This is a genomic window from Burkholderia sp. COPS (genome assembly GCF_019425585.1).
GTDB classification, from domain to species: Bacteria; Pseudomonadota; Gammaproteobacteria; order Burkholderiales; family Burkholderiaceae; genus Burkholderia; species Burkholderia cepacia.
This window is the reverse complement of sequence record NZ_WIXR01000021.1, coordinates 109834-166081: the sequence shown is the minus strand read 5'-3', so window position 1 is coordinate 166081 and position 56248 is coordinate 109834. Positions and strand designations below refer to the sequence as shown.

Here is a 56248-nt window from a genome sequence, read left to right as displayed (position 1 = left end):
CCGACGATCCGCTCGCCGCATTCTTCCGGCGCGGCGCGCCGCCTCCCGCGCAGGGCCCGCAGACGCCGGCGCCCGACACGGCGCCGCGTGCGGTATCGGGCAGCGGCTCGGGTTTCATCGTCAGCGCCGACGGCCTGATCCTCACCTCCGCGCACGTGGTCGACGATGCGACCGACGTGACCGTGCGGCTCACGGACCGCCGCGAATTCAAGGCGACCGTGCTGGCCGTCGATCCGCAAAGCGATGTCGCTGTACTGCGCGTTACCGCGACGAAACTGCCGTTCGTGCGCATCGGCGATTCGGCGAAGGTACGCGCGGGCGAACCGGTGATGACGATCGGCGCGCCGGACGGATCGGGCAACACGGTCACGGCCGGCATCGTCAGCGCGACGTCGCACCGGCTGCCGGACGGCAGCGCGTTTCCGTTCTTCGAAACCGACATCGCCCCGAACCCCGACAACTCGGGCGGCCCCGTATTCAATCGCGCGGGCGACGTGATCGGCATCGCGGTGCAGGTGTATACGGGCACCGACCGCTACGCGAGCATGACGTTCGCGATTCCGATCGCGTTTGCCGCAAAGGTGCGTGCGCAACTGCAGAAGCAGATGCAGGCGCAGGCGCAGGCGCAGGCGCAGCAATCCCAGGAGCCGGGCGAGCCGTCGTCCGGCAACGCGCTTGGCGTCGACGTGCAGGATGTCGGCATCGGGCTGGCCGCGGCGTTCGGGCTGCCGCGTCCGGCGGGCGCGCTCGTCAACGGCGTGGCGCCCGGCTCGCCGGCGGCCGCGGCCGGCGTGAGGCCCGGCGACGTGATCGTCAAGCTGGGCGACAAGTCGATCGGCCGTTCGGCCGAGCTGAATGACCTGGCCGCCGCGCTGCCGCCCGGCCAGAAGACGCCGCTGCGCGTGATCCGCAATCGCGCGCCGGTGAGGCTGACGATTACGGGCGCCGACGAGGCCGCCGGCAACGCGGGCACGACCGTCGGCATGGCCGCGCCGAAGGCGGCCGCACGACCGGGGCCGGGGGCGGGAGCGAGTGCGGGCGCGGGCGCGGGCGCGGGCGACGGCGGCGACCGCCTCGGGCTGACGATGCACGCGCTGAGCGACGACGAGCGCCGCTCGACCGGGCTCGCGGTCGGGATGATGGTGGACGCGGTGCACGGCCCGGCAGCCCACGCGGGCATCCAGCCGGGCGACGTCGTGCTGGAGCTCAACGACACGCTGCTCGAGACGCCGGACGACGTGCAGTCGCTCGAAGCGAACGGCGGCAGCGTGATCGCGGTGCTGATCCAGCGCAACAACGCGCGGAAGTTCGTGTCGGTGCGGGCGCGTTAGGGCGTTGACGCGGTCGGTATCGTCCGCCTACCATCGTCCGGTATCGTCCGACATCGCACCAGGCCAGCCAGGCAACCAGGAGCCATCCGGCATGAAAGCAGCAACCTTCATCGTAGTCGTACACAGGCGCAGGGTCCGGTAGCGGCACCGCGCCGGCATCCCTGCGCCCCCGACTCGTTCGGGGGCTTTTTTTTGCATTGCGCACGGCCGTGCGGCACGTGCGCGGAGGACATCCGCTTGCAACCGAACCTGCCGATCGCTTCCGAACGGGCGTCGCCGCGACACGCGACGCTGATCCTGCTGTGCGCGTGCTCGGTGCTGCCGCTGAGCCTGTTCCTGCCGTCGCTGCCGGCAATCGCGCGCGACCTGCGCGCCGACTACGCGCTCGTCGCGCTGTCGCTCGGCGGTTACGCGGCGGTGGCCGCGTCGCTGGAGTTCGTGATGGGGCCGCTGTCCGACCGGTTCGGGCGGCGGCCGGTCGTGCTGGCGGGCGTCGGCATCTTCGCGCTCGGCTCGCTCGGCTGTGCGATGGCGACCGATATCCGGGTGTTTCTGGCGTGCCGGCTGATGCAGGCGGCGATCACCTCGGTCTATCCGGTGTCGATGGCGACGATCCGGGATACCGGCGGCGGTGCACACGCGGCGAGCCGGATCGGCTATGCGGCGATGGCGGCCGCGTTCGCACCAATGCTCGGCCCGACGCTCGGCGGCGCGCTCGACCAGACGGCGGGCTGGCGCGCGAGCTTCTGGCTGCTCGGCGCGGCGGGCATTGCGCTGTTCGTCTGGTGCGGGTTCGATTTCGTCGAAACCCACGCGAACCGGTCGTCGAGTCTCGGGCAGCAGCTGCGCGCGTATCCGGCGCTGCTGCGCGCGCGCCGTTTCTGGGCCTACGCGCTGTGCATGGCGTTTTCGACCGGCTCGTTCTACGCGTTCCTGGCCGGCGCGCCGCTGGCCGCGCAAACGGTGTTCGGCATCCCGCCCGCGGAAATCGGCTTCTACATGGGGACCATCACGGCCGGCTTCGTGTGCGGCAGCTTCCTGGCCGCGCGTTACGCGCGCCGCTTCGCGCTGGCCACGACGATCCTATGCGGGCGGATCGTTGCATGCGCGGGACCGTTGATCGGCCTCGCGTCGATGTTCGGCGGCGCGACGCATGCGATCGCGTGGTTCGGGCCGTGCGTGCTGGTCGGCATCGGCAACGGGCTGACGAATCCCGGTGCCCATGCCGGCGCGGTGTCGGTGCTCCCGGCGCTGGCCGGGAGCGCGTCGGGGCTGGCCGGTGCGATGACGATCGCCGGCGGCGCCGCGCTTTCGTCGTTGACGGGGGCGGTACTGACGCCCGGCAACGCGGGCTATGCGCCGCTGGCGATGATGCTGCTGTCGGCCGCGATCGCGCTGGCGGCGGCCGTCTGCGTGCGGGTGTTCGACGCACGGGACGCCGGGCGGTGAACGCGAGTACGCGGTATCGCCGCGCCGAATCGGGCACCGGCGCGGGCATGGGCGCGAGTATCGGCGCGGGCATCGGTGCGGACATGGGTGCGGGTACCGCTACCGTCCCGCGGGCGATGGGCGGACAATCGATCGCATATCGGGAGACGACGAACCCGCCGCGCGCCGAGCATGCTCCGCCGCGCGAAGGTCGATTGGACGAGGGAACGATGAGCGACTTTTCTGATTTCCAGCGAGACATTGCCGATGCCGCGAGAGCGACATTCAGGGCGCTGCGGGCGCTGCACCCGGACGAGCATTTCTACGCGTTCGCGCTGTATACCGACAGCGGCGCGATGACGGTGGTGCCGGCAGCCAATTCGGTCGAGGGGCTGCGCCGGGTCCGCGAGCAGCAGGCTGTCGCGGACGACGACCCGTGGTATGCGTGGGGCTTTTCGGAATGGGCGTACGCGGCGGCGGAAGCGTCGCCGTTCAATGCGATCTGCGGCAAGCTCGCCGACGACGTGCTGAGCCCGCAGTTTGTCCGGTCGAGATTCCCGGAATTTTCGCGGCAACTGCACGCCGACATGATCGGTGCGTTGCGCCTGCTCGACCGCGAGGGCCTGTTCGGCACCGGCGACGAACGGGCGGCGATCACGCTGTTCGTGTCGATCAGCGACGACGACGCGGCCGAAGCGCTGGAAAACGAATCGGCGAAAGCGCTGAATCCGCCGGCCGTCGCCGACGCATTTCTGCGCCGCTACGACTGACCGAAATCGGGATATTGCCCGGCGGCCCCGCGCGGGCGGCCGCCGTGCTTGCTGCGGTACGGCTTATGGCTTACGGCTTCGCGCCCACCACGAACTCGAACGTCGCGACGCCGTCGACGCCGCCCGTCACGCGGTCACCGGGTTGCAGCGCGCCGACGCCGGCCGGCGTGCCGGTGAAGATCAAATCGCCGGCCTTCAGCTCGACCGAGCGCGACACGTACGCGATGACGTCGGGCACGGCCCAGATCATGTCGGCCAGGTCGCCTTGCTGGCGCGTGTCGCCGTTGACCGCGAGCCAGATGCGGCCCTTGGCCGGATGACCGGTGGCCGACGCCGCGCGCAACGCGGTCACGGGGCCCGACGCGTCGAAGCCTTTCGCCCAATCCCACGGACGGCTCAGTTTCTTCGCTTCGGCCTGCAGGTCGCGGCGCGTGAGGTCGACGCCGACGCCGTAGCCCCATACGTGCGACAGCGCGTCGGCCGGGTCGATCGACCGCCCGTCCTTGCCGATCGCGACGACCAGCTCGATTTCGTGATGGAGGTCGTTCGTCAGCGGCGGATACGGGACGGTGCCGCTGGCCGGGACGATCGCGTCGCCCGGCTTCGTGAAGAAGAACGGCGGTTCGCGGTCGGGATCGGCGCCCATTTCGCGCGCGTGGTCGGCGTAGTTGCGGCCGACGCAGAAGACGCGGCGCACCGGAAAGCGCGCGGACGACTGGTCGACTTCGACGGAAGGACGCTCGGCAGCGTCGATGACATAGGCGGACATCGGATGGCCTCGTTCGGTGGGAAGACGGATGCCGCGCCCGTGCGGCGCACGGGCCGGCATGCGTGCAACGATACCCGACGCCCGTGCGGCCGGATGCGACGCAACTGCGTTTTACCGGGACAAAACTACGCGTCGGGCGCGGCCGGCGTGTCGTCGCCGTCCGGCAGCGCGGCGTTCGCGTCGCGGTACGCCTTCGGCGACACGCCAACCCGCGCGCGGAAACGCCGCGCGAAATACCCTTCGTCGCGGAAGCCGACCGAGCGGGCGATGTCCGCGATGCGCCGGCTCGTGTGGGCCAGCAGCGACTGCGCGAGCGCGATCCGGCGCTCCGTCACGAGATCGGTGAAGGTGCTGCCGGTTTCCTTGCGGACCAGGTGCGCGAGGTAGTTGGGCGACAGGAACGCGGCTTCGGCGGTCGCGGCGAGCGTCAGGTCCTCGCGGGTGAGGTTGGCGCGGACGTGCCGCAGCACGCGCGCGAGCGCATCGCGCCGGCCGGCGCGCTGGGCGCCGCGCTGCGCGAGCTTGTCGAGCGCGCCCGCGTACTGCGTGCAGACGAGCCCGATCAACTGCAGCAGGTAGCCGCGCAGCAACGTGGTCGAGCCGAACGTGCGCACGCGATCGGTGTCGAGCATGCATAGCGCGAGGCGGCGCGCTTCGTCGTAGGTGTCGCCGGTCAGGATGAAGTCGAGGTGTTCCTGGAAGCGGAACGGCGTCAGCTCGGGAAAACGGTGGGCGGGCACGTCCTCCAGGTCGAGCGGGTCGACGTCGAGATCGGCGCGCAGGAACGCCTGGCTGAAGTTGATCACGATGAAGTGCGCGCCTTCCGGATGCGGGATCAGGTGCTCGCGGTGCGGCAGCACGAACGCGAGCGCGCCGCGCGGAAACGGCCGCGTGACGCCGCCGATCCGCTGCTCGGTGTCGCCGCCGAGATTGAACTGGATCTGGAAATACGCGTGCCGGTGCGGCTCGGTGATCGCCTGGCGCGACGCCTGGTCGCGGATGTAGAAGTCGAGCCGGTCGCTGCGTTCGGGCATCCCGTACAGGCGCGGCGGGGCGGTGGAGGGCATGAAGGATTCTGCTGGTCGTGACGCGGTTGAGCCGCGATGGTACAGCGAACCGGGCGCGGCGGCGATCCGCGCGGCCGTGCGGCGTTGCCCGGTGTCGCTCGCGGCGTGCCGCGAGGCGGTCATTCGTCCGGGTGAAAACCGAGGTAGCGGGCGTGCGGGCTGTCGCCGCCGGCGCGCCGGCTTGCCCCGCCGACCGATGCGAGCGCGTCCACCGTCGTCGCGCGGTTCGAGATCAGCGTCCACGCGACGGCGTCGTCGGCGCCGGCCGGTGCCGACGCGCGCAAATCCGTCAGCGCGGCGAGCAGCGTGGCGGCCGGCGGCGCGTGGATCGCGAACCCTTCGTTGGCCACGGCCGCCGTCTCGATCCCCAGCACCTTGCACAACCGTGCCCGCAGCGGCGTTTCGGCTTCGCTCGCCGCACGCGAGCGCGCGATGTTCTCGCGGGTGGCCGCGTCGACGATCGTGCCGCCGCGGACGAACGGCGCCTGCTGCCACGCGTCGGGCGTGCATTGCTTGCCGGCCGGTACCAGCGGTACGAACGGATTCACTTCGGCCGGGTAGATCCGGCACACGAGCGGGCGCTCGTCGTAGATCGCGCATCGCAGGTCGTCGCGCAGGTTCGGGCACGGCCCCGCATGGGACGCCGTGAGCATGACCGTCACGCGGACGGGCAGCGAGCCGCTGAGCGCGGCGCTCGAGCGTGCGCGTTTGTACGCGGCGAACGCGTTGTCGGGCTCGGGCTCGACGAGCCACGGCATCGCGTCGCACAGCAGCTCCACGTGGCCGCCGCGCTGCAGCCACGCGGTGGCCTCGTCGATCGTCAGCGGAATGCGCAGGTCGCGGCAGCATCCGCCGCAGCCGTTGCAGGCAAAGTCGAGGTCGGTAGGGGTGTCGTTCATGCTTGATTCGATACGGATGACGGGGTGTCGCGAAGCGTCGCGACACGGCGGTGATTTCGTTTACCGGGCGACCAGCGGCGCGATCCGGCGTCGCAGCTCGGGCACGACGTCGGCGTCGAACCATGGATGGTGCTTGAACCACGCCTGGTTGCGCGGCGACGGATGCGGCAGCGGCAGCACGCCGGGGCCGTAGTCGCGCCACGCGTGTACGGTGTCCGTCAGCGTGGCCTTGCTCGCGTCGCGGAGGAAGTGCCGCTGCGCATACTGGCCGATCAGCAGCGTGAGCCGGATCGACGGCAACCCGGCGAGCAGCCGGTCTATCCACAGCGGCGCGCATTCGGGGCGCGGCGGGTTGTCGCCGCTCGTGCCGCGGCCCGGATAGCAGAAGCCCATCGGCACGATCGCGAAGCGGGTTTCGTCGTAGAACGTGTCGGCGTCGACGTCGAGCCAGCCGCGCAGTCGCTTGCCGCTCGCATCGTCCCACGGGATGCCGCTCGCATGGACGCGTGCGCCCGGCGCCTGCCCGACGATCAGGATGCGCGCGTCGCGATGGGCACGCACGACCGGCCGCGGGCCGAGCGGCAGGTCGGCTTCGCAGGCACGGCACGCGCGGATTTCAGTGAGCAGCACGTCGAGCGGCGCGCGCGTGGGTTTCGGCATCGAATCGGATCGGGGACGGAGTGGTCATGCGGCGCCCCGGGAGCCGCGCGCCCGGCGCCGACAGGCGGCCCGGGCAGGCGTGGCGCGGGAGCGCGCGCCGCCTGCATCACGCGGCGCGCCTCACGCCCGCGACGGGCCCGGTGCGCCGCTTTCGGCGACGGCAGCATCATACAACGCGGTTTGCGCGATCGCGCGGGCGATCGCCGCGTCGTCGTGCGAACCGTCGAGCATGCCCCAGCGCCGGTATTGCGACAGGAACCACTCGCCTTCGCGCGGATCGGGGCGGTTCACGGCGCCGCCGTCGTGGAAGCGGATCGGCAGCGGCGGCACGGCGAACGGCCCCGATCCGTAGTCGCCGAGCAGGCGCGGCGCGATCAGCCGGGCCGGCACGCCGAGCGCGTCGGGCGACGCGAGCCAGCCGGCCGCCTCGCGACGGTGCGCGGCACTGTCGAGCCACGCGCACGCATCGACGAGCGTGCGGATCAGCGCGCGCGCGGTGGCCGGATACAGCGCGACGAAATCGCGCCGGGCCGCGAGCACCTTTTCCGGATGATCGGGCCAGATCTCGCTCGTGACGGCGACGGTCCGCCCCGCGTTGCAGGCCTCGGCCACGGCATGCCACGGTTCGCCGGCGCAGAAGCCGTCGAGTTCGCCGCCCGCGAGCGCGGCCACCATCTCGGGCGGCGGGATCACGACACTGCGCACGTCGCGCAGCGGATCGACGCCGTGCGACGCGAGCCAGTGGTTTAGCCACATCGCGTGCGTGCCGGTCGGGAACGTCTGCGCGAGGAGCGGCTTGCGGCCGAGCGTCGCGAACGCGTCGCGCACGCTGCCGCTTTCGCGATAGGCGTCGGCGAGGCCGCGCGACAACGAGATCGCCTGGCCGTTGCGGTTCAGCACCATCAGCGCGGCCATGTCGGCCTGCGGGCCGCCGATCCCGAGCTGCAGCCCGCAGACCAGCCCGTACAACGCATGCGCGGCGTCGAGCTCGCCGCTCAGCAGCTTGTCGCGGACGGCGGCCCACGACGGCTGGCGGCTGAGTTCGAGCGTGAGGCCGTGCCGCGCACCGAGGTCCAGGCGCTGTGCGACGATCAGCGGGGCCGCGTCGCTCAGCGCGACGAACCCGAGGCGAAGATGCGCGCGTTCCGGCGCGACGGGAGAGGTGGTGTCCATGGCGGTCATGACTGGGGTGACGCGTCGAGCAATTGCCGCGCGACGTCGACGATGCGTAGGCCCTGATCCATCGCGCGCTTGCGCAGCGCCGCATACGCGTCGTGTTCGGACAGCCTGCGCTGGTCCATCAGCATCCGCTTCGCACGGTCGATCAGCTTGCGTTCGGCGAGTTCGCGCTCGACATCGGCAAGCCGGCGGCGCAGCGCATCGTCGTGCGAGAAGCGTGCGAGCGCGACTTCGAGAATCGGTGCAAGGCGTTCGGCAGACAGCCCTTCGACGAGATACGCGCTGACGCCCGCGCCGACCGCCGCGCGGATCAGCGACTGGTTGGCGTCGTGGCTGAACATCAGCACGGGGCGCGGCGCGGTCGCATGCATGACCGCGAGCTGCTCGAGCGTGTCGCGCGACGGCGAATCGGTATCGATGATCACGACGTCGGGATGCTGCTCCTCGACGGCGGCCGGCAGGCGCGCGGGCGTCGCGACGTCGTTCAGCATGTCGTAGCCGAGCTGCGCGAGCGCGTCACCGAGCTCGCCGATCGGTTTGTCGGTATCGGTGACGAGCAGCACGCGCAGGCGGGGGGAGGAAGCGGGCGCACTCATGATGCGAACGGCGGCGGCAAAATCGTGGCGCGATGCGCGGCTCGGAGGCGGCCCCGCGCGCACGTCGTGCCGGGGCCGCGCGCGGCGACCCGGCGGCTGGCGCGAACGGCGCCGCTGTTTTCATGACAGGTGGGCGGCGGGTGCCGCGTGGTGTCGCGCATGCTACGCGGCCCGGGAGAAGGCCGTGTCGATCGCGGCCCCCGCTGCGCCCGCGCCCGGCACCTCATGCACGGCCGTTTCGCCGATCGCGCCGCCGACGAGGATCACGGCCGGACTGCCGAGCCGTGCTGCGTCGATGCCGCGCGCGAGTTCGCCGAGCGTGCCGGTCCAGCGGCGTTCGTCGGGCGTGCCGGCCCATTGCACGGCCGCGGCCGGCGTCGATGCCGGCAGCGCGGCGAGCAGGCCGGCGGCGATGCTGTCGACGCGGCTCATGCCCATGTAGATCGCGAGCGTGGTGCCGGTCGCGGCGAGGCGCCCCCAGTCGGGTTCGCCGTGGTCCTGACGATGGGCGGTGACGAACGTGACGCCGTGGCAATGCGCGCGGTGCGTGAGCGAGATGCCGAGGCTCGCGGCGGCGGCGAACCCCGACGAGATGCCGTTGACGATCTCGACCGGAATCGCGGCGGCGCGCAGCGTCGCGAGTTCTTCGCCGGCGCGCCCGAACAGCAGCGCCTCGCCGCCTTTTACACGCACCACATGCGCGCCGCGCAGTGCGTAACGGCGCATCAGCTTCTCGATGAATGCCTGCGGCGTGGAGCGGCAACCGCCGCGCTTGCCGACGCGGATGACGCGCGCCTGCGGCGCGAGTTCGACGATGCCGGGCGCGACGAGATCGTCGAGCAGCAGCACGTCGGCAGCGGCCAGCGCTTTCACGGCCTTGAGCGTGAGGAGATCGGGATCGCTGGGGCCGGCGCCCAGCAGGGTGACTTTGCCTGTCGTCATGTCGTGTTCCAGTGCCGCCTGCATGCGGCGGCCGATAGCGCGTTGTTGCGCGGCGGCGGGCGGTCGACGTATCGGCATCCGGCCGTGCCGCGCACGGAAGGACGCCGTTGTCCTGAGCGGCCCGCCTGCACGACGGGCCCGGTTTTGCGGGGACTGCCCACCGGCGCCGTTGCCGGTGTCATGCAGCGGGTTCAGCAATATCCGGGCCAACCGGCATCGCCCGTCGCGCCCGCGCGGCGGGAACGGCGCGCACCGTGCCGCGCGATGGTCATGTGAGGGCGAAATGCGGGCCGAATATGGGCCAATCGCGGGCCAAGTACGACCCCCGTGCCGGCGCGCGGCCGCCGCGCGCCGGCACCCGCAATGCCGCATCGGCGTGCATCGTGCCCCGCCCGTACGCACCGCGATGTCGCACGGCGACAGTGCTGCATCGCACCACACCTGTGCCTCTCTGCATCACCGCGCATCGTGTGCCGACTGTCGCCGCGCGCCGCGCGACGCCGGACGAGCCTTGCGCGGCGGGACTGCGGGCCCGATTCGCGGCGACATGGCACGGCGTTTGCGTAAGCCGGTTCGGGCGAATCAATGGCGATTCGTCCGGCAGTACCGATTACAGACGCGCCCGGCAACGGGCTTCATGGGCAACGGCGTCCTACGCATCGGGTCTCGACGAGACCGGGTGCGCAGGACGCCGTTTTTCGTTTGGCGGATGACATGACCGACAAAGCTACCCGTATCGATCTCTTCAGCCTCCGCACCGCGCCGATGCGCGCGTTCCACCTGACGTGGATGGCGTTTTTCGTGTGCTTCTTCGCATGGTTCGCATGCGCGCCGTTGATGCCGCTGATTGCACGCGAATTCCACCTGAGCGCGGCGCAGGTTGCCAACATCAACATCGCGGCCGTGGCCGCGACGATCGCCGTGCGGCTGCTGGTCGGCCCGCTGTGCGACCGCTTCGGCCCGCGCCGCGTATACGTCGGCCTGCTGCTGCTCGGCGCGATCCCCGTGTTCGCGGTGTCGTTCACGCACGACTACCTGTCGTTCCTGATCTGCCGGCTCGGCATCGGCGCGATCGGCGCGGGTTTCGTGATCACGCAGTACCACACGTCGGTGATGTTCGCGCCGAACGTGGTCGGCACCGCGAACGCGACGACGGCCGGCTGGGGCAATGCCGGCGCGGGCGCGACGCAGGCGCTGATGCCGCTGCTCGTCGCCGCCGGCCTGATGCTCGGCTTCGGCGAGGATTCGTCGTGGCGTGTCGCGCTGGTCGTGCCGGGCGTCGCGATGCTCGCGATGGCCTGGGCGTACTGGCGCTTCACGCAGGATTGCCCGCAAGGCGACTTCGCCGCGCTGCGCAAGGAAGGCGTGACGGTCGACAGCGGCAAGAAGGGCGGCTGGGCGAGCTTCTTCGCGGCCTGCGGCAACTATCGCGTGTGGATGCTGTTCATCACGTACGGCGCGTGCTTCGGCGTCGAGGTGTTCATCCACAACATCGCCGCGCTGTACTACGTCGATCACTTCAGCCTGTCGCTGAAGGACGCCGGTTTCGCGGTCGGCATGTTCGGGCTGCTCGCCCTGTTCGCCCGCGCGCTCGGCGGCTGGCTGTCCGACAAGGTCGCCGCGCGCCGCAGCCTCGACGTGCGCGCGATGCTGTTGTGCGCGCTGATCGTCGGCGAAGGGCTCGGGCTGATCTGGTTCTCGCATGCGCAAAGCGTCGGCATCGCACTCGTCGCGATGCTCGCGTTCGGCCTCTTCACGCACATGGCGTGCGGCGCGACCTACGCGCTGGTGCCCTTCATCGACCGCAAGGCACTCGGCGGCGTCGCGGGGATCGTCGGCGCGGGCGGCAACGTCGGCGCGGTCGCCGCGAGCTTCCTGCTCAAAGGCGTCGGCGACGTGCAGCACACGCTCGGCCTGCTCGGCCTTGCCGTCACCGCGACCGCGCTGTGCGCGATGGCCGTGCGCTTCAGCGAGGAACACAAGGCACGCGAAGCCGAGCTGCGCGACCGCGCGCTGGCTGCCGGCAGCGTCGCGAACTGATCGACCGAGGGAAACGTCATCATGAAACTCATCGTCATCGGCCACGGCATGGTCGGCCACAAGCTGCTCGAATGCGTCGCGGCGCAAGCGAGCGCGGCGGGCGCGCTGCAGGTCACCGTGCTCGGAGAGGAGCCGCGCCCGGCCTACGACCGCGTGCACCTGTCCGAGTTCTTCGCGGGCAAGTCGGCGGACGACCTGTCGCTCGTCGAACCCGGCTTCTTCGAGCGCTATCCGCAGTTCGACCTGCGCCTGAATGCGCGCGTCGCGTCGATCGACCGCGCCGCGCATACGGTCACGCTCGCGTCCGGGGAAACGCTCGCGTACGACAAGCTGGTGCTGGCGACGGGTTCGCGCCCGTTCGTGCCGCCGATGCCGGGGCACGATCGTGAGGGCTGCTTCGTGTACCGGACGATCGAGGATCTCGAGGCGATGCAGGCGTGCGGCACGCACGCGAAGCGCGGCGTCGTGATCGGCGGCGGGCTGCTGGGCCTCGAATGCGCGAAGGCGCTGCGCGACATGGGGCTCGACACGCACGTCGTCGAATTCGCGCCGCGGCTGATGGCCGTGCAGGTCGACGACGGCGGCGGCCGGATGCTGCGCGCGAAGATCGAGGCGCTCGGCGTGACCGTGCATACGGGCAAGAACACGCTCGAGATCGTCGACGGCGAAGAGGGCACGCACCGGATGGCGTTCGCCGACGGCTCCCATCTCGACGCCGACATGATCGTGTTTTCGGCCGGCATTCGCGCACGCGACGAACTGGCGCGTGCGTGCGGCCTGGAAATCGGCCCGCGCGGCGGCGTCGCGATCGACGACGCGTGCCGCACGAGCGACGCCGACATCTATGCGATCGGCGAATGCGCGGCCTGGAACGGCATGGTGTACGGCCTCGTCGCCCCCGGCTACGACATGGCGCGCGTGGTGGCGAAGCAACTGGGCGGCGATGCGGACGGCGAGGCCGGGGCTACGTTCGCGGGTGCCGACATGAGCACGAAGCTGAAGCTGATGGGCGTCGACGTCGCGAGCATCGGCGACGCGCACGGCACGACGGCCGGCAGCCGCACCTACCAGTACGCGGACGAGCGCCGCCAGGTCTACAAGAAGCTCGTCGTGTCCGACTGCGGCAAGTTCCTGCACGGCGCGGTGATGGTCGGCGACGCGGCCGAATACGGCACGCTGCTGCAGATGATGCTGAACCGCATCGAGCTGCCCGAGTCGCCGGAATTCCTGATCCTGCCGTCGTCGGACGGCGTCGCGAAGCCGGCGCTCGGCGTCGACGCGCTGCCTGACGGTGCACAGATCTGCTCGTGCAACAACGTGTCGAAGTCGCAGATCTGCACGGCGGTCGCCGACGGCGCGACGAGCCTCGGCGCGCTGAAGTCGTGCACGGGCGCCGGCACGTCGTGCGGCGGCTGCGTGCCGCTCGTCACGCAGATCATGAAGGCCGAGATGAAGAAGCAGGGCCTCGCGGTCAACAACCATATCTGCGAGCACTTCCCGTATTCGCGCCAGGAGCTGTTCCACCTGATCCGCGTCGAGCGCATCGCGACCTTCGACGCGCTGCTCGCGAAGCACGGCCATGGCCTCGGCTGCGACGTGTGCAAGCCGGCGGTGGCGGGCATCCTCGCGTCGTGCTTCAACGAGTTCGTGCTGAAGAAGGAGCACGCGGGGCTGCAGGATTCGAACGACTACTACCTCGCGAACATCCAGCGCGACGGCACGTATTCGGTCGTGCCGCGCATGCCGGGCGGCGAGGTCACCCCGGAAGGGCTGATCGCGGTCGGTCAGGTCGCGAAGAAGTACGGGCTCTACACGAAGATTACCGGCGGCCAGCGCGTCGACCTGTTCGGTGCGCGCGTCGAGCAACTGCCGTCGATCTGGGAGGAACTGATCGCGGCCGGTTTCGAATCGGGCCACGCATACGGCAAGGCGCTGCGCACCGTGAAGTCGTGTGTCGGCTCGACGTGGTGTCGTTACGGCGTCGGCGATTCGGTCGGCCTCGCGATCGACCTCGAGAATCGCTACAAGGGGCTGCGCGCGCCGCACAAGATCAAGTTCGGCGTGTCCGGCTGCACGCGCGAGTGTGCGGAAGCGCAGGGCAAGGACGTCGGCGTCATCGCGACCGAGAAGGGCTGGAACCTGTACGTGTGCGGCAATGGCGGGATGAAGCCGCGCCACGCGGAACTGCTCGCGTCCGACCTCGACCGCGCGACGCTGGTTCGCTACATCGACCGTTTGCTGATGTTCTACGTGCGCACGGCCGACCGGCTGCAGCGCACGAGCGTATGGCGCGACAACCTCGAAGGCGGCCTCGACTACCTGATCGACGTCGTCGTGCACGACAAGCTCGGGATCGGCGCGGAACTCGAAGCCGACATGCAGCACGTGGTCGACACCTACGAGTGCGAGTGGAAGCGGGCCGTCACCGATCCCGACACGCGCAAGCGCTTCCGTCACTTCGTGAACAGCGATGCGCCGGACACGACCATCGAATTCGTCGAGACGCGCGGCCAGATCCGGCCCGCGATGCCCGGCGAACGTGCGGGCGGCAAGCCCGTGTCGATTCCCGTCGTCGCCGAAAGCGCGGCGCAAGCCGTGACCGAACCCGCAACCGCCTGACCGATATCCGCACCACTTCAAGGAGCCCATCATGAACGATCGTCTTCCGCCGTCCTGGACCCGCGTGTGCGCGCTCGACGACATCGTGCCGAACACCGGCGTGTGTGCACTCGTCAACGGCGAGCAGGTCGCGGTCTTTCACGTCGCGCATGCCGAGGAAGGCGGCGTGTTCGCGATCGACAACGTCGATCCCGTGTCGCGGGCGGCCGTGATGTCGCGCGGGCTGATCGGCAGCCTCGGCGAGCGCGTCGTCGTCGCGTCGCCGCTGTACAAGCAGCATTTCGACCTGCGCACCGGCGAATGCCTCGAGGCACCCGGGCAGTCGGTGAGCACGTATCCGTCGCGGGTCGAGGACGGCTTCGTGTGGATCGCGGCCTGACCGCCCCGGAGCGCGCATGACCGCCACCCCCGTCAAGAGCGTGTGCCCGTACTGCGGCGTCGGCTGCGGGATGGTGCTGCACGTCGAGGAAGGCGAAGTCGTCAAGGTGTCCGGCGACGCCGACCATCCGGCCAACTTCGGGCGGCTGTGCACGAAGGGTTCGTCGGCGCACGTCGCGCTGCGCCGCTCGGGGCGGCTCGACCGCGCGTTCGTGCGCCGCGCGCGCGAGGACGACCTCGTGCCGCTGCCGGCGCGCGACGCGATCGCCGACACCGCGCGCCGCCTGCGCGCGGTGCTCGATGCGCACGGGCCGGACGCGCTGTCGTTCTACGTGTCGGGGCAGATGTCGATCGAGGCGCAATACCTCGTCAACAAGCTCGCGAAGGGTTTCGTCGGCACCAACAACATCGAGTCGAACTCGCGCCTCTGCATGGCGAGCGCGAGCACCGGCTACAAGCAGTCGCTCGGCGCGGACGGCCCGCCCGGGTCGTACCAGGACTTCGATCGCGCGAACCTGTTCTTCGTGATCGGCGCGAACATGGCCGACTGCCATCCGATCCTGTTCCTGCGGATGATGGATCGCGTGAAGGCCGGCGCGAAGCTGATCGTCGTCGATCCGCGCCGCACCGGCACCGCCGACAAGGCCGACCTGTTCCTGCAGATCCGGCCGGGCACCGACCTCGCGCTGATCAACGGGCTGCTGCACCTGCTGCATGCGAACGGCCGCACCGACGGCGCGTTCATCGACGCGTACACCGAAGGCTGGGACGCGATGCCCGCGTTCCTCGCCGACTACACGCCCGGGCGCGTGGCTGAAATCACGGGGCTCGCGGAAGCCGACCTGCGCACGGCCGCGCAATGGATCGGCGACGCGCAGGAATGGATGAGCTGCTGGACGATGGGGCTCAACCAGAGCACGCACGGCGTGTGGAACACCAACGCGATCTGCAACCTGCATCTCGCGACGGGCAGGATCTGCCGTGCCGGCAGCGGGCCGTTCTCGCTGACCGGCCAGCCGAACGCGATGGGCGGGCGCGAGATGGGCTACATGGGCCCCGGCCTGCCGGGCCAGCGCTCGGTGGCGTCCGACGACGATCGCCGTTTCGTCGAGCACCTGTGGCGCGTGCCGGCCGGCACGCTGCGCAAGGAAACCGGCAACGGCACCGTCGACCTGTTCGAGCGGATGGCGGCCGGCGACATCAAGGCATGCTGGATCATCTGCACGAACCCGGTCGCCACGGTGCCGAACCGGCAGAACGTGATCGCCGGATTGCAGGCCGCGGAACTCGTGATCGCACAGGACGCATTCCTCGATAACGAAACCAACCGCTACGCGGACATCCTGCTGCCCGGCGCGCTGTGGGCCGAGGGCGACGGCGTGATGATCAACTCCGAGCGCAACATGACGCTGATGCGCGCGGCGGTCGCGCCGCCGGGCGACGCGCTGCCCGACTGGCGCATCGTCGCGGAAGTCGCGCGCGCGATGGGGTTCGGCGATGCGTTCGACTATGCGTCGGCAGCCGACGTGTTCGACGAGATCGTCCGCTTCTCGAATCCGGCGACGGGCTACGACCTGCGCGGCGCGAGCCATGCGGCGCTGCGCGACGGGCCCGTGCAGTGGCCGGTCGCGCCGGGTACCGCGCGCGAGCGGCACCCGATCCGCTACCTGAACGACGGCGTGAGCCAGCCGCTGCGCCCGGCCGCCGACGGCGACGACGCGCCGCGCATCGCGTTCCCGACGCCGTCGGGCAAGGCGCGCTTCTTCGCCCGGCCGCACGTCGATCCGGCCGAATTGCCCGACGACACGTTCCCGATCGTGCTGAACACGGGGCGGCTGCAGCATCAGTGGCACACGATGACGAAGACGGGCAAGGTCGCGATGCTGAACAAGCTGAACCCGCGCCCGTTCGTCGAGCTGCATCCGGACGACGCGAGCGTGCTCGGCATCGCCGCGAAGGACAGCGTCGAGATCCGCTCGGCGCGCGGCCGCGCGGTGCTGCCGGCCGTCGTGACCGAGCGCGTGCGGCGCGGCGACTGCTTCGCGCCGATGCACTGGAACGACGTGTACGGCGACGACCTGTGCATCAACGCGGTGACGAACGACGCGATTGATCCCGAATCGCAGCAGCCCGAACTGAAATACTGCGCGGTCGCACTGCGGCGCGTCGAGACCGCTGCGTTCGCGTCCGCCGACGACGAGACGGCGCAACCCGATGCACGCGCCGACGACGCGCGGCCCGCGCCGGCGATGGCGCAGGCCACTGCTTCACAGGAATCCGACATGGCAGACATCGACACTTTCGCGGCCGCGCTCGGCGTGACCGACCTCGCGCCGCCGCCGCTGACGGACACCGAACGGCTGTACGTGGCCGGGCTCGTGAGCGGGCTGAAGGCAAGCGCCGGCCGGCGCGAGGGCGGCGTGCCGGTGCTGCCGGCCGGCGCGCCGCTTACGCCGCCGGTGCGGTTCTGGCTCGACGGGATGCTCGCGGGGTTGTTCAGCCGCTCGCTGCCGGCGAGCTTGCCGGGCGCAGCGGCCCCCGTGCTGCCGGCCGATGCCGCCGCGTCCGGCGGCGTGCGGATCGTGCGCACGCGGCCGAAGGTCGTGCTGCTGTGGGCGTCGCAGACCGGCAACATCGAATCGTTGACCGAGGATTACGCGACGCAGCTGATGAACGCGGGCTTCGAGATCCGCACCGCGTGCATGTCCGACTATCCGGTGGCGTCGCTCGCCGGCGCGCAATACGTGCTGCTGATGACGAGCACGTTCGGCGACGGCGACGCCCCCGACAACGGCAGCGAATTCTGGGAGGCGCTGCAGGCCGGCAGCGCCGCGCGCCTCGACGGCGTGCACTTCGCGGTGCTCGCGTTCGGCGACCGCAACTACGACCAGTTCTGCGGCCATGGCCGCCGGCTCGACGCGCGGCTTGCGGAACTCGGCGCGGCGCGCCTGTGCGCGCGCGTCGATTGCGACGTCGAATTCCAGCGTGATGCCGACCAGTGGCTCGAACGCGTCGTCGCGCGGATCAAGGAGGCCGATGCCGCGCTGCACGCGGTGCCGTCCGGCGGCCTCGGCCCGTCGGGGCTTCTGCCGACGAAGGCGCATCCGGCGCCGTCGAAGCTCGTCGCGAACCTGCGGCTCAATCGTCCGGGCGCGGCGAAGGACACACGCTACGTGTCGTTGTCGACCGAAGGCGCGAACCTCGAATACGAAACCGGCGACGCGCTCGGCGTGTGGCCGACCAACTGCCCGGAACTGGTCGACGAACTGCTGTCCGTCACCGCGCTGAAGGCCGATGCACCCGTGTCGGTGGCGGGTGTCGGCGACGTGCGCCTCGGCGACGCACTCGCGCGTCATTTCGACATCACGCGCCCGCATCCGGACACGCTCGCGTTCATCGCGTCGCGCAGCGCGAACGGCGCGCTGAAGTCGCTGCTCGGCGACGACCGCAAGGGCGACCTGAAGCAATGGTTGTGGGGGCAACAACTCGCGGACGTGCTGCACGAGTTTCCGGTCGAGCTGTCGGGCAACGAACTCGTCGGGATGCTGAAGCGCATGCAGCCGCGTCTTTATTCGATTGCGTCGAGCCCGAGCGCGCACCACGGCGAGATCCACCTGACCGTGTCGGCCGTGCGCTATCACAACGGCCGGCGCGCGCGCAAAGGTGTCGCGTCGACGTTCCTCGCCGATCGCGCGGACGACGGCCGCGTGCCGGTGTTCGTGCAGAAATCCGCGCATTTCCGGCCGCCGGTGAACGGCGACGTGCCGATCGTGATGGTCGGCCCCGGCACCGGCGTCGCGCCGTTCCGCGGCTTCCTGCACGAACGGCAGGCGCGCGGCGCGCGCGGGCGCAACTGGCTGTTCTTCGGCGAACAGCATGCGCAGACGGACTTCTACTACGGCGACGAGCTGGGCGCGATGCGCGACAGCGGTTTCCTGACGCGGCTCGATCTCGCGTTCTCGCGCGACCAGGCCGACAAGATCTACGTGCAGGACCGGATGCGCGAGCAGGGCGCCGAGCTGTTCGCGTGGCTGGAGGAAGGCGCGCACTTCTACGTGTGCGGCGACGCCGCGCGGATGGCGAAGGACGTCGATGCCGCGCTGAAGGCCGTCGTCGCCGAGCACGGCGGCATGTCGGACGAAGCCGCGAACGACTACGTCGCGCGGCTCGCGAAGGCGCGCCGCTACATGCGGGACGTGTACTGACCGCGAGCGGTGCGGCGTGACGCGGCGCGGCCCGCCGGTTTGCGGGCCCGGCTTCGGGCGACGCGTTGGCCTGCTACGAGCCGCGCCGGGCCGTCGGGAGGCCGTCGACGGCGAACGTCGCAAGCGACAGGCCGGGCAGCGGGCTCGGCGTTCCTGCATGACATGAACCGGCGGCCGCCGCCGGTTTGCGTTACTGCTGACGCTCCCACGCGCGCGCCTGTTCGGCACGGACGAACGTTTCCGACGACCGCGGCAGCAGGGTGCGGAACGCGCCGCCGTCGCTGTCGATCACGTCGACCATCTTCGCGATCATTTCTTCCGGATCGTGCTGTTCGAGCGGGAACGTCAGCCGCTCGGGCGTCACCGTGTGGACGGCCGGATCGTGCCAGCGCCGCGTCGTTTCCATCATCCGGTCGTTGAAACCCGTGCTGTACGGGCCGGGGTTCACGACCGCGACACGGATTCCGTGCGGCGCCAGCTCAGCGTGCATCGCCTCGGCGATCGATTCGACCGCGTGTTTCGACGCGCAATAGGCGCCCGTGAACGGCCCGGTGATCAGGCCCGCGATCGACGACACGAACACGATCTTGCCGTGCCGGCGCGCGAGCATCCCCCGCGCGATGTGCTGCGTGAGTTCGAGCGGCCCGAACACGTTGACGTCGAACAGGTCGCGGACGATCCCGACCGGCAGGTCGACGAGCGCGCCGGCTTCGCCGACGCCCGCGTTGTTCACGAGCACGTCGACGTCCAGCTCGGCCGCGCGGGCGCGATCGTCGGCCGACGTGACATCGAGCTTGATGGCGCGCAGCGTGGTGCCGCGTTGCGCCGCGGCGGCCGTCAGTGCGTCGATCTCGGCCGTGACGCGCACGCCGGCTGTCACGTCGTGGCCGCGTTCGGCGAGCCGCAGCGCCACTTCGCGGCCGAAGCCGGTGCCTGCGCCGGTAATGAGGATGCGTTTCCGTGCCATGTGCTTACCTTGTGGTGGGAAGGGTTGCCTGAAAGCGGTCGCGGCCGTGCCGGGCGATCGCGGTGTCTTCGTCGACGCTGCCGCCCGATACGCCGATGGCGCCGACGCAGCGTCCGCTGTCGTCGACGAGCGGTTCGCCGCCGCCGAACGTGACGAGCCCGCCGTGGCTGTGCTCGATCCCGCGCAGCGGCCCGTCGCCCGACATCGCACCGAGCGCGCCGGTCGATATGCGGAAGCGGACCGCCGTCAGCGCCTTGCGCTGCGCGAGATCGATCGCGCCGAGGAAACAGTCGTCGGTGCGCGCGAACGCGAGCAGGTTCGCGCCGGCATCGACGATTGCGATGGCGACGCCGGCGACCTGCAGCGACGCCGCATGCGCGAGTGCTGCGTCGATCGTAAGGCGGGCGGCTGCGAGCGGCAGCGCGGCGGTGAGCGGGTCCATACGAGGCTCCGGTGGGACGACAGGCCCCAGTGTAGGCAGTTGCGGTATATGGGAGAATCCGCATTCCGCTCGAAAGAGTTTCAAGTTTTTCTAATGATGAGCCGACGCGATCCGATGGCCGGGCTGCACGTGTTCATGACGGTCGCGACGGCCGGCAACTTCACGCGGGCGGCTGCCGCGCTCGGCCTGACGCCGGCTGCCGTCAGCCTCGCGATCGGGCAGCTCGAGGGCGAGCTGAACGTGAAGCTGTTCAATCGCAGCACGCGCGGCGTGAGCCTGACGGAAGCCGGGCAGCACTACTGGCGGCAGACGGAGCCCGCGTACCGGCAGGTCGTGCACGCGCGCGACGCGCTGAAGGATGCGCGCAGCGAGCCTAGCGGCGTGTTGCGCGTCACCGCGCTGCCGCTGGCGCGCACGCTCGTGATCGCGCCGGTGCTGGCCGTATTCCGCGACCGTTATCCGAAAGTGCGGCTCGAGATCCGCTACGAGAACGAACTCGTCGACATCGCGAAGGACGGGTTCGATGCGGGGATTCGCCTCGCCGACCGGCTGCAGCCGGGGACGATCGGCGTGCGGATCGCGCCGGCGCTTTCGTGCGCGCTGGTCGCGTCGCCCGGTTATCTGGCGCGGTACGGCACGCCGGCGTCGATCGCAGCGCTCGAAACTCATGCCTGTATCCGCTTCCGGTTTTCGGAGAGCGGGCGGCTGCACAAATGGCTGCTGCACGACGGGCGTCGCGATGTCGATCTCGATCCGGAAGGCGTATTCGTGACGAACGATGCCGATGCGGTGATCGACGCGGCGCGTGCCGGTGTCGGGATCGCGTTTGCGTTCATGCGCGAGCGCATCGTGCAGGACTTGCGCGACGGCACGCTCGTCGAGGTGTTGCCGGGCGCGTGCCGGACGCTGCCGCCGATGTGGCTGTATTACGTGAATCGCAAGCACGTGCCGGCGAAGCTGCGCGCGTTCATCGACGTGCTGCGGGAGCGCGACGGCGCGGGCGCGGCGTAAGCGTTGCATCGGCCGGTTGACTGCAGCGCTGGCCGAGGCGGCGCATGATGGCGGCTCCAGCCACGAAACGAAGGAGTCGCGTCATGACGGTATCGCTTCAATTTCCGGTTCGTACTTTGGCCATTGCCGCGGCGCTGGTGGCGGCCGTGACCTGCAGCGCGCCGGCCATCGGCCAGACATCGACCGTACCCGCCGGTTCGGCTGCGGCAACGCCCGACAATGCGGTGCTGCTCACCGTCTTCCTGAAACACGACCAGTCGCGCCCGCTCGCCGAGCTGAACGCGCAACTGGCGAAGCAGGGGTTCTACAAGGCGTTTCCGCCGCCGGGCGTCGAAGTGGTGAGCTGGACCGTGACGATGGGGATCGGGCAGATCGTCGTGTTGCGGTTGCCGGCATCGCGGGTGCGCGAGGTCAATCGGGTGCTCGAGGATACGGCGTGGGGTGCGTATCGGACGGAGTTCTACCCGACTTACGACTACAAGGCGATCGGGTTGGGGGAGCATGAGCGGGCGAAGTGAGGTTGAATATTCAAAACAGTCGCATCAATGAAAATGCGCTGTTCTCGGTCACTGGAATGAGTCGTTATTTTCAAGATAATGCAGGGCTGGAGTTCTTTGCGGCGGCGAGGGTGGTTGTTTGTTCCTCGAAAAAATACGAAGGCACGCTCGGTATCTTGATAAAACTGTTAAAAGAAACATATTTTGACTATTTCCTGTTTGATAGATCAGGAGCCGACTTTGGTGCGATTCGTACCTGACGTGAAAACGGTCGGGAGGCAATACCAAGGAATTTTCGTCGATTCTGCGCTAGAGGAAGAGAATTGGCCGCAGATAAAAAATTGCAATCAGACAAGTCTTAAATTTGTGTACTTCACATATTTACGACGCTTGGCAATTGTTCACATTCATCCTATGGTTTCCTGACGATTGATTTGCTAACGTTCATCGGCGTAAAAAGACATCAATGACGGACGATGAACAAGAAGACCTACCGCCTGGTGTATTCCAGGCTCCGGGGAATGGTGGTGGCGGTCGAAGAGACAGCTACTGCCGCGGGGAAAACCGAATCCGGTGAGAGACGGGCCGGTCGGCGTTCGCGCGGCAGCTCGGGCTTGCTGATCGCGGTCGCGTCGCTGGCGGCCGTGCCTTCGTTTGCATCGGCGCAGATCGCGCCAGTGCCCGGCACCACCACCCACGTGATCCAGACGCAGAACGGGCTGCCGCAGGTAAACATCGCGAAGCCGTCGGGTGCGGGCGTGTCGGTCAATACCTACAACCAGTTCGATGTTCAGAAAAACGGCGCGATCCTCAACAACTCGCCGACGCTCGTCAATACGCAGCAGGCCGGCTATATCAACGGGAACCCTAATTTCGGGCCCGGACAGTCGGCGCGGATCATCGTCAACCAGGTGAACAGCGCGAACCCGTCGCAGCTTCGCGGTTACGTCGAAGTCGCCGGAAATCGCGCGGAAGTGGTGCTGGCCAACCCGGCCGGTATCGTCGTCGACGGCGGCGGCTTCATCAATACATCGCGCGCCACGCTGACGACTGGGCAGCCTTACTACGGCGTGGACGGTTCGCTTGTCGGCTACAACGTCAATCGCGGCCTCGTCACCGTGCAGGGCGCGGGGCTCAATGCGGCGAACGTCGACCAGGTCGACATCATTGCCCGCGCCGTGCAGGCGAATGCGGCGATCTACGCGAAGAACCTGAACGTCGTCGCTGGCGCTAACCAGGTCAATCACGACACGCTGACAGCGAAGCCGATCCAGGGCGACGGCGCCGCGCCTGGCGCCGCGCCTGGCGTCGCGATCGACGTCGGCCAGCTCGGCGGGATGTATAGCGAGCGGATTTATCTGGTCGGTACAGAGGGTGGCGTTGGCGTGCGTAATGCCGGGGGCAATTCCTGATTTTGTTACAAGTGCCAATAAGATTGGGATAAGTCGGGCCGCGGCTCAGCCCGAAAATGTGTTGCAGAAACAAAAGGAGTAGATCAATGATCGATGGTCTATGGAGTGGTCTTTTGGGTGGATTTTTGGGGCCTGTTGTTGCAAAAATTATCGGGAAATTCTCATATTGGAAGGTTTTTGCATTAATATTGGTGTGCATTTATATTTTCATATTCTCGGTTGCAATATTTAAGTCTGGGGTTGAGAAAGGGTTTTCGACTGCAGCGGCGATTTCTTTGGGGATGCCAGGGGCATTGGTGCCGATTGGGTTTGCCGCGGTTTTTGCATTTTGCGCTTTCCTTCAAGTGCGTTCGGGTAAGAAGGGTTGATTTTTTGAGGGATGGGTGGTTGAAAATAAGTTGTTGAAGAGATGAAGATTATCGAGAATTGCTGGGATTGTTTGGCTGCGTTTGATTGCCAGTATGGCGCCCATTTTTTTGATGGGGAGGATGCGCATATATACGTCAACGACTGGCTTGGCGTGTTTGGTGCGATGGAGGACGATTTTTTCAAAAAGAATGAAGATGGATTCGTCGGGCATTGTGTTTTGGTATTCAGGGGGGGGTAAATTTGATTTTGTTGTGACGCCATATGACAGGGTTAATGGCATTGTGTCATGGAAAAATCCAATCTCCTTCAACTATGTTGGGGAGCAGCGTGGCGGCGAACAGGTGTACGAATTGGCGGGAAGTCTTCATGGATTTGCATCGTCGGTAGGTATTTATGTCGAATCACGAGGGTTTGAGTTGCATATTTTGGCGGAGGATGAGCCGTCGCGTCGCTCCCATATCTGATTATAGGTTTTCAATTTGATATTGAATTTGTGGGTGTTCATGGTGGGGATTGATTAATTTCTTGGTCGTATTTTTTGAGTCGGGCTTGTTGGTATTGTGTGTTGGGTATGGCTGGTGAAGTTAATAAATGAAAGACATAGCGGAATAAATGCGAGAGACCCAAAAACCACCGCTTGTCGTCGACCTTGACGGCACGCTGACCCCATCGGACACCCTGATGGAATCAGTGATCCACGCGGTAAGACGCAAGCCTTCAAACCTGCTGCGATTGCCTTTCTGGCTCGTCCGCGGGCGCGCCGCGTTCAAGGCCGAAGTTGCAGAACACGCCGATTTTCGAGCTGAGACACTCCCGTATCGCGAACCGCTTGTCGACTATCTCGAGAGCGAACGCGAAAGTGGCCGCAAGATCGTGCTCACAACTGCCGCGCATCGTTCGATCGCCGAGCAGGTGAGCGCGTATCTCGGTCTGTTCGATTTCGTCATCGCAACTGGTGGCGAAACGAATCTCAAGGGCGCGACCAAACTTGCCGGCATTCGCCGGCAGGTCGGCGACGACTTCGACTATGCGGGTGACAGCAAAGCCGATCTGCCGATTTGGGCAGGCGCGAACGGTGCGGTCCTGGTCGGCGTTACGAATAGTCAGCAAGATCTGACAAGCTGGCCGAAAGCATTTGACCCCATTCAAAGAAGCCCGCCCGGCCTTGCGCATTCGTGCTCGTCGGGGCGCTCCACCCGGCAGATTTCTCCCAAATGCATCACAAGTCATTCATCCGATGAAAAATCCCCGTCGGATACCGGTATGATGCGCACCTTGCGCGTGATCGGTCGTCGAACTTTGATACGACATTGATACACGCGGCGCTACAAATCCGCACAACGAGCGCGTGAAAGATTCTGTAATATAAATTCCGTATACTCGTAAGTTCTGATCCAGGCGCCGCCTGCCAATTCCTTCGGCCGACCGCCCACGCAGAACAACCAGATACGTCGCCGCTTGGCCGTCTTGCGCCGCGACACGCTATGCACCACCACTGAACATCTATGTCTTCCCGCCACTCTGGTTCGCCCGGCCTCGCCGCGGCGGTGATCACCCGTGTCCGGGCGCTGATCCGCAACGAGCGCGTGCTGTCGCCGCTGCTCGCGCTCGGCATCGGCCTGCTGCTGATCGTGGTTTTCCAGCACCTGTCGGAATCCGTCGACTACCGGTCGGTGATCCGCGAGTTGCGTCACATGTCCGTCGGCGAGTGGGGCGCATCGCTGGCCGCGACGGCCCTCAGTTATCTCGCGCTCGTCGCCCGCGATGCGGTCGGCCTGCGTTATGTCGCCGCGAAGGTGCCGCGCGTCGCGTTGTGGATCGGCGCGATCGCCGGGTCCGCGCTCGGTAACGCGACCGGCTTCGGCGCCCTGACGGGCGGCGCGGTCCGCGCACGCGTGTACGGCGTGTCGGGCGTTACGCCCGCGCAGATCGGCCGGATGACGGTGTTCACGAGCGGCACGCTGGCGCTCGCGATGGTGTTGATGACGGCAGTCGGCATGGTCTGCGTGCCGGAGGCGCTCGCCGCGATGCTGCACGTCACGCCCGGCGTGCTGACGTGGGGCGGCGCCGCGCTGCTCGTGATACTGGCCGCGATCGTCGCGATGTGCGGCAACACGGCGCGCCCGGTCGTCACGCGCTTCAAGTGGCTGTCGTTCGACGTGCCTGCGCGGCGCGATCTCGTCGCGCAGGTCGTCTACGCGGTGCTCGACGTCGTTGCCGCGGGCCTGACGCTGTGGGTGCTGCTGCCGGCCGCGCCGGTCGGCTTCCCGACCTTCATCACGGTGTATGCGGCCGCGCTGCTGCTCGGGATGATCGGCCATACGCCGGGCGGAATCGGCGTGTTCGAAGCCGCGATGGTCTTCACGCTCGGTCGCGAAGTGCCTCCGCACGCGATGGTCGCCGCGCTCATCGCGTATCGCGCAATCTATTTCGGCGTGCCGCTCGTGCTGTCGGCCGGCCTGCTGGCCGGTTTCGAGGGCCGCGCGCTGCGCCGCCGGCTCGTCACGCGGCAGGCCGTGCGCGTGTCGCAGCTCGCGCCGGTGTTCCTGAGCCTCGTGACGTTCGCGGTCGGTAGCATGCTGGTGATCTCGAGCGCGACGCCCGCGTTCTGGCACCGGATCGCGATCCTGCGCCACCTCGTGCCGCTGTGGGTGCTCGAAGGCTCGCAGGTGATCTGCAGCGTGCTCGGCGTCGCGCTGCTGTTCGTCGCGCGCGGGCTGCTGCGCCGCCTCGACGGTGCGTGGTGGATGACCTTCGCGCTGACGCTCGCAAGCCTCGCGCTGTCGCTCGCGAAAGGCCTCGCGTTCGTCGAGGCCGGCGTGCTCGGCACGCTGCTCGTGCTGCTGCTCGTCAGCCGCCGCCGTTTCAACCGCCATTCGTCGCTGCTCGCCGAGCGCTTCACGGTGAGCTGGTTCGTGTCGGTGACCATGGTGCTGATGCTGGCCGTGTGGGTGCTGTTCTTCGCGTTCCGCGACGTGCCGTACACGCGCGAGCTGTGGTCGCATTTCTCGTTCGACGCGCGCGCGCCGCGGGCGCTGCGTGCGACGCTTGCGTCCGGCGTGTTCGTCGCGCTGTTTGCGCTGTGGCAACTGCTGCGCCCGGCGCCCGGCCGTTTCGTGAAGCCCGCGGCGCAGGACCTGTCGGATGCCGAACGGATCATCCGCGCGCAGGAGTGCAGCGATGCGGGCCTCGCGTTGATGGGCGACAAGTCGTTCCTGTTCTCGGAATCCCGCCAGGCCTTCCTGATGTATGCCAAGAACGGCCGCACGTGGGCCGCGCTCCACGACCCGGTCGGGCCGCGCGAGGAGTGGCCGGGCCTGATCAGCAAGTTCATCGCGCTCGCACACGCGCACAGCGGCCGTGCGGCGTTCTACCAGGTGCGCGCCAACGCGCTGCCGCTGTATCTCGACGCGGGGCTCACGCTGATGAAGCTCGGCGAGGAAGCGCATATCGCGCTCGACCAGTTCGACCTGAAGGGTTCGAACCGGTCGCACCTGCGCTACGCGCTGCGCCGTGGCGACAAGGATGCGCTGACGGTCGAGGTGATCGCACCGTCCGACGTGCCGGCCACGTTGCCGGCCTTGCGCGACATCTCCGACGGCTGGCTCGACAGCCGCGACGCGCGCGAGAAGAGCTTCTCGGTGGCCGCGTTCCACGACGGTTATCTCGCGACGCAGTCCGTGATGCTCGTGCGGCAGGCCGACAAGCCGATCGCGTTCGTCACGTTCATGACGACCGACCTCAACACCGAGGCGACGGTCGGCGTGATGCGCCATCTTCCGGACGCGTCGCCGTACGCGATGGAATATCTGTTTACGCAGCTCGCGCTGCATCTGAAGGAAGCGGGCTTCCGCAAGCTGAGCCTGGGTATCGCGCCGTTCTCGGGGATGGGGGCGGCGAAGATGCCGTCGCCGTTGCACCGGATCGGCCTGATGGTCTGGCGCTTCGGCGGCCGTTTCTACAACTTCCGCGGCTTGCGCGCTTTCAAGAGCAAGTTTGAACCGCACTGGGAGCCGCGTTACCTCGCGGCCTCGGGCACGGTCGGCGTGTTCGTCACGCTCGCGGATCTGTCATTGCTGGCTGGAGGTCGGCGTTCATGAGTTTGAAGAAGGGAATCGCGCGGGCGGCAGCCGCCTGCGCGGGGATGATGCTGGCCGGCGCCGCGTGCGCCACGCAGCCTGCCGCCGTAAAAGCAGAAACCGTGTCGGGCGGTCGTTATGGGCCCGTCACCGTGACCAAACCCAGCGGGCCGCTGCGCGGATTCGTCGTACTGTTCTCGCGTGAGGCGGGCTGGAATGCCGCCGATCAGCAGGCGGCCGACGCGCTCGCGAAAGCCGGTGCGATGACGGTCGGCGTCGATTCGGAGCGTTACGCGACGAATCTCGCCGCGAAGCAGGAGACCTGCCACCACCTCGACGGCGACGCCGAAGCGGTCAGCCACCAGCTCGAACGCCTTGCGCAGTCGTCGCGTTATTTCACGCCGATCGTCGCGGGCGTGGGCCAGGGCGGCGCGATCGCGAAGCAGATCCTGTCGATGGCGCCGGAGAACACGATTGCCGGCGTCGTATCGGTCGATCCGGCCGCGAAGCTCGATCCGCGCTTCAAGCCGTGTCCGCCCGATCCGACGATCGTGCGCCGCGCGATGCCGGGTTTCGTCGAAACGGCGGCCGCGGGCGATTCCGCGAAGCTCGTGTCGCTCGTCACGTCGCACCTGCGGGACACCACCAGCAGCGACGAACTCGACGTATCCGATCTGCCGCTCGTCGAGCTGCCGGCCAAGGGCGGCAACGGCCAGCTCGCGATCGTGATCTCGGGCGACGGCGGCTGGCGCGATCTCGACAAGACGATCGCCGAGGCGCTGCAGCGCGACGGCGTGTCGGTGGTCGGCATCGACAGCCTGCGCTATTTCTGGAGCGAGAAGCCGCCGGCGCAGGTGAGCCGCGATCTCGCGCGCGTGATGCGCACCTACATGGCGCGCTGGCATGCGAATCGCGTGGCGCTGGTCGGCTACTCGTTCGGTGCCGACGTGATGCCGTTCGCGTACAACCGGCTGCCGGCCGACCTGCGCGACAAGGTCGCCGTGATGTCGCTGCTCGGCTTCGCGCCGGCCGCCGATTTCCAGATCCGCGTGACGGGCTGGCTCGGCATGCCCGCGAGCGACAAGGCGCTGAAGGTCGCGCCGGAAATCGCGAAGGTGCCGCCGCAGCTCGTGCAGTGCTTCTATGGCGCGGAGGAGAAGGACACGATGTGTCCGGCGCTCGTGAACACGGGCGCCGACGTGATCAAGACGCAGGGCGATCACCACTTCGGCCGCGACTACATCGCGCTCGAGAAGAAGATTCTCGGCGCGTTCGGCAAGCCGGTGGCGGCGCGCTGAACGCCGGCGCCCGCTTCGCGGCGGGCGCCGGCCGGATCGCTTCCGGTTCTTCGTACGGGCGGCCAGCGTGCCGCCCGTTTCATTTTGCGGCGGGCGTTGCCGCGTTCTGCTGCGGCATCGTTGTTCTCGCATCGCGCTGATAGAAACCCGGGAACCGGTCGAGTTGCCGCCGCGCGGCCGTGATGTCCGTGCCGTCGCCGAGCACCGCGCTCGAGAACCCCGTGCGTTCCATCAGCAGCAACTGGTCGACCAGCACCTCGCCGGTCGCGCGCAGGTCGCCGGTGAAGCCGTAGCGCTTGCGCAGCAGGTACGCCTGGCTGTATGCGCGGCCGTCGGTGAACGACGGGAACTGCAGGTCGATGCGCGTGACTTGCGCGATCCGCCCGGCGAGCAGCGGCAATTCCTCGTCGTTGCCGATCGTCAGCATCGTGTCGTCGTGCGGCTGCGTGTCGCCGGCGTGTTCGGCCGGCGTCAGCAGGCGGATGCGCGCGTGTGCGTTCGAAGCTTGCTGGTTCATGCGGGCTCCACCTGATGGCGCGCGTCGTTCGCGGCGGCCTTGAAGGGTTCCGTACCGATGCGGCGGACGGTGTCGATGAACCGTTCGCTGCGGCCGTCGTTGTCGATCCGTGCGTCGAGGTACGCGTTGACGATCGCGTCGACGACATCGACGATCTCGTCCGCCGAAAACGACGGGCCGATCACCTTGCCCGGCCGCGCCGGGCCGCTCGCGGTCGAGCCGTCCGAGCCGCCGAGCGTGACCTGGTACCACTCGGCGCCGTCCTTGTCGACGCCGAGGATGCCGAGGTGGCCGCTGTGATGATGGCCGCACGAGTTGATGCAGCCGCTGATGTGCAGGTCGATGTCGCCGACGTCGTGCAGCATGTCGAGATCCTGGAAGCGCTCGGCGATCGCATCGGCGATCGGGATCGAGCGTGCGTTCGCCAGCGCGCAGAAGTCACCGCCCGGGCACGCGATCATGTCCGTCAGGAGTCCGACGTTCGCGCTGGCGAGCCCGATCGCACGGGCGTTTTCCCACAGCGGGAACAGGTCGTCGACATGCACCCACGGCAGCACGACGTTCTGCGTATGCGTGACGCGCGCCTCGCCGGCCGAGAAACGGTCGGCGAGATCGGCGAGTGCGTCGAGCTGGTCCGGCGATGCGTCGCCCGGTGCCTGCAGGCGGCGCTTGAACGACAGCGTGACGATGCGCAGCGCCGGGTCGCGGTGATCGGCGACATTGCGTGCGAGCCAGCGCGCGAACGCCGGGTGGTGTGCCGCCTGGGCCGACACGCGGAGGTTCGCGTCGCGCAGGCTGACCGCGCGCGGCTTGAGCCGCGGCGCGACGAACGACGCGGCGACGCGGTCGAACTCGACCTGGGCGATCGTGTGCAGCCCGCCGTCGTGTTCGACGATCTGGCGGAACTCTTCCTCGACGTCGTCGATGTAGCGCTGCCCCTCGGTCTTCACGAGGATCTTGATGCGCGCCTTGTACTTGTTGTCGCGCCGTCCGTAGCGGTTGTACACGCGGACGATCGCCTCGATGTAGTTCATCACGTGCTGCCAGGGCAGGAACGCGCGCAGCAGCGTCGCGATAGTCGGCGTGCGGCCCATTCCGCCGCCGACGCTCACGCGAAAGCCGAGTGCGCCCGTGTCGTCGCGCACGAGCTTGAGGCCGACGTCGTGCCAGTCGGTCGCGGCACGATCCTCGGCCGCTCCGGTGATCGCGATCTTGAACTTGCGCGGCAGGAACGCGAATTCGGGGTGCAACGTCGTCCACTGGCGCATCACTTCGGCGAACGGGCGCGGATCGGCGATCTCGTCCGGCGCGACGCCGGCGCGCTCGTCGCACGAGATATTGCGGATGCAGTTGCCGCTCGTCTGGATGCCGTGCATGTCGACGGTCGCGAGCAGGTCCATCACGTCGGCGGCCTTCGTGAGCGGAATCCAGTTGAACTGCACGTTGGTGCGCGTCGTGAAGTGCGCGCTGCGGGTCGGCAGGCGCATCGTGCCGAGCAGGGCCTGCGCGTCGCATGCGGCGCGGTAGGTGGCATCGTCGGGCACATCGTAGTCGCGCGCGATCCGCGCGAGCACGCGCAACTGCGCGCTCGACAGTTCGCCGTACGGCACGGCCACGCGCAGCATCGGCGCGTGGCGCTGCACGTACCAGCCGTTCTGCAGGCGCAGCGGCCGGAACGCGTCTTCGCTCAGCGTGCCGTGCTGCCAGCGCTCGAGCTGGTCGCGAAACTGGGCGGCGCGGCTGTGCACGAGCGCCCGGTCGAAAACGGTATATCGATACATGACGTGATACGCGAGAGGAGCCGCGGCGCGATGCGGGCGGCTCGAGGGGACGTTGCGACGGGTGTCAGGCAACCGGAGACAGCGTAGGGAACGCGGGGCGGCGGGACAAGCAGCAGATCGGGACGAAAAGGGCGCAGCAGATGGCCGGCGAGAGGCCGGTGCAGGCCGGCGCGGGCCGGGCATGCGTGCATGCCCGCGACGGGTGCTTACGCGTCGGCGTCGACGACGAGCGCCGGATCGAGCGCGCGGATGCGCTGGTCGATGAAGTAGCCGCCGCCTTCCTGGTAGCGCAGGAACAAACGACCGCACGCGCGGCAGCGGCTCACGGTGCAGCGGTTGTACGGGAAATGGCGCAGTGCGATCGGCGCGTCGTCCGACGCGTAGCGCGTGCCGGCCGGATGATATTCGGCGTAGGTCGGCTCAGCCTCGCCGGGCGGCGTGAGCGTGGCGACTTCGGTCAATTGCGCGTCCTGCAGCGACAGCGGCAGGGTCGTCCATCCGGCGAGCGGCGTTTTCGTGCAGGTGCACGGCTGCGTGACGTGCGCTGCTTCGGTGGCCAGTTTCAACAGCGCGTCGTGATCGAGGTAGGGCAGTTGACTCATGGGAAATCATGAAGAGGCGGCGGGATCAGCACTGTAACCCGCGCACCGGTTGCGTGCATGGTCGTGACGCAGGCGGCGCACCGTGGGCGCTTCAATCGCCCTTGCGGACCGACGGCTGCGCGACCAGCTCGCCGAGCACGCGGATCGCGCGTTCGATGTCGCGGCTCCACGGATGGCCGAAGTTCACGCGCACGCAACGTTCGAAGCCGTGCGCGGCCGAAAACAGCGGCCCCGGCGCGAAACTGATTCCGCGTGCGATCGCCTGGCGATGCAGCTCCATCGCGTCGATCGCGTCGGGAAACGCGAGCCACAGAAAATAGCCGCCTTCGGGCCGCACCCATTCGACGCCGGCCGGCAGCCAGCGCCGCAGCGCGTCGTCCATCCGGTCGAGCTGCGTGTGCAGCGCGCCGCGCAGCTTGCGCAAGTGCCGGTCGTAGCCGCCGTGCTCGAGATAGTTCGCGATGCCGGCCTGCGCGGGAATGCTGGCCGACAGCGTCGTCATCAGCTTGAGCCGCTGCACCTTCTCCGCAAACCGGCCGGCGGCGGCCCAGCCGATCCGGTAGCCGGGCGCGAGCGTCTTCGAGAACGAGCTGCAGTGCATCACGAGCCCGTGCCGATCGAACGCGCGCGCGGGCAGCGGGTAGTCGGGGCCGAAATGCAGCTCGCCGTATACGTCGTCCTCGATCAGCGGCACGTCGCGTGCGGCGAGCATTTCGACGAGCGCCCGCTTTTTTTCGGTGGACAGCGTGACGCCGGTCGGATTCTGGAAATTGGTCATGAACCAGCACGCGCGAATGTCGTGCCGGTCGAGCGCGTTCGCGAGCGCATCGAGATCGAGGCCCGTGCGCGGATCGACGGGAATCTCGACCGCGCGCAGGTCGAGCCGTTCGATCGCCTGCAGCGCCGCATAGAAGCCGGGCGCTTCGACGGCCACGACGTCGCCGGGCCGCGTGACGGCCATCAGGCACAGGTTCAGCGCTTCGAGCGCGCCGTTCGTGACGACGATCTCGTCGATGGGCTGCGAGATGCCCGTCGCGAGATAGCGCCGGGCGATCTGCTGGCGCAGCGCCTCGTTGCCGGGCGGCAGGTCGACGACCGTGCTCCACGGGCTGACGAGCCGCGTGGCCTGCGCAAGCGATTTCGCGAGGCGCGGCAACGGAAACAGTTGCGGCGACGGGAATGCGGAGCCGAGCGGCACGATGCCGGGCTGCGTGGCCGCGTCGAGGACGGAGAACACGAGGCTGCTGATGTCGACCTTGCGTGTGGCGCCGGCCCGTTTCGCGCGGCGCGTGGGCGCCGGGCCCGCCTCCGGCGTTGCGCCCGGCGCGACGTAGTAGCCCGAGCGTTCGCGCGCGCGGATCAGCCCCCACTGTTCGAGCAGGTAGTACGCGCGAAACACCGTCGACTGGCTCACGCCGTGCTGCGCGATGATCTGCCGCAGCGACGGCAGCCGCGTGCCGACGGCGAGGTTGCCGTTGCGGATGTCGTCGGCGATCGTGTGAGCGAGGGTTTCGTAGCGTTTCATCGGCGAGGGTGGTGCGCGCCGTCGCCACGCGCGGGCCGGACTGGCGCCGCGCCGGCGGGCGCGGCTCATTGTCCGATGCGCGGCCCGAAAAGGAAAGTGCACGCGTGTCGGCCACGCGTTCCTGCCGCGTCAGGCCGCGTTCGGCTCCACGTTCCGACGGTTCGCACCGCCGCGCAGCGGCGGCAGCGGCTCGACCTTGCCGACGATGAACAGGTACGACAGCGCGCCGACCACGCACAACGCACCGGCCACCGCGAGCGGCACGACGAACGAGCCCTTCGTGATCGACAGCATCACGCCCGTGAACGTCGTGATGAAGATCCCCGCGAGATTGCCCGCGAAATTCTGGATGCCGCCGAGCGACGCGACATGCGCCGGCGTCGGCGCGACTTCACCGACGAGCGTCCACACGTTGGCGCCCGCGAACGACAGGCTGGCATACGCGAGCGCGAACAGCGCAAGGCACGCCCAGACGTTCTCGACGAAGGCCGACAGCGCGATCGACGAAGACAGCAGCATCCCGAGCACGAGGCAGGTCTTGCGCGCGGCAGTCGCGCTCCAGCCGCGGCGGAACAGGCTGTCGGACACGTAGCCGCCGAGCCAGCCGCCCGGAATCGCGAGCAGCGCGGGCAGCATGCCCCACGTGCCGAGCGACGCGAGCGAGAAGCCGCGCGACTGCAGCAGGTAGCTCGGGAACCACGTGATGAAGAAGTAGATCGCGAAGTTCAGGCAGAACAGGCCGATCATCATGCCCCACACGGTGCGATAGCGGAACAGGTCGAGCCACGACACCTTCGGGCCGTCGGTTGCGGCCGCAACGGCCGGTGCGCCGCGTTGCGCGAGCAGGGCATCGACGGCGTCAGGCGCGATCGCGCGATAGCGTTCCGGGTCGCGATAGACGAACCACCACGCCAGCGCCCACACGATGCCGATGCCGCCCGTGATCACGAACGACCCGCGCCAGCCGACGATCGAGATCAACCATGCGACGAGCGGCAGCGACAGCGCGGAGCCGACGCGCGAGCCGCTGTCGAAGATGCTGCTCGCGAGCCCGCGTTCGCTGCGCGGGAACCAGTTGAACGCGACCTTCGCGAACGACGGGATCGCAGCCGCTTCGCCGACGCCGAGCATCAGCCGCACGCCGACGAGCTGCGCGAGGCCGCGCGCGGCGCCCGTCGCGACGGTGAACACCGACCACCAGCCGACCGCGAGCGCGAGGCTCACGCGCACGCCGACCTTGTCGATGAACCAGCCGGCCGGCAACTGCAGGAACGCGTAGGTCCAGAAGAACGCGCTCAGCACGAGCCCCATGCCGACCGCGTCGAGGCCGAGGTCGGCGCGGATGCTGGGCGCCGCGATCGCGAGGTTCGCGCGATCGATGAAGTTGATGACGTTGGCCAGGAAGCACATCAGGATCATGGCCCATCGGATGCGTGGCATGCGGTGTCTCCGCGCGGAATGTCGTGACGGACGGCCGGCGATCCGCTGCGCCGGCCGCCTCGATGGGCGGCTTATCGGGTGACTGGCGACGGCGTGCGGTCGAACTTCGCGAGCGCTTCCCACAGGCCGTTCAGGTAGACCGCGCCGAGCGCGCGGTCATAGAGGCCGTAACCGGGCTTGCCCGTCTCGCCCCAGATCATGCGGCCGTGGTCGGGGCGCACGTAGCCGGTGAAGCCGGTGTCGTGGTACGCCTTCACGATCGCGGCGATGTCGAGCGAGCCGCAGCTCGACAGATGCGCCGTTTCCTCGAAATCGCCGTTCGCGTCGACCTTCACGTTGCGGATGTGCGCGAAGTGGATGCGGCCCATCGCGCCGAATTCGCGCACGAGCGCCTCGACGTCGTTCTGCGGGCCCGCGCCGAGCGAGCCCGAGCACAGCGTCAGCCCGTTCGCGGGCGTGTCGACGATGCGCACGATCCGCGCGAGATCGTCGCGGTTCTTCACGATGCGCGGCAGCCCGAAGATCGGGCGCGGCGGATCGTCGGGGTGGATCGCCATCTTCACGCCGGCTTCCTCGGCGACCGGGACGATCGCCTTCAGGAAGTATTCGAGGTTCGCCCACAGCGCCGCTTCGTCGACGTCGCGATACTCGGCGAGCAGCGCCTGCAACTGTTCGGGCTGGTAGCTCGAATCCCAACCCGGCAGCGCGATGCCGTCGTCCGGATCGATCCGGTCGACCGCGTCGGTGCTGAACGCGAGGCAGGTCGAGCCGTCGTCGAGCGTCTTCGACAGCTCGGTGCGCGTCCAGTCGAAGACAGGCATGAAGTTGTAGCAGATGACGCGCACGCCGGCCGCGCCGAGGTGGCGAATCGTCTGACGGTAGTTGTCGATCAGGCGGTCGCGGCCCGGCTTGCCGAGCTTGATGTCCTCGTGCACCGGCACCGATTCGACGACTTCGAACTGCAGGCCGGCACGTTCGATCGTCGCCTTCAGCGCGTCGATCTTGTGCGCGGGCCAGACTTCGCCCACCGGTTCGTCGTAGATCGCCGACACGATATGCGTGACGCCCGGGATCTGGCGGATGTATTGCAGCGAGACCGGATCGGACTCGCCGTACCAACGGAAAGACATCTTCACTGGAGCGGCTCCTGGCTGGCGGTTGATGCATCGGACGAACGGGCGGCGGCGTGCCGGCCCGTCTCCGGTGTGCGGATTATGATTGGTATGCCAATTACGCGGGATAGTGGTTTACCAGTTGTCGGGATCGCAACCGGCGGCATGACGCTTCGGCGCGCACCCGGCGCGCCGGCCAATACGTCGAACCGGACGCTGGCCGAAATTGGTGTACCATTTTGCCGATCCGGCGCCGCGACGGCGCCGGCCAGCCTGTTGCGAGCCTTTCGATGACCGATCTTTCCAGCCAGCCAGCCAGCCGCGATACCGATGCCGCGGACCGCTCCTATATCGGCCTCGCGCGGCAGATTCACGCGATGGTGGCTGCCGGTGCGTTCGAGGCCGGCGCGCGGCTGCCGTCCGAGCGCAGCCTGGCCGACCAGTTCGGCGTGAGCCGCACGCAGGTGCGCGAGGCGATCATCGCGCTCGAGGTGCAGGGGATCGTCGAGGTGCGGATCGGTTCGGGCATCTACGTATCGGCGGCCGATGCCGCGCGGCCGGTGACGTTCGAGGTGCCGCGCGGCCCCGGGCCGATCGAGACGCTGCGCGCACGCGGGTTGATCGAGGCGGAAGTCGCCGCGCTCGCGGCGACTGAACGCAAGGATGCGGATCTCGACCGGCTGTTCTTCTCGCTGACGACGATGCGCGAACAGATGGACGACAAGGCCGCGTACGACGCGGCGGATCGCCAGTTCCACCTGCGCATCGCGGAGTCGACCGGCAACACGGTGCTGCTGCACATGGTCACCGCGATGTGGGACTGCGCGCGCAGCGATCCGCTGTGGGACAAGATCGAGGAGCACTTTCACTCGAGCGCGCTGCGCGAGGCATCGCAGGAGGATCACCAGCGGATCTTCGCGGCGATCATGGCGCGCGACGCGGCGGCTGCACGCGAGGCGATGGGCGCACACCTGTCGCGCGTGATCGCGGAATTCACGCAGGCGTGGCGCTGACGTTCGTTCCGGTCGACGGAAACGGCCCGCCGTAACGGCACCGGCATGCGGCGTCGCTGATGGCGCGCGGGCGCCGTATACGGCTTCTTCCAATTGCGCGACCGTAGGTTTTATGGTCTTGTTGCGTGATATCGCATCGACTCGAAAAAGGACAGTCGAATGCAGCGGGGCGATTCACGCGGGGTCCGATTGATCAGGGGAATCGGCGCACGTACACGCGTACGTATCGCCGTGCGCAGGCTGCTCATCATTTTGACGGCAGGCTTACTTGCCGCTGCGCTGCCGGTGCTCGCCGCCTCTCCCGAAGCCGTCAACGACAACGTGCTGCGCGTGCTCGCATGGCCCGGTTATGCGGACAGCGATGTCGTCAGCGCGTTCGAGGCGCAATTTCACGTACGCGTCGAAGTGACGTTCGTCGACTCCGACGAAGCGTTGTGGACGCGGATGCACAGCGCGGCGCCGCCGCCGTACGACGTGCTGGCCGCAAACACGGCCGAGATCCAGCGCTACGCGCACGAACGTCTGCTCGCGCCGATCGACCTGACGCGCATCCCGAACCGGCGGCGGCAGTTGCCGAACTTCCAGCAGCTCGCGACGATCGACGGGCTCGTGGAAGAGGGGGCTGCCTATGCGATCCCGTTTACGTATTCGTCGATGGGGCTGATCTACGACCGCAAGCAGGTTTCCGCCGTGCCGCGCTCGATGCGGGAGCTGTGGAATCCGCGCTACCGCGGCAAGGTGCTCGACTTCAACAGCGCGCAGCACAATTTTTCGTTCACGGCGCTGGCGCTCGGCTATCCCGATCCGTTCCGCCTGTCGCCCGCGCAGACGCTCGCCGTCGCGCACAAGCTGATCGACCTGCGCCGCAACCTGCTGACGTACTACACGCTTCCTGAAGAGGCGACCGCGCTGTTCGTCCAGCATCGCGCGGCGCTGATGTTCGGCAATTACGGCACGCAGCAGGTGGAACTGCTGCGGCGCGCCGGCGCGGACGTCGGCTACGTGATCCCGGACGAAGGTGCGCTCGCGTGGCTCGACTGCTGGGCCGTCACGCGCGGCGCGCAGCATCCCGAGCTCGCGTTCGCATGGATCAATTACATGCTCGAACCGGCTATCGGTGCGCTGCTGACCGAACGCCAGGGCCTCGCGAACACGTTCGCGCCGCCGCCGGGCCTCGACACCGGGCACCAGCATCTCGTCTGGCTCCAGCCCGTCGAGGACATCGCGCGGCGCGAATCGCTGTGGAGCCGCATCGTGTCGGGCGACCGTCCGGAGCGGTTCGGAAAATGATCCGGCTCGGGCTCACATCGAAACTGTCGGTGCTGTTCGCATGCATCGGCGTGATCGCGTCCGGCACGACCGGCTATTACGCGTATCGCGCGAACCGCGCGATGCTCGTGCAGGAGGCACAGCACAGCCTGCTGATGTCGACGCAACTGCTCGGGCAACGCTTCACCACCGCGCTGTCCGACGTCGCGGACGATGCGCTCGTGCTCGCGCAGATGCCGTCGTGCGCGCTGGTCTCGGGCGGCGACAACCGGGATGGCGCGGCACGCGCGCGGCTCGAGCAGGTGTTCTACAGCTTCATGAGGAATCACCCGGAATACCTGCAGGTTCGCCTGATCGCGCGCGGGGATTTCGGGCTCGAACGCATTCGCGTCGATCGCGATGCGCACGGCATCGTCGTGCTGCCGGACAGCGCGTTCCAGGAGAAAGGACAGTTTTCCTACGTATTCGATACGCTCGCGACGGCACCGGGTCATATCTACCTGTCGCCGATCGTGATCAACCACGAGACGGGAACGCACGCGGCCGAGGGGCTGCCGATCCTGCGCGTGGGCACGCCGGTCGTCGATGGGTCGGGCCAGACGGTCGGCGCACTCGTCGTCGATGTCGAGCTGTCGCGCGTGTTCGACCGGCTCGAGCGCGATCTGCCGGAAGACTACGCGGTGTATCTCGCGAACGAGTGGGGCGATTTCCTCGTGCACCCCGATCCGTCGCAGACGTTCGGCTTCGATCGCGGGCGGCGCGTGCTGATGCAGGACCGCTTCGCCGTCACGCGCGCGCTGTTCGACAGCGCCCGCACGAACGTTACCCTCAACGGCCTGACCGATCCCGCCGATGCGCCGGGGCAGATGTTCGCGTTCGCGCGCACGCCGTTCGGGCACGACGAGGGCAACCGCTTCGTCGTGCTCGGGATGGGGCGTCCGCTGGCCGACGTGCTGGTGCCGGCCGGCGTGCTCGGCGAGCGGATCATCCGGATGGTGCTCGTGTCGAGCCTGATGGCGGTCATTCTCGCGATCCTGTTCGCGCGCGCGATCACGCGGCCGCTGCAGACGCTCGCGCGCGCGGCGACGCACGTGTTCGACGATCCGGCCACCGAGCAACTGCCGGTCGGGCGTGCCGACGAGATCGGCGTGCTCGCGCGTTGTTTCGACAGCATGCGCGTCGAGATCCGCACGCAGGTCGCGATGCTGCGCGCGAAGCAGCGGGAGCTCACGCACCTCGCCGGCCACGATGCGCTGACCGCGCTGCCGAACCGCCTGCTGTTCATGGAGCAGCTCGATGCCGCGATCCGGCGGGCGGCCGCGATGCATGAGGGGCTGGCCGTGATGTTCGTCGATCTCGACCGCTTCAAGCAGATCAACGACCAGCACGGGCACTCGGCCGGCGACCGCGCGCTCGTCGCGGTCGCCAAGCGGTTGAGCCTCGTGCTGCGCGGCGGCGACATGGTCGCGCGGCTCGGCGGCGACGAGTTCATCGTGCTGATTGCGGACGTGCGCTCACCGGCGGTGATCGGCGACGTCGCGTCGCGCATCCAGCTCGTGATGGCTGAAGAACTGGAGTTCGGTGATCGGCGCATGGCCGTCGGCGCGAGCATCGGCGTCAGCGAGTTTCCGGCCGACGGCGCGTCCGCCGAGGAACTGCTCGTCAAGGCCGACGCGGCGATGTACGCGGCGAAGGCGTCTGCGCAATGCGCATACGTGCGCTACCAGGAGCTGGTCGGCAGCGGGCGTGCCGCCGGCGGCGGGGCGGACGAAGCGGCCGGCCGCGTCGCGTCGGGCGGAAGCCGGTGACGGCCGGCCGCACGATACGTGCGATGCAAACGCAACGAGCCCGTCGCGGGACGGGCTCGTTGATGGTGCGGGCTGCGCGCGAAGGCGCGCGGCGGCAGGCTTAGTGGCCGAAGTAGACCGAGTCGCGCGGGTTCTGCACCTTGACGGCCGGTGCGCCGCCCTGGACGGTCGCGGCCGGTTGCGCACCGTAGCCGCTGTTGTCGGCGCCGCGCACGCGGGCTTGCGCGGCTTCGATGTCGGCCGGGTAGTGCGGGCTCGCCTGGCTCGGCTTGTAGCCGGCTTGTTCGAGCTGAACCAGTTCGTTCTTCACTTGCGCGCGGGTGACGGTGCTTTGGGCGAATGCGCCGAACGAAGCGGACAGGGCGACAGCGGCAACGACTGCGGAAACGAGCGATTTCATGATGACCTCCGATGTTTATTGGCTTTCCGCGTTCGACACCATGTCGTAAGCGGTTGATTACATCGTAGGCGCCGGTCGACCTAGGGTAAACGTGAGTTTTGGTGAAAGATCGTTGTCGCTGGAGTAATAATTCCGGGATATACGCGTTCCGTCCCTATTCGATGTTGCCGGATTTGCAAGGGAGCGGAGCGAATGCGCGCCACGCGGACGGCGTACGCGGACAGGTGCCGGGCCGCGAAGGCGCGGGTGGAGAGGCGGCGGAAGGGTTGCGTTGCCGACGGGTCAGACGTCGTCGTCGATTTCCTTGCGTTCCCGGCGTTCCTCGTTGCCGCGGCGCGCGCGCAGGCGCTGGCGCGACAGCACGGCGATCACCTGCTGGGTCGGCGCGCCGGACGGCAGTTCGTTGCGGATGCGATCGGGCACCATGGGCAGGCCCGCGCGCTGCCGGCGCAGCGCCTTGGCGATTGCCCGGCGGCATTCGTCACCGTGGCAATCCCATTCATCGCGGATTCTCTGGCAATAACGGCATTGTTCCATCCGGACAGTCTAACGCGTCTTCGGGAACGGGGCTGGACGCGGGCCCGAACGCGTCACGCGCCGGGTGCGGCATCGGCGAGCGCTTTCGCATGCGACTGGAAGCGGCGATGTTCTTCCGGCGGCACGAGCGAGCCGCCCGTCGCCCAGATGACGTGCGTCGCTTGGCGCAGGTCGATCGCATGGCGATGCACGTAGTCCTTTCCGGCCGGAGAGTGCGCCAGCCAGCCGGGGCCGCCGACGGCAGCGGCGGCCGACGGCTCGAGTTCCACGCCCGTCGCGCGCCGGACCGCGAGCAACTGCGCGTAAAGCTGCGCGTCGCTGACGGTGAAGACGCCCGACAGCTGGGACGCCATCAGCGGGCTGACGAGGTGCGACGCCTGCGCGACTGCCAGGCCATCGGCCTCGGTCCGGTTGTCGAGCCCCGCGTCGTAGACGGAGACGGGCTTCCCGGGGCCGGCGGCCAGCTGGACCAGCATGCACGGCGAAGCGACGGGTTCCGCGAAAAAGCAATGCACGTGCTCGCCGAACAGCGCCTTGAGGCCATAGGCGATCCCGCCCGGCGCGCCGCCTACGCCGCACGGGACATGGACGAAGAGCGGATGCGCCGCATCCACGACGCGGCCCGCCCCGGCGAGCTGCGCGGCGAGATGCCGGGCACTGGCCGCGTAGCCGAGGAACAGCATCAGCGAGCCTTCGTCGTCGACGAAGTGGCTGCGCGGCTGATGGCGTGCCTGCGCGCGTCCCGCCGCGACGGCTTGCGCGTAGTCGCCGTCATGTTCGATCACGCGAACGCCGCGTGCTCTCAGGCGCGCCTTCTTCCACGGCTTCGCGTCGGTCGACATGTGGACGACCGACTCGAACCCCAGCGCGGCGGCCATCACGCCGATGCTCAGGCCGAGATTGCCGGTGCTGCCCACGATGACGGTGTGCGCGGCAAACAGTTCGCGTGCGGCGGTCGATGCGAGGAGCCGACGGTCGCCCGCGGGTTCGAGCAGGCCGTGTTCGATCGCGATCGACTCCGCGAGCGCGAGCACTTCATGAAAGCCGCCGCGCGCCTTGATCGAGCCGGCGACCGGCAGTGCGTCGTCGCGCTTGATGAACCACGCGCCGTGTTCGTCTGCCGGGAGCGACAGGCTGCGCTGCAGGCTGTCTGCCGGCATCAGCGGCGATTCGATTTTTCCCGCGCTCGCCGCGAGTTCGGGAAACAGCTCGGCCATCAGCGGTTCGCAGCGCGCCAGCCGCGCTTCGGCCATCGCAATGGCGTCGATCGCCGGTGCGTCGTGCGGCAGCGGGCTGCCGGCGTGGGGGTTCAGCCACAGCAGCGGGTGGCGTGATTGCAGCTTGGCTAATAGGTCGGAAGGCTGGAGCGTGAAGGTCATGGATCGGTCTTGCGTCCGAAGAACGGGGAATCAGGCTTGAATGCTACGATTCGAACCGGTTGCGCAAAAGCGCCGATTTCTAATGAATGCATTAGCCTGACTTATAACGATGCGACTCGATGGTTCGATCCTTGGTGCGTTGCTGTGCTTTGAAACAGCCGGCCGGTTGCTGAGCTTCACGAAAACGGCACAGGCGTTCAACCTGACGCAAAGCGCCGTGAGCCAGCAGATCCGGAACCTGGAGGACCGGCTGGGTTACCCGCTGTTCGTGCGTCAGGCGCGCGGGCTGAAGTTGACCGAGAAGGGCGCGACCCTGCTCGGAACGATGTCGAGCGCGTTCGGCGACATCCATCGCACGCTTCAGGCGCTCGACATGCCGGACGCGCCGCTGCAGGTGAGCTGTCTGCCGTCGCTCGCGCTGCAATGGCTGATGCCGCGCCTGTCCGAATTTCACCGGCTGCAACCGGACGTGCCGGTTCGCGTGAAGGCCGAGTTTCAGCTGCTGGATCGTCAGGCCATGGAGACCGACGACATCGACGTGGCGGTGCGCTACGACCCGGTGCAATACGGGCGCCTGCATGCCGAGGCCATCCTCGACGAAATCCTGTTTCCGGTCGCCACGCCCGCGTATCTGGCGCAGCATCCGTCCTTTGCCGGCGGGGAGTCGCTGGACGGCGTCGTCCTGCTGCACGACGCGGCTCCGTGGAGCGGCGCACCCGAGTTCGTGGAGTGGCGGACGTGGCTGGAGGCGGTTCGTCCCGCGTGGATGGCGCATCTTGACGGCCCGCAGTTCAATTTCTCCAGCCTGGCAATCACGGCTGCGCTGAACCATCAGGGCGTCGCGATGGGGCGCGCCGCGCTGGTACACGACGAGATCGCGAGCGGACGGCTCGTGGATGTATTCGGCAGGCACGTGCGTGCGCCGGCGCGCTACATGCTGTTGTCACGCAATCCCGACGATCCGCGCACCACGGTTTTTTCGGACTGGCTCAAGGCCGAGTGCGCACGCTTCGATGCGGCTCGGTCACGCCTGCTTTCGAACGGAAGCCGGCACGGGTAGCCGAAGCTGCCGGATGGCTGGGTCGGAGTGCGAAGTAGTTGAGAAACGAGTGCCGCCGCACACTACGATTTCCCGTCCGTCTCCATACGGAATGCTTGCGCACGGACGCGGCTGGCGAGCGTTACTTGAGTTGCCAGATACCCCAGATGGCGATCAACAGGCCAAGGCCGAATCCGCAGCCGAGCAACACGTAGGTTTCCATTGCAGGTCTCTGAAAGCGTGGCAGCGCCGATGCGGACATCGGCGTGCGAGCAGGACAGTCGGTGACGTATCGTTCGCATCGTCGGGCGCGGCGATACGCCGGGTCCGCGAATACTACGCTCGGCAGCTTTCAGAACGCATGCGGGATCGATGGCAATCCGCCGCCCGTCATTGCTTGACCGCGTGCGTGTTGTCCAGCTGCGTAACGTGCGATCCGCCGTGCCGGAACACGCCCGATTTCCAGATCATCTGCGATGCCGCGACGAGCACGAAGAGCAGCACGACCATCCTGAAGCTGCGGGGCGACATCTTGTCCCGCAGCGGGCGGACGAGCCACATGCCGGCAATGGCCGGCAGGCTGGCCGCCGCCGAGATCGCGAGGTCGGCGGCGCTCGCGTGCGCGGCGCCGCTGAACGTCGTGAGCAGCGTGACGATCGACACCACGAGGATGATCGCGATCTGCTTCGTGAAGGCGCGCCCGGTCGCGCCGGACGAAATCAGGTAGGTGGCGAGCAGCGGGCCGGGAACCGACGCGATGCTTTCCATCAGCGCGGCGCCGAAGCCGAGTGCGAAGCCGACGGGCTTCTGCCATGCGGGAGGCAGGTTGAGCTTCGGCGCCGCGAGCATCAGCGTCGCGGCGACGATCAGCAGTGCGCCGGACGCCGCCTGCGCATGACCCGGATTGAGCGAGAGCAGGATCGCGACACCGACGATATTGCCGATCACGGTGCCCGCGATCGGCGCGGCGATCTTGCGTGCCGTCGCCAGCACCTGGCCGCCTTCCAGCGCCTGCGGAATGTTGCCGAGGATGATCGGCATCGACAGCAGCAGCACCGCATGCCGGATCGGCAGGAACTGGCTGAGTATCGGCATCGCGATCAACGGCACACCGATGCCCGTGATCCCCTTGGCCATGCCGCCCAGCAGCAGCGCGACGGCGATGCCGGCCAGATCGAACGCGCCGAGCCCCTGCAGGCTGGAAACCAGCACACCTTCAGTCAGATTGAAATGCATCATGGATTGGCTTGTCGCGGCATATCCGGCAGCGAGCGCTGTCGAAGGAGCCCGTTGCGGCGCGTGCGTATTGCACGCATGTGTTCTGGATCGGCTTGACCGGGCGTCGATTGCACGGCGCCGCACCGTTGCGCGGCCGGGTGCGCAGGCAATCGACGCGCGGTTCGAGGATGCATCTTACCCGAGCGTTGCGGAGGGCATTCGGCGCGAGGCGCGGCATGCCGCCGGTATCGTCGGCGCGATCATGTACGAGGTTCAATATAATTCATGACCATGTGTCGCCTCATGCGCGATATGCATTCACTGGAACAAGGAGACCCGATGACGCTTGCGCAGTTGCAGGCCCTGGCGGCCGTGGTCGAACTCGGCTCGCTCACGGCCGCGGCCGACCGGCTGAGCCGCAGTCAATCCGCGATCAGTCATGCGCTGACCGAGCTGGAAGACATCACGGAGGTCAAGCTGCTCTGGCGCGACCGGCAGCCGGTCGTCCTGACGGCGGCGGGCGAGCGCCTGTGGCCGTACATCCAGAACGTGGTGCGCGAAGCGCAGTTGCTGCGCCAGCAGTTCAGCGTGTCGCGCGGCAAGCTCGAAGGGAAGCTGGTGGTCGCGTCGCTGCCGAGCGTGTCGCTGGCGTTCGTCGTGCCTGCGCTCGAGGCGTTGAAGGAGATGCACCAGGGCGTGTCGGCGGTGCTGCTCGAAGGCACGGACAGCGAAGTCGAAGGGTGGATCGAGGACGGTACCGCCGACGTCGGCGTGGTGGCCGGCACGAAGACCTTCGCGCACACGCTGCCGCTGCTCGACGAGGACTTCGTCGCGGTGGCGGCGGATGGCATGTTCACGGGCCGCAAGAGCGTGTCGGCGAAGCAGTTGTCCGCGGCCCCGTTCATTTTCTCGAAGGCCGGATGCGGGCCGGTGATCGCGGATTACTTCGCGCGCAGCGGCACGCCGCTTCGCGCCGCGTTCAACGTGGTCGAGATGCGCACCATCCTGTCGATGGCGGAGGCCGGCATGGGCGTGTCGATCGTTCCGCGCATCACGCTCACGTACACGCCGTTCGGTGGCCGCGTGCTGGCGCTTTCGCCGCGGCTGCATCGTTCCGTCCGGCTGTCGTGGAACACGTCCGGCAATGCGATCGCCGATGCGTTCGTGCGGCTCGTCGACGCGCAACGCGCGAAGACGGCGAAGGCGATTCACGCGCGCGCGAAAAGGAGCCGGTGACGAACGGCCGGTGCGATGAAAAGCGCTCATGGGCGGCTTGCAGTTTATTCATGCCGGTGGTGGTCGAGATGCAATACATTGATCGAACTCGCCCCTGACCGCTTTGCCCCGAAGGAGATTGCCGTGCCGGCCTTGCCCACCTTGCTTGCATTCGGACTCGTGTCGCTCGGCATGGTGCTGACACCCGGGCCGAACATGATCTACCTGGTGTCGCGCTCGATCTGCCAGGGCCGCCGTGCCGGGCTGGTGTCGCTCGGCGGTGTCGCGCTGGGGTTCGTCTTCTACATGGTGTGCGCGGCGCTGGGCATCACCGCGCTGGTGTTGGCCGTGCCGTATGCGTACGACGTGTTGCGCTTTGCCGGTGCGCTTTATCTGGCGTACCTGGCGTGGCAGGCGCTGAAGCCGGGCGGCCGCTCGGCGTTCCAGGTCAGGCAACTGCCGCACGATAGCCGCGCCAGGCTTTTCACGATGGGCTTCGTCACGAACCTCGCGAATCCGAAGATCGCGGTGATGTATCTGTCGCTGCTGCCGCAGTTCATTTTGCCGGGGCACGGCAGCGTGCTCGCGCAATCGCTGGCGCTCGGCAGCGTGCAGATCGCTGTGAGCGTCAGCGTGAACGCGCTGATTGCCTGCATGGCCGGCGCCATCGCGGGTTTTCTGGCGGGGCGGCCGGTCTGGGCGTCGGTTCAGCGCTGGTTGATGGGCACCGTGCTGGCGGGACTCGCCGTGCGTATCGCACTGGAGCCGCGCAGCTGACGCGAGTGGCCGACGGATTGCGGGATAGCAGGATGCTTCCGAGTTGCATCGTGACGAACGCACCCGGTATCGTCAGCGCTGGCAGTTGCCCTGCGCTTCGTTGCCGGCCTGCACGGGCGCGGCTTTTGCGTTGCGCCGGCCGCGCGTCGCGAGCCAGCACAGGATCGACCCGCCGCATACCATCGATGCGCCTTGCCAGAATTCGATCGACAGCGGTGCATGCAGCAATGTCGCGGCGAGCATGGCGGCGAGCACCGGGGTGAAATACGATGCGCCGACGATGATTGTCACGTTGCCGTGCATGATGCCGGTGTTCCAGGCCGCATAGCCGAACCCCAGCGCCGATGCGGCCAGCACGATGTAGATGGCCGCCTGCAGGCTGAACGTCATGCCGCCGCCGCCTTCGATCGCGAACTTGATCCAGAGCGCCAGCGCAACCAGCATGAAGAACGGCGTGACGCCGTTCTTGCCGTCGGCGATGCGCGCCGTCACCGTGCAATAGCCGGCCCAGATCAGCGCGCCGAAGAACGCGAGGCCGTAGCTCAGCGGATTGTCCGTGACGTTGTGCAGCATGCCGGCCGGATCGAGCCCCTGGTCGCCGCCGAGCACCCGGCAGATCCCGAGCATCGACAGCAGGACGCCGGGCACGACCAGCAGGTTGGCGCGCTGCTTGTTGAACACGATTGCCGCGACCAGCGTGAAGCTCGGCCACAGATAGTTGACCATCGCGACTTCGATCGCCTGCCGGCCGTTGCTGGCATAGCCGATCGACAGCGACAGGCACACCTCGTACGAGACGAACAGCAGCCCGCCCCAGAGCAGATAGTTTTTCGGGAACCGGCTCAGGTCGGGGAACCCGATCGAGAACAGCAGAAGCACGGATGCCACCGTATAGATCATCGCGGCGCCACCGGTCGCGCCGAGGCTTTCGCTGACTCCACGAACGAGAGCGACCACGGAGGCCCACAACAACACCGCGCCGAGCCCGGCGAGCGTTGCCTTATTCTTGCGCTTCATGCGTCCTGCCTGTTTCAACATTCAAATTCGCTATCGGATGATTCGGTTCCGCCTGCGCAGGGCCCACGGGTACGTCGATCCGGACGGTCTCGATCCCGGTGTGCCGGCCGCGCACCGGGATCGACATGTCACGGCCGCCGACCCCGGACGCCTCGTCGCTGTCGAACGGCGTCGTCCCGTCGTCTTCGCCGAAGCAGTTGACGGTCGCGAACGTCTCGCTCATGGCGGAGTACGAGGCGCGCAGTCTACCGCGTGTCGTCGCGCAATGGCTTGTGATGGGCGTACAACACGTCACCGTGCGCCATCGCGGTATAGTCGCGCAGCAGATTCGCATCGAGCCGTTGGTCAGGTTTTCGTTGCAGCCAGTCGCCGGTATCGCGCTTTCAGGGAGGGAAGCCATGAAGGAAGTGCCGTATTTCTCGCAGTGGGAATCGATGCACCTGGTTTCGCGGTTCGTGTCCCGCGAATTGCGCGCGGAGGACGACCCGTTGTGGCATCGCTCCGGCGCCAGCACGCCGGAGGAATACGCGCAGTGGAGCCCGAACATCTGCGGTATCGCGTGCCTGAAGATGTTGCTCGCATACCGTTTGAACACGATCGTGCCGCTGCTCGAACTGGTACGCGAGGCCGTCGGGTTCGGCGTCTACCGGCCCGAACTCGGCGACACCGGCAAGCGCCTGCATTACCGGCCCTTCGTGCACTGGGTGCGCGAGCGCTACGGGATCGATGGCGATGTGGTGGAAGGAGTCGATTCGGCCGCGCTCGAATCGAAGCTGCATGACGGGCACATGCTGATGGCGTCGGTGCATCCCGGCATCCGGCACGACGGCTTCGAGCCGCCGTCGCGCGGCGGGCACCTGGTGCTCGTGTTCGGCGCGAATCGCGACACCGGTGACTGGCTGTTCCACAACCCGTCCGGGTTCGACGTGCGCACGCAGCGGAACGTGGCGATGCCGCGCGCCACGTTCGACCGGTATTTCGCGAACCGCGGCATCCTGATTGCCCCATGACGTTGCGCATGCAACGAATCCTGCGCGCGCAGCATCAGGCGCCCGTCGCAACGGGCGCCTGACCGATCACCGGTCGTTGCGCTTCTTGCTCAGCTCGATCGTCTCGAACAGCGCGTAGTCGGCGGTCGGGTGCTGGTCGGCGCCCGGTGCGTGGTAGTAGCGCATCGTGATCGTCGTATGCCCGCCCGGCTTGCCCGGGTCGTGGTCGAACACGGCAATCCCGTAGCCGGTACCCGTATCGCGACGCGCGGACCAGATCGCATCCTCGAGTGCATCGGCCGGCTGGCGCACGAACGTATTCGGCGCCGTGCCCGGCACCGGCCGGTTCGGCTTCGTGAACACCTTCGCCCGCGCAAAGCCGGTTGCCGGGTTCTCGCCGTATACGTCGAGCGGCGCGCTGGTGCCGCCGCCGCCCAGGATCAGGTGGATCGTGCCGTGGCTCGTGTCGAACGTCGTGCGGTCCGGGTCGTTCGATCCGACCGGGCGCGGCTGCAGCGTCTCGACCACTTCGCCGGTCGTCGCATCAACGCCCGCGCGGTGATTGCAGCCGCGTACCGGGTAGCTGCGCTCGTAGTCGTGATCGTGGCCGCACAGCACGAGGTCGACGCCGTAACGGTCGAACAGCGGCAGCCATGCTTCGCGAATGCCCTTGTCGGAACCGTTGCCCGTCTTCGACGAACTGAGCGCGTCCTGGTGCATCTGCACGACGATCCAGTCGATGTCGTCGTCGTGCGCGGCATGACGCAGCGTGTGTTCGAGCCAGCGCGTCTGCTCGCCGTTGCTGTAGCCGCGCACGTAGAACGACGTGCCGGGCTCGATCAGCGGGCGGCCCGTGCTCGCGGCCGGCACGAGCGGCGCGGGGCCGCCGACGAACGCGGCGGCATCCTGGTAGACGACGTCGTCGGCGTCGAGCGACACGAACAGCACCGAGCTCACGCGGAAGCTGTACCAGCGGCCCGGGAAGCGCGTGCCGTTCTCCGGCAGCGTATAGCGCGCGAGATACGAGTCGAGCCCCTGCGGACCGTTGTTGAACTCGATCTCATGGTTGCCGGGGCACGGCATCCACGGACGATTCGCCGCCGACGTCTGGTTGTTGTTGCCGAAATCGCGCCACACCTCGGGCTGGTGCGCGGGGTTCAGGTTCGCGTAGCAGAGGTCGCCGTTCAGCAGGTGGAACAGCGGCTGGAACTGCTCGACGGCCTGCACCGCGAAGCGGCTCTGCGGCGACGACAGCACCCACGCACCGTTCGGCGTCGCAAGGTCGCCGTAGCTCGTGAAGCGGAACGGCGCGCGGCCGCGCGGTGCGGTCGAGAAATTCGCGGAGAACGGCTGCGCGGCATTGCTGTCGTTGTCGGCCGTGATCTCGTAGCGGTAGCGCGTATTCGGCTTCAGGCCGTGCACGCGCGCGTGGTACGCGAACACGGTCTCGCCGTTGAGGCCGTCGGTGTACAGGCGCTGGACGCCATGCACGGTGCGCGGCGGCTCGCCGTCGGCGACGATGCGCGCGCGCGGATTGACGGCCGACGCGAGCGATGCCCACGAGATCACGACTTCCGACGTCGGGTCGTTGCCCCACGTCAGGTGGACCTGTTCGGGCGTGCCGTCCGGGGTCGACGCGGCGGCCCGGGCTGCCGCGAGGCCACCGGCGGCGGTGGCGAGGCCGGATACGCCGGCGAGTTTCAGGAAGCCGCGGCGCGAGACGGATGCGGCGGGCTCGTTCGGCTGGATCGGGGAGTTGTCCTGGTTCGACATGGTCGGTGTTTTCGTGGGTGGAGACGCGAGATGCGGAACCACCCGGCCGTGCGTGAGCGTGGCCGGGGCGTGGGCCGGAAACGAGCGGGATCCCGGTGCCGGACATTGTCGGAGCGCAGTTTTGCCGGGTTGTGACAGCACGGCAGCCCCGCGGGAACGCCGTCGCCTGTCGAGCTTGCGGATCGGTGCATCCGGCCCGCGCCGGCGCGCGTCCGCTTCGGCCGATATTTATTTGCCGACATCGCGACGGATTCTGATCACTCGCGCCGTTTAACGCATGAACGGCCGCTTCCGGTCGATACCTGCCACATCGGAGTCTTTCATGAAGCTTTCCATCCCGTTGCGGTTTGCCACGGCATGCGTGGCCGCGCTGGCTGCGTCCGCTGCGTTCGCGCAGGCCGTCATCGTCGCGCCTTACGCGCCGCCGCCGCCTCGCGTCGAAGTGATGCCGGCGCCACGCGCGGGCTACGTGTGGGACCAGGGCCACTGGCACTGGCGCCAGGGTCGTTATGTCTGGATTCCAGGCCACTGGCAAGTGGTTCGCGTCGGTTATCACTGGGTACCGGGCCACTGGGCCGCGCGCGGTCCGGCGTGGCGCTGGGTTCCGGGTCACTGGGCCTGATGCGCACGCCGTCGCACGGCACGCGGTGCCGGCGCGGCGGCGCCTTCCCGCAACGTCATGAGTCGCAGCCATGCCCTTTCGAACCGTGGTGATACTGGCAGCCGCAGCCATCGTGCTGGCCGGCTGTGTCGTCGTGCCGGCGCGTCCGGTCTATTACCGGCCCGCGCCGGTCGTCGTATATTGAGCGCGCCGGCCGCCGCTCGCGCGACCGGGCGGCCGGCATCCGATCGAACCGATCGACACGATCGCCATGCGGCCTGAAACGGATGCCGATGAAACGGACCTTGCCGATGCCGTGCGCGATGCGTGCGGCGATCCCGAACCGCCAGCGTGGCGGGGCCGGGTAATGGCGCGGCGCATGCAAGGAGAGCACGACGATGAGCTTCGGTCTGCCGGCGGGCGCATTCACGAGCGCGCCGCGGCACAGACGCGCGATGCGCTGGAGCGCCCCGCGTTGAGCGACGGCGATCCGGACGCCGCGCTGGTGGCACGGGTCGGCGCGCGCGACGCGTCGGCCGTGCGCGTGCTCGTCGCGCGCAAGCTGCCGCGGCTGCTCGCACTCGCGACGCGCATGCTCGGCGACCGCACGGAAGCCGAGGACGTCGCACAGGAGACGTTCTTGCGGATCTGGAAACAGGCGCCGGGCTGGCGCGAGGGCGAGGCGCGGTTCGACACATGGCTGCATCGTGTCGTGCTGAACCTGTGCTACGACCGCTTGCGCGGCCGCCGCGAGGAACCGGTCGACGTGTTGCCCGACGTGCCCGATCCGCAACCGGAACCGGCCGCCCGCGCGGAGACCCGCTCGCGCGACGCGCGCGTGCGGCAGGCGCTCGCGGCGTTGCCGGCGCGGCAGCGCGAAGCGCTCGTGCTCCAGTACTATCAGGACATGTCGAACATCGAGGCGGCCGACCTGATGGGCATTACCGTCGACGCGCTGGAAAGCCTGCTTGCGCGCGCGCGGCGAAACTTGCGCGCGCAACTGGCCGGCGATTCACCTAGCGAGGACATCCGATGACACCCGAACGATTTCGTACCATCGTCGCCGCGTACGGCTCGGATGCGCGGCGCTGGCCGGACGGCGAGCGCGCGGCTGCCGAGGCATGGGCGCGCGCGCATCCGGGCGACGCGTTGGCGGCGCTGGACGAGGCCGCCGAACTCGACGCGTGGCTCGCCAACGATACGGTCGCACCGCCCGCGCCGGCGCTCGTCGAGCGCATCGTCGCGACGGCGCCGGCCCCGGCGCCGCGGCGCACGCGGCGGCGGGGCACCGTGTGGTGGTCGGGCGCGGCATTCGCGGGCGTGGGCCTGGCCGGCGCGCTTGCGGGCGCGGTGGCCGTGTCGATGCTGATGCTCGGGAGCGTGCCGCCTGCGCACGAGCAGGGCTACCTGACAACGACGTTCGGCGGACCGAGCGTGGACTGGAGTGATGAATGAGTGAGCGTGGCTGGAAATTCGTTCTCGTCGGTTCGGTCTTGCTGAACGTATTCATGCTCGGCGCGATCGGCGGCGGCGCGTATCAGTGGTTCTCGACGCATCGCGACCTGCGGGCCGCGGGCGCACCTGCTTCGCGCACCGCATTGCGTTTCGCCGCGGACGAGTTGCCGGACACGCGCCAGCAGGAATTCGCCGCCGCGCTGAAGGCGGCACGCAAGGACGGTCGCGATTTCGCGCGGGAAGGGCGCGACGACCGGATCACCGTGCTGGATCTGCTCGCCGCGCCGCAACTCGATCGCACGGCGATCGACGCCGCGCTCGACCGCACGCGTGCCGCCGATATCGCTCTGCGTGCGCAGGTGGAGCGCAGCGTCGTCGATTTCGCGGCGACGCTGACGCCGGACGAGCGCGCGAAGTTCGTCGACGGGTTGCGGCGTAGCGGCAATTGGCGGTTGCCGCCGAAGTTGCAGAAAAAGCAGGGCGAGGCGGGGAGTCAGTAAGGAAACGCGGCGCGGGAGACGTGCGGCGGCGCGCCTTTCCTGCGCTGTGCAGTGCGTACGCGGAACACCGGTCGGCAATGCTTTCAGGCACGCGTTCGCGAACGATCGCAATGCGACCACGGCCACGTGACGCGACGGAGACGTTCAACGTGCCAGCATCCAGGCGGAGATCGCGTCGACCACGCTGCTCTCCAGGCCGTTGAAGCCGTGATAGGCGAACGCTTCGCATGGATCGCCCCGGGACGTGCCGCCCGACACGATCATCCGTTCGGCCTTCGGCGATGCATCCAGTTTCTTCAACAGCGTATCCGTGTCGGACACGGGGCAATGCTTGCAGCCGTCGTTCTGGTGATGAACGACGAGCACCGGAATCCTGAGGCTGGCGAGGTTCATGTCGGTGACCGCGGTACCGCCTCGATCTTCACGGAGGATCGTGGACGTCAGCACGATACCGTCCGGCCCGCCGCCGCCGGCCAGCGCAATCGCAACGGCAGCGGCGGACTGGGTGCCGCGGCTCGTCCCGACCAGCCAGACCGGTACGTGCAGTTGCTCCCTCAACCACGCGATCACGGCACGCGCGTCGTCGGCGTGTTCCTTCGAGAGTCGAAAGCCGTTGAGGTAGGGCGCAGATTGCCGGTCGCTCGGTGCATCGATGACCGCGACAGCGATACCGTTATTCACGAACAGCTGCCTGGTGCGGACGAGAAAGTTGCCTGCGCCCCATCCGAAACGGCCGGACGGGTCCAGTTGCAGCCCTCCGTGTCCGCCGGCGTAAAGGATGGCCGCGGCTCTCGGCGCATCCGGCGCGATGAAGAGAAACCGCTGGGTGACCCCGGGGCGGGTCGGGACGTCAACGACCCTGGGCTGACCCTGCGCGTGAGCGGGATAGCCGTGCAGCGCCAGCACCATGGCGAGCAGCCACGCGCGTGCGAACCGATCTGCAAAGGCGACAACGGGAGCCGGCAGCAGGATGGCGAGCAGCTTGGTCATGGCCGATCTCCGGTGGCGTCGAATTCTTGTTCGGGGCGGGACGACGTTACCTCCGTGACCCGGAGCGATACATTCCATTGAGTCTAGGCCGCTTTCCGGGAACGGCAAGCGCCGGACGGATATGGGCGACAAGGCGGCATTCGACCCGTCCAGGGTTTCGGCCGACGCACGATCCGGCCGGGGCCATGCCGGTCAGGCGGGTGAAAGCGTGTCGGCCGAATGTCGAAGCGTGCCCGTCCCTCGGCGGGGCACGGGGCCGCGTTGCGGCGGCTGAGCGATCCGTCGATGCGTTGCCACCGTCGGTCGAATCCGTGAAGGAAACTCGAACGGCGACACACACGCATTCAAGTCCACGCCGGAAACTCGCACGCCGACACACACGTTTTCAGCCCCGCGCGCCAAACCGGAAATATTCGTCTTCCCGGCGACGGATTTCCTGCCGGCCGACGTTTAACACGGGTACGCATCGCAAGAGCCCCGCCATGGACCACCCGAACGACATCACCCCGGCCGCCATCGCGCTGAACCGCTTCGGTCTCGGCGCGCGGGCCGACGAAGCGCCGCCTGCCGACCCGAAGGCGGCGCTCGTCGCGCAATTCGACCGTTACGACGCGCGGCCGGCCGCGTGGGCCGGCGAGCCCGACGCGGTGGCGCTCGCCACGCGCTTCGCGAACGCGCGCAATGCGATGACCGGCGACGATCCCGCAACGAAGCGCGCGACCGAGCAGTCGATCAGGCGCGACGGCAACGATACGTATCGCAGCGCCGTCGTCGCGCGGGTCAACAGTGCGTTGAACACGCCCGCGCCGTTCGTCGAGCGTCTCGTGCATTTCTGGGCGAACCATTTCGCGGTATCGGTCGACAAGGGGCCGGTGGCGGCCTACGCGGGCGCGTTCGAACGCGACGCGATCCGCCCGCACGTGCTCGGCCGTTTCGAGGACATGCTGGTCGCCGTCGAGCAGCATCCCGCGATGCAGCTGTTCCTCGACCAGGCGCGCTCGGTCGGCCCCGACAGCCCGGCCGCGCTGCGTGCCGAAGCGCGCAATCCGTCGGGCCGGCGCGGGCTCAACGAGAATCTCGCGCGCGAAATCATGGAGCTGCACACGCTTGGCGTACGCACGGGTTATACGCAAGCCGACGTGACGGAATTCGCGCGCGCGCTGACCGGCTGGAGCATCGCCGGCGGGCGCGGCCCGCAGCCCGGCGATGCGGCACCCGGCGCGTTCGTGTTTCGCCCGAAACTGCACGAGCCCGGCGTGCGGACCGTGATGGGGCGCAGCTACGACCAGCCCGGCGAATCGCAGGCCCGCGCGATCCTGCACGACCTCGCGCATTCGGAGGCGACCGGTCGGCATATCGCGTTCCAGCTCGCCCGTCATTTCGTCGCCGACAATCCGCCGCCCGCGCTGACCGACCGGCTCTCCCGCGCATTCGACGCGAGCGGCGGCGATTTGCCGACCGTCTATCGCGCGCTCGTCGACGCGCCCGATGCGTGGTCGCCGGTCAACCGCAAGTTCAAGACGCCGTGGGAGTGGGCCGTTTCTTCGCTGCGCGGGCTCGGCTGGCACGACACGGGCGACCTGAAGGCCGCGCCGCTGCTCGCGCAGCTCGGCCAGCCGGTGTGGCGGCCGGGCTCGCCGGCCGGCTACGACGACGTGGCCGCGAGCTGGGCCGCGCCCGACGCGCTCGTGCGCCGCGTCGAGCTGGCGCAGCGGCTGGCCGCCCGCACGGGCGACCGGCTCGATCCGCGCACGCTCGGCAACACGCTGCTCGCGGGTTCGTTGAGCGCGCCGACGGCGACCGCGCTGTCGCGTGCCGAAAGCGCGACCACGTCGCTCGCGTTGCTGCTCGTATCGCCCGATTTCCAACGGAGATGACCATGGCACTGTCCCGCCGACAATTCCTGCGCGTGGCGGCCGCCGGCGCCGGCGCGATGCTCGTCGCGCCGCGAATCGTGTTCGCGAACGTCGAAACCGACCGGCGCTTCGTGTTCGTGATCCAGCGCGGCGCCGCCGACGGCCTGAACACCCTGGTGCCGTATGCCGAACCCGCGTATGCGTCGCTGCGCGGCCCGCTGGCGATCGACACGGCGGCCGCGACGCGGCTCGACGGCACGTTCGCATTGCATCCGTCGCTCGTGCAGACCGCGCAGTTGTACCGCGACGGGCAGGCGCTGTTCGTTCATGCGATCGCGTCGCCGTATCGCGACCGCTCGCATTTCGACGGCCAGAACGTGCTCGAGACGGGCGGCCGCGCGCCGTACCAGGTGAAGGACGGATGGCTGAACCGGCTCGCCGCGCTGCTGCCGGCGACACGCGAAAGAGCGATCGCGT

General features: G+C 68.2%; 51 protein-coding genes and 1 pseudogene (2 of these 52 running past the window's edge). 29 read left to right on the top strand and 23 right to left on the bottom strand.

From position 1 onward, the window contains the following. The 3 genes from FOZ70_RS20805 to FOZ70_RS20795 all read left to right on the top strand — a co-directional run. Positions 1-1331 carry the 3' portion of a trypsin-like peptidase domain-containing protein gene (locus FOZ70_RS20805; RefSeq protein ID WP_219706622.1) on the top strand. The gene continues 274 nt to the left of window position 1, outside the view, so only the last 1331 of its 1605 coding nucleotides appear in the window; its start codon lies beyond the left edge, outside the window; its stop codon occupies positions 1329-1331. 237 nt (positions 1332-1568) lie between these two features. After that, positions 1569-2780, top strand: coding sequence for an MFS transporter (locus tag FOZ70_RS20800; protein ID WP_219706621.1), 1212 nt, complete (start codon positions 1569-1571; stop codon positions 2778-2780). 209 nt (positions 2781-2989) lie between these two features. After that, a complete protein-coding gene (locus FOZ70_RS20795) occupies positions 2990-3529 on the top strand; it encodes a DUF4303 domain-containing protein (protein ID WP_059488020.1) in 540 nt (179 codons plus the stop codon). A 70-nt stretch (positions 3530-3599) separates the two neighbouring features. Here the strand turns inward: FOZ70_RS20795 and FOZ70_RS20790 are convergent, their stop codons facing one another. The 7 genes from FOZ70_RS20790 to cobA all read right to left on the bottom strand — a co-directional run bounded on the left by FOZ70_RS20790 (position 3600) and on the right by cobA (position 9641). Next, positions 3600-4298, bottom strand: a complete 699-nt coding sequence (locus FOZ70_RS20790) for a fumarylacetoacetate hydrolase family protein (protein ID WP_048025513.1) — start codon at positions 4296-4298, stop codon at positions 3600-3602. 125 nt (positions 4299-4423) lie between these two features. Then, positions 4424-5365: a helix-turn-helix transcriptional regulator gene (locus FOZ70_RS20785; protein WP_027791818.1), complete on the bottom strand. Its 942-nt coding sequence runs from the start codon at positions 5363-5365 to the stop codon at positions 4424-4426. Between the two features lie 119 nt (positions 5366-5484). Then, positions 5485-6264: a YkgJ family cysteine cluster protein gene (locus FOZ70_RS20780; RefSeq protein ID WP_219706620.1), complete on the bottom strand. Its 780-nt coding sequence runs from the start codon at positions 6262-6264 to the stop codon at positions 5485-5487. 60 nt (positions 6265-6324) lie between these two features. Further along, entirely contained in the window at positions 6325-6924 is a 600-nt protein-coding gene (locus FOZ70_RS20775; protein WP_219706619.1) for a uracil-DNA glycosylase family protein, read from the bottom strand. A gap of 120 nt (positions 6925-7044) precedes the next feature. After that, on the bottom strand, positions 7045-8097 hold the full coding sequence (locus FOZ70_RS20770; protein ID WP_048025510.1) for a CmpA/NrtA family ABC transporter substrate-binding protein: 1053 nt from the start codon (positions 8095-8097) through the stop codon (positions 7045-7047). A gap of 5 nt (positions 8098-8102) precedes the next feature. Further along, positions 8103-8699 (bottom strand): ANTAR domain-containing protein, encoded by a 597-nt coding sequence (locus FOZ70_RS20765; protein WP_042977474.1) that lies wholly within the window; start codon positions 8697-8699, stop codon positions 8103-8105. 162 nt (positions 8700-8861) lie between these two features. Further along, entirely contained in the window at positions 8862-9641 is a 780-nt protein-coding gene (gene cobA / locus FOZ70_RS20760; RefSeq protein WP_219706618.1) for a uroporphyrinogen-III C-methyltransferase, read from the bottom strand. 714 nt (positions 9642-10355) lie between these two features. Between cobA and FOZ70_RS20755 the strand changes: the two genes are divergently transcribed. The 4 genes from FOZ70_RS20755 to FOZ70_RS20740 are packed head-to-tail and all read left to right on the top strand — an operon-like array spanning position 10356 to position 18883. Then, positions 10356-11681, top strand: a complete 1326-nt coding sequence (locus tag FOZ70_RS20755) for an MFS transporter (protein WP_060072568.1) — start codon at positions 10356-10358, stop codon at positions 11679-11681. Between the two features lie 21 nt (positions 11682-11702). Then, positions 11703-14300 (top strand): nitrite reductase large subunit NirB, encoded by a 2598-nt coding sequence (gene nirB, locus FOZ70_RS20750; RefSeq protein WP_219706617.1) that lies wholly within the window; start codon positions 11703-11705, stop codon positions 14298-14300. 31 nt (positions 14301-14331) lie between these two features. Next, the gene (gene nirD / locus FOZ70_RS20745) at positions 14332-14679 is read left to right on the top strand and encodes a nitrite reductase small subunit NirD (RefSeq protein WP_021162917.1); all 348 of its coding nucleotides are present in this window, start codon (positions 14332-14334) and stop codon (positions 14677-14679) included. Between the two features lie 16 nt (positions 14680-14695). Beyond that, the gene (locus FOZ70_RS20740) at positions 14696-18883 is read left to right on the top strand and encodes a bifunctional nitrate reductase/sulfite reductase flavoprotein subunit alpha (RefSeq protein WP_219706616.1); all 4188 of its coding nucleotides are present in this window, start codon (positions 14696-14698) and stop codon (positions 18881-18883) included. Between the two features lie 190 nt (positions 18884-19073). On the opposite strand, the gene FOZ70_RS20735 is transcribed toward FOZ70_RS20740, so the two are convergent. Further along, positions 19074-19850, bottom strand: coding sequence for an SDR family oxidoreductase (locus FOZ70_RS20735; protein ID WP_048025506.1), 777 nt, complete (start codon positions 19848-19850; stop codon positions 19074-19076). A gap of 4 nt (positions 19851-19854) precedes the next feature. Further along, entirely contained in the window at positions 19855-20292 is a 438-nt protein-coding gene (locus FOZ70_RS20730; protein WP_219706615.1) for a heme-binding protein, read from the bottom strand. Positions 20293-20388: 96 nt separating this feature from the next. Between FOZ70_RS20730 and FOZ70_RS20725 the strand changes: the two genes are divergently transcribed. The 9 genes and pseudogenes from FOZ70_RS20725 to FOZ70_RS20685 all read left to right on the top strand — a co-directional run bounded on the left by FOZ70_RS20725 (position 20389) and on the right by FOZ70_RS20685 (position 28958). After that, complete coding sequence (locus FOZ70_RS20725) at positions 20389-21303, top strand: LysR family transcriptional regulator (RefSeq protein ID WP_219706627.1); 915 nt, start codon at positions 20389-20391, stop codon at positions 21301-21303. An 83-nt stretch (positions 21304-21386) separates the two neighbouring features. Next, positions 21387-21821 (top strand): hypothetical protein, encoded by a 435-nt coding sequence (locus tag FOZ70_RS20720; protein ID WP_219706614.1) that lies wholly within the window; start codon positions 21387-21389, stop codon positions 21819-21821. A 2-nt stretch (positions 21822-21823) separates the two neighbouring features. After that, on the top strand, positions 21824-22060 hold the full coding sequence (locus tag FOZ70_RS20715) for a hypothetical protein (RefSeq protein WP_176131997.1): 237 nt from the start codon (positions 21824-21826) through the stop codon (positions 22058-22060). Between the two features lie 216 nt (positions 22061-22276). Continuing rightward, a pseudogene (locus tag FOZ70_RS20710) lies at positions 22277-23200 on the top strand (filamentous hemagglutinin N-terminal domain-containing protein); the annotation flags it as partial. A 98-nt stretch (positions 23201-23298) separates the two neighbouring features. Then, positions 23299-23580 carry a hypothetical protein gene (locus tag FOZ70_RS20705; RefSeq protein ID WP_124922675.1) on the top strand — a complete coding sequence of 94 codons (282 nt, stop codon included), beginning with the start codon at positions 23299-23301 and terminating at the stop codon, positions 23578-23580. 189 nt (positions 23581-23769) lie between these two features. After that, positions 23770-24045, top strand: a complete 276-nt coding sequence (locus FOZ70_RS20700) for a hypothetical protein (protein WP_219706613.1) — start codon at positions 23770-23772, stop codon at positions 24043-24045. Positions 24046-24193: 148 nt separating this feature from the next. Continuing rightward, positions 24194-24895, top strand: coding sequence for a haloacid dehalogenase-like hydrolase (locus FOZ70_RS20695; protein ID WP_258025680.1), 702 nt, complete (start codon positions 24194-24196; stop codon positions 24893-24895). A 191-nt stretch (positions 24896-25086) separates the two neighbouring features. Next, entirely contained in the window at positions 25087-27681 is a 2595-nt protein-coding gene (gene mprF, locus FOZ70_RS20690; RefSeq protein ID WP_059487995.1) for a bifunctional lysylphosphatidylglycerol flippase/synthetase MprF, read from the top strand. Then, the gene (locus FOZ70_RS20685) at positions 27678-28958 is read left to right on the top strand and encodes an AcvB/VirJ family lysyl-phosphatidylglycerol hydrolase (protein WP_048025030.1); all 1281 of its coding nucleotides are present in this window, start codon (positions 27678-27680) and stop codon (positions 28956-28958) included. Before mprF ends, FOZ70_RS20685 begins: the two co-directional genes overlap by 4 nt. A 79-nt stretch (positions 28959-29037) precedes the next feature. Here the strand turns inward: FOZ70_RS20685 and FOZ70_RS20680 are convergent, their stop codons facing one another. The 6 genes from FOZ70_RS20680 to uxuA form a co-directional block, all read right to left on the bottom strand. Next, on the bottom strand, positions 29038-29475 hold the full coding sequence (locus FOZ70_RS20680) for a DUF934 domain-containing protein (protein ID WP_059588944.1): 438 nt from the start codon (positions 29473-29475) through the stop codon (positions 29038-29040). After that, positions 29472-31256, bottom strand: a complete 1785-nt coding sequence (locus tag FOZ70_RS20675) for a nitrite/sulfite reductase (protein WP_219706612.1) — start codon at positions 31254-31256, stop codon at positions 29472-29474. Before FOZ70_RS20675 ends, FOZ70_RS20680 begins: the two co-directional genes overlap by 4 nt. 206 nt (positions 31257-31462) lie before the next feature. Beyond that, complete coding sequence (locus FOZ70_RS20670; protein WP_027791795.1) at positions 31463-31858, bottom strand: hypothetical protein; 396 nt, start codon at positions 31856-31858, stop codon at positions 31463-31465. Positions 31859-31949: 91 nt separating this feature from the next. Next, positions 31950-33383 (bottom strand): PLP-dependent aminotransferase family protein, encoded by a 1434-nt coding sequence (locus FOZ70_RS20665; RefSeq protein WP_059707279.1) that lies wholly within the window; start codon positions 33381-33383, stop codon positions 31950-31952. A gap of 129 nt (positions 33384-33512) precedes the next feature. Next, complete coding sequence (locus FOZ70_RS20660; RefSeq protein ID WP_027791793.1) at positions 33513-34823, bottom strand: MFS transporter; 1311 nt, start codon at positions 34821-34823, stop codon at positions 33513-33515. 71 nt (positions 34824-34894) lie between these two features. Continuing rightward, entirely contained in the window at positions 34895-35959 is a 1065-nt protein-coding gene (gene uxuA / locus FOZ70_RS20655) for a mannonate dehydratase (protein ID WP_185735585.1), read from the bottom strand. Between the two features lie 266 nt (positions 35960-36225). Between uxuA and FOZ70_RS20650 the strand changes: the two genes are divergently transcribed. From FOZ70_RS20650 to FOZ70_RS20640, 3 genes are all read left to right on the top strand, one after another. Next, on the top strand, positions 36226-36948 hold the full coding sequence (locus FOZ70_RS20650; protein WP_042977492.1) for an FCD domain-containing protein: 723 nt from the start codon (positions 36226-36228) through the stop codon (positions 36946-36948). Between the two features lie 159 nt (positions 36949-37107). After that, positions 37108-38238, top strand: a complete 1131-nt coding sequence (locus FOZ70_RS20645) for an extracellular solute-binding protein (RefSeq protein WP_060158354.1) — start codon at positions 37108-37110, stop codon at positions 38236-38238. Then, a complete protein-coding gene (locus FOZ70_RS20640) occupies positions 38235-40025 on the top strand; it encodes a sensor domain-containing diguanylate cyclase (protein ID WP_021162932.1) in 1791 nt (596 codons plus the stop codon). The genes FOZ70_RS20645 and FOZ70_RS20640 overlap by 4 nt, the downstream gene beginning before the upstream one ends. Before the next feature lie 100 nt (positions 40026-40125). Here the strand turns inward: FOZ70_RS20640 and FOZ70_RS20635 are convergent, their stop codons facing one another. From FOZ70_RS20635 to FOZ70_RS20625, 3 genes are all read right to left on the bottom strand, one after another. Further along, positions 40126-40425, bottom strand: a complete 300-nt coding sequence (locus tag FOZ70_RS20635; protein WP_048025041.1) for a DUF4148 domain-containing protein — start codon at positions 40423-40425, stop codon at positions 40126-40128. A gap of 282 nt (positions 40426-40707) precedes the next feature. Then, entirely contained in the window at positions 40708-40962 is a 255-nt protein-coding gene (locus FOZ70_RS20630; protein ID WP_027791787.1) for a hypothetical protein, read from the bottom strand. Between the two features lie 53 nt (positions 40963-41015). Further along, the gene (locus FOZ70_RS20625; RefSeq protein WP_059854044.1) at positions 41016-42341 is read right to left on the bottom strand and encodes a D-serine ammonia-lyase; all 1326 of its coding nucleotides are present in this window, start codon (positions 42339-42341) and stop codon (positions 41016-41018) included. A 109-nt stretch (positions 42342-42450) separates the two neighbouring features. Between FOZ70_RS20625 and FOZ70_RS20620 the strand changes: the two genes are divergently transcribed. Continuing rightward, positions 42451-43401: a LysR substrate-binding domain-containing protein gene (locus tag FOZ70_RS20620; protein ID WP_219706611.1), complete on the top strand. Its 951-nt coding sequence runs from the start codon at positions 42451-42453 to the stop codon at positions 43399-43401. Positions 43402-43770: 369 nt separating this feature from the next. Here the strand turns inward: FOZ70_RS20620 and FOZ70_RS20615 are convergent, their stop codons facing one another. Then, positions 43771-44619 carry a sulfite exporter TauE/SafE family protein gene (locus tag FOZ70_RS20615; protein WP_059487978.1) on the bottom strand — a complete coding sequence of 283 codons (849 nt, stop codon included), beginning with the start codon at positions 44617-44619 and terminating at the stop codon, positions 43771-43773. Positions 44620-44937: 318 nt separating this feature from the next. Here FOZ70_RS20615 and FOZ70_RS20610 point away from each other — a divergent pair, with 318 nt between their 5' ends. Both FOZ70_RS20610 and FOZ70_RS20605 read left to right on the top strand, forming a co-directional pair. After that, the gene (locus tag FOZ70_RS20610; protein ID WP_219706610.1) at positions 44938-45834 is read left to right on the top strand and encodes a LysR family transcriptional regulator; all 897 of its coding nucleotides are present in this window, start codon (positions 44938-44940) and stop codon (positions 45832-45834) included. Between the two features lie 123 nt (positions 45835-45957). Continuing rightward, entirely contained in the window at positions 45958-46590 is a 633-nt protein-coding gene (locus tag FOZ70_RS20605; RefSeq protein ID WP_219706609.1) for a LysE family translocator, read from the top strand. A gap of 72 nt (positions 46591-46662) precedes the next feature. Here the strand turns inward: FOZ70_RS20605 and yddG are convergent, their stop codons facing one another. Further along, positions 46663-47607 (bottom strand): aromatic amino acid DMT transporter YddG, encoded by a 945-nt coding sequence (yddG, locus tag FOZ70_RS20600; RefSeq protein ID WP_146107247.1) that lies wholly within the window; start codon positions 47605-47607, stop codon positions 46663-46665. Beyond that, positions 47591-47830, bottom strand: coding sequence for a hypothetical protein (locus FOZ70_RS20595; protein WP_060052426.1), 240 nt, complete (start codon positions 47828-47830; stop codon positions 47591-47593). Before FOZ70_RS20595 ends, yddG begins: the two co-directional genes overlap by 17 nt. 175 nt (positions 47831-48005) lie before the next feature. On the opposite strand from FOZ70_RS20595, the gene FOZ70_RS20590 reads away from it, so the two are divergent. After that, entirely contained in the window at positions 48006-48617 is a 612-nt protein-coding gene (locus FOZ70_RS20590; protein WP_219706608.1) for a C39 family peptidase, read from the top strand. A 66-nt stretch (positions 48618-48683) separates the two neighbouring features. Here the strand turns inward: FOZ70_RS20590 and FOZ70_RS20585 are convergent, their stop codons facing one another. Continuing rightward, the gene (locus tag FOZ70_RS20585) at positions 48684-50369 is read right to left on the bottom strand and encodes a metallophosphoesterase family protein (protein ID WP_219706607.1); all 1686 of its coding nucleotides are present in this window, start codon (positions 50367-50369) and stop codon (positions 48684-48686) included. Positions 50370-50691: 322 nt separating this feature from the next. Between FOZ70_RS20585 and FOZ70_RS20580 the strand changes: the two genes are divergently transcribed. From FOZ70_RS20580 to FOZ70_RS20565, 4 genes are all read left to right on the top strand, one after another. After that, positions 50692-50991, top strand: coding sequence for a YXWGXW repeat-containing protein (locus FOZ70_RS20580; protein ID WP_027791779.1), 300 nt, complete (start codon positions 50692-50694; stop codon positions 50989-50991). A gap of 250 nt (positions 50992-51241) precedes the next feature. Further along, on the top strand, positions 51242-52006 hold the full coding sequence (locus FOZ70_RS20575) for an RNA polymerase sigma factor (RefSeq protein ID WP_081065218.1): 765 nt from the start codon (positions 51242-51244) through the stop codon (positions 52004-52006). Next, the gene (locus FOZ70_RS20570; RefSeq protein ID WP_021162949.1) at positions 52003-52425 is read left to right on the top strand and encodes a hypothetical protein; all 423 of its coding nucleotides are present in this window, start codon (positions 52003-52005) and stop codon (positions 52423-52425) included. The genes FOZ70_RS20575 and FOZ70_RS20570 overlap by 4 nt, the downstream gene beginning before the upstream one ends. Then, positions 52422-52925 (top strand): periplasmic heavy metal sensor, encoded by a 504-nt coding sequence (locus FOZ70_RS20565; RefSeq protein ID WP_021162950.1) that lies wholly within the window; start codon positions 52422-52424, stop codon positions 52923-52925. The genes FOZ70_RS20570 and FOZ70_RS20565 overlap by 4 nt, the downstream gene beginning before the upstream one ends. Positions 52926-53069: 144 nt before the next feature. Here the strand turns inward: FOZ70_RS20565 and FOZ70_RS20560 are convergent, their stop codons facing one another. Beyond that, positions 53070-53915, bottom strand: a complete 846-nt coding sequence (locus FOZ70_RS20560) for an alpha/beta hydrolase (protein WP_258025679.1) — start codon at positions 53913-53915, stop codon at positions 53070-53072. 482 nt (positions 53916-54397) lie between these two features. Here FOZ70_RS20560 and FOZ70_RS20555 point away from each other — a divergent pair, with 482 nt between their 5' ends. Together FOZ70_RS20555 and FOZ70_RS20550 are read left to right on the top strand one after the other, a co-directional pair. Continuing rightward, complete coding sequence (locus tag FOZ70_RS20555) at positions 54398-55792, top strand: DUF1800 domain-containing protein (protein ID WP_059487970.1); 1395 nt, start codon at positions 54398-54400, stop codon at positions 55790-55792. Beyond that, a protein-coding gene (locus tag FOZ70_RS20550) for a DUF1501 domain-containing protein (protein ID WP_219706606.1) crosses the window boundary here: on the top strand, positions 55789-56248 show its beginning. The gene runs 704 nt beyond the window's last position; the window shows 460 of its 1164 coding nt (coding positions 1-460); the start codon lies at positions 55789-55791; its stop codon lies beyond the right edge, outside the window. Before FOZ70_RS20555 ends, FOZ70_RS20550 begins: the two co-directional genes overlap by 4 nt.

What these genes read in the sequence shown, in the direction of transcription:
- FOZ70_RS20695 (WP_258025680.1), top strand. Translation starts at nt 24,194, where the DNA reads ATGCGAGAGACCCAAAAACCACCGCTTGTCGTCGACCTTGACGGCACG.
- FOZ70_RS20635 (WP_048025041.1), bottom strand. Translation starts at nt 40,425, where the DNA reads ATGAAATCGCTCGTTTCCGCAGTCGTTGCCGCTGTCGCCCTGTCCGCT.
- mprF (WP_059487995.1), top strand. Translation starts at nt 25,087, where the DNA reads ATGTCTTCCCGCCACTCTGGTTCGCCCGGCCTCGCCGCGGCGGTGATC.
- nirB (WP_219706617.1), top strand. Translation starts at nt 11,703, where the DNA reads ATGAAACTCATCGTCATCGGCCACGGCATGGTCGGCCACAAGCTGCTC.
- FOZ70_RS20650 (WP_042977492.1), top strand. Translation starts at nt 36,226, where the DNA reads ATGACCGATCTTTCCAGCCAGCCAGCCAGCCGCGATACCGATGCCGCG.
- FOZ70_RS20725 (WP_219706627.1), top strand. Translation starts at nt 20,389, where the DNA reads ATGAGCCGACGCGATCCGATGGCCGGGCTGCACGTGTTCATGACGGTC.
- FOZ70_RS20705 (WP_124922675.1), top strand. Translation starts at nt 23,299, where the DNA reads ATGATCGATGGTCTATGGAGTGGTCTTTTGGGTGGATTTTTGGGGCCT.
- FOZ70_RS20755 (WP_060072568.1), top strand. Translation starts at nt 10,356, where the DNA reads ATGACCGACAAAGCTACCCGTATCGATCTCTTCAGCCTCCGCACCGCG.
- FOZ70_RS20700 (WP_219706613.1), top strand. Translation starts at nt 23,770, where the DNA reads ATGAAGATGGATTCGTCGGGCATTGTGTTTTGGTATTCAGGGGGGGGT.
- FOZ70_RS20575 (WP_081065218.1), top strand. Translation starts at nt 51,242, where the DNA reads ATGCGGCCTGAAACGGATGCCGATGAAACGGACCTTGCCGATGCCGTG.
- FOZ70_RS20720 (WP_219706614.1), top strand. Translation starts at nt 21,387, where the DNA reads ATGACGGTATCGCTTCAATTTCCGGTTCGTACTTTGGCCATTGCCGCG.
- FOZ70_RS20790 (WP_048025513.1), bottom strand. Translation starts at nt 4,298, where the DNA reads ATGTCCGCCTATGTCATCGACGCTGCCGAGCGTCCTTCCGTCGAAGTC.
- FOZ70_RS20765 (WP_042977474.1), bottom strand. Translation starts at nt 8,699, where the DNA reads ATGAGTGCGCCCGCTTCCTCCCCCCGCCTGCGCGTGCTGCTCGTCACC.
- FOZ70_RS20560 (WP_258025679.1), bottom strand. Translation starts at nt 53,915, where the DNA reads ATGACCAAGCTGCTCGCCATCCTGCTGCCGGCTCCCGTTGTCGCCTTT.
- FOZ70_RS20625 (WP_059854044.1), bottom strand. Translation starts at nt 42,341, where the DNA reads ATGACCTTCACGCTCCAGCCTTCCGACCTATTAGCCAAGCTGCAATCA.
- FOZ70_RS20670 (WP_027791795.1), bottom strand. Translation starts at nt 31,858, where the DNA reads ATGAGTCAACTGCCCTACCTCGATCACGACGCGCTGTTGAAACTGGCC.
- FOZ70_RS20740 (WP_219706616.1), top strand. Translation starts at nt 14,696, where the DNA reads ATGACCGCCACCCCCGTCAAGAGCGTGTGCCCGTACTGCGGCGTCGGC.
- FOZ70_RS20675 (WP_219706612.1), bottom strand. Translation starts at nt 31,256, where the DNA reads ATGTATCGATATACCGTTTTCGACCGGGCGCTCGTGCACAGCCGCGCC.
- FOZ70_RS20615 (WP_059487978.1), bottom strand. Translation starts at nt 44,619, where the DNA reads ATGATGCATTTCAATCTGACTGAAGGTGTGCTGGTTTCCAGCCTGCAG.
- FOZ70_RS20795 (WP_059488020.1), top strand. Translation starts at nt 2,990, where the DNA reads ATGAGCGACTTTTCTGATTTCCAGCGAGACATTGCCGATGCCGCGAGA.
- yddG (WP_146107247.1), bottom strand. Translation starts at nt 47,607, where the DNA reads ATGAAGCGCAAGAATAAGGCAACGCTCGCCGGGCTCGGCGCGGTGTTG.
- nirD (WP_021162917.1), top strand. Translation starts at nt 14,332, where the DNA reads ATGAACGATCGTCTTCCGCCGTCCTGGACCCGCGTGTGCGCGCTCGAC.
- FOZ70_RS20620 (WP_219706611.1), top strand. Translation starts at nt 42,451, where the DNA reads ATGCGACTCGATGGTTCGATCCTTGGTGCGTTGCTGTGCTTTGAAACA.
- FOZ70_RS20730 (WP_219706615.1), bottom strand. Translation starts at nt 20,292, where the DNA reads ATGGACCCGCTCACCGCCGCGCTGCCGCTCGCAGCCGCCCGCCTTACG.
- FOZ70_RS20660 (WP_027791793.1), bottom strand. Translation starts at nt 34,823, where the DNA reads ATGCCACGCATCCGATGGGCCATGATCCTGATGTGCTTCCTGGCCAAC.
- FOZ70_RS20735 (WP_048025506.1), bottom strand. Translation starts at nt 19,850, where the DNA reads ATGGCACGGAAACGCATCCTCATTACCGGCGCAGGCACCGGCTTCGGC.
- FOZ70_RS20775 (WP_219706619.1), bottom strand. Translation starts at nt 6,924, where the DNA reads ATGCCGAAACCCACGCGCGCGCCGCTCGACGTGCTGCTCACTGAAATC.
- FOZ70_RS20610 (WP_219706610.1), top strand. Translation starts at nt 44,938, where the DNA reads ATGACGCTTGCGCAGTTGCAGGCCCTGGCGGCCGTGGTCGAACTCGGC.
- FOZ70_RS20770 (WP_048025510.1), bottom strand. Translation starts at nt 8,097, where the DNA reads ATGGACACCACCTCTCCCGTCGCGCCGGAACGCGCGCATCTTCGCCTC.
- FOZ70_RS20630 (WP_027791787.1), bottom strand. Translation starts at nt 40,962, where the DNA reads ATGGAACAATGCCGTTATTGCCAGAGAATCCGCGATGAATGGGATTGC.
- FOZ70_RS20570 (WP_021162949.1), top strand. Translation starts at nt 52,003, where the DNA reads ATGACACCCGAACGATTTCGTACCATCGTCGCCGCGTACGGCTCGGAT.
- FOZ70_RS20685 (WP_048025030.1), top strand. Translation starts at nt 27,678, where the DNA reads ATGAGTTTGAAGAAGGGAATCGCGCGGGCGGCAGCCGCCTGCGCGGGG.
- FOZ70_RS20640 (WP_021162932.1), top strand. Translation starts at nt 38,235, where the DNA reads ATGATCCGGCTCGGGCTCACATCGAAACTGTCGGTGCTGTTCGCATGC.
- cobA (WP_219706618.1), bottom strand. Translation starts at nt 9,641, where the DNA reads ATGACGACAGGCAAAGTCACCCTGCTGGGCGCCGGCCCCAGCGATCCC.
- FOZ70_RS20665 (WP_059707279.1), bottom strand. Translation starts at nt 33,383, where the DNA reads ATGAAACGCTACGAAACCCTCGCTCACACGATCGCCGACGACATCCGC.
- FOZ70_RS20555 (WP_059487970.1), top strand. Translation starts at nt 54,398, where the DNA reads ATGGACCACCCGAACGACATCACCCCGGCCGCCATCGCGCTGAACCGC.
- FOZ70_RS20780 (WP_219706620.1), bottom strand. Translation starts at nt 6,264, where the DNA reads ATGAACGACACCCCTACCGACCTCGACTTTGCCTGCAACGGCTGCGGC.
- FOZ70_RS20680 (WP_059588944.1), bottom strand. Translation starts at nt 29,475, where the DNA reads ATGAACCAGCAAGCTTCGAACGCACACGCGCGCATCCGCCTGCTGACG.
- FOZ70_RS20785 (WP_027791818.1), bottom strand. Translation starts at nt 5,365, where the DNA reads ATGCCCTCCACCGCCCCGCCGCGCCTGTACGGGATGCCCGAACGCAGC.
- FOZ70_RS20580 (WP_027791779.1), top strand. Translation starts at nt 50,692, where the DNA reads ATGAAGCTTTCCATCCCGTTGCGGTTTGCCACGGCATGCGTGGCCGCG.
- FOZ70_RS20590 (WP_219706608.1), top strand. Translation starts at nt 48,006, where the DNA reads ATGAAGGAAGTGCCGTATTTCTCGCAGTGGGAATCGATGCACCTGGTT.
- FOZ70_RS20645 (WP_060158354.1), top strand. Translation starts at nt 37,108, where the DNA reads ATGCAGCGGGGCGATTCACGCGGGGTCCGATTGATCAGGGGAATCGGC.
- FOZ70_RS20565 (WP_021162950.1), top strand. Translation starts at nt 52,422, where the DNA reads ATGAGTGAGCGTGGCTGGAAATTCGTTCTCGTCGGTTCGGTCTTGCTG.
- FOZ70_RS20585 (WP_219706607.1), bottom strand. Translation starts at nt 50,369, where the DNA reads ATGTCGAACCAGGACAACTCCCCGATCCAGCCGAACGAGCCCGCCGCA.
- FOZ70_RS20595 (WP_060052426.1), bottom strand. Translation starts at nt 47,830, where the DNA reads ATGAGCGAGACGTTCGCGACCGTCAACTGCTTCGGCGAAGACGACGGG.